General features: G+C 30.0%; 45 protein-coding genes (1 of these 45 running past the window's edge). 40 read left to right on the forward strand and 5 right to left on the reverse strand.

The features are described from left to right. Positions 1 to 621 precede the first annotated feature (621 nt). The 35 genes from HPY57_00005 (at position 622) to HPY57_00175 (ending at position 39,827) form a co-directional block, all read left to right on the forward strand. Complete coding sequence (locus HPY57_00005) at positions 622 to 1,431, forward strand: hypothetical protein (GenBank protein NPV10162.1); 810 nt, start codon at positions 622 to 624, stop codon at positions 1,429 to 1,431. Then, positions 1,421 to 1,816 carry a hypothetical protein gene (locus tag HPY57_00010; protein NPV10163.1) on the forward strand — a complete coding sequence of 132 codons (396 nt, stop codon included), beginning with the start codon at positions 1,421 to 1,423 and terminating at the stop codon, positions 1,814 to 1,816. The genes HPY57_00005 and HPY57_00010 overlap by 11 nt, the downstream gene beginning before the upstream one ends. Before the next feature lie 4 nt (positions 1,817 to 1,820). Then, positions 1,821 to 2,570: an ImmA/IrrE family metallo-endopeptidase gene (locus HPY57_00015; GenBank protein NPV10164.1), complete on the forward strand. Its 750-nt coding sequence runs from the start codon at positions 1,821 to 1,823 to the stop codon at positions 2,568 to 2,570. 1,425 nt (positions 2,571 to 3,995) lie between these two features. Continuing rightward, positions 3,996 to 4,247, forward strand: a complete 252-nt coding sequence (locus HPY57_00020; protein ID NPV10165.1) for an NAD-dependent epimerase/dehydratase family protein — start codon at positions 3,996 to 3,998, stop codon at positions 4,245 to 4,247. Positions 4,248 to 4,446: 199 nt separating this feature from the next. Continuing rightward, on the forward strand, positions 4,447 to 5,229 hold the full coding sequence (gene rfbF, locus HPY57_00025; GenBank protein ID NPV10166.1) for a glucose-1-phosphate cytidylyltransferase: 783 nt from the start codon (positions 4,447 to 4,449) through the stop codon (positions 5,227 to 5,229). A 6-nt stretch (positions 5,230 to 5,235) separates the two neighbouring features. After that, positions 5,236 to 6,306 carry a CDP-glucose 4,6-dehydratase gene (rfbG, locus tag HPY57_00030; GenBank protein ID NPV10167.1) on the forward strand — a complete coding sequence of 357 codons (1,071 nt, stop codon included), beginning with the start codon at positions 5,236 to 5,238 and terminating at the stop codon, positions 6,304 to 6,306. Next, entirely contained in the window at positions 6,282 to 6,842 is a 561-nt protein-coding gene (gene rfbC, locus HPY57_00035; protein ID NPV10168.1) for a dTDP-4-dehydrorhamnose 3,5-epimerase, read from the forward strand. Before rfbG ends, rfbC begins: the two co-directional genes overlap by 25 nt. Beyond that, the gene (locus HPY57_00040) at positions 6,839 to 7,981 is read left to right on the forward strand and encodes a DegT/DnrJ/EryC1/StrS family aminotransferase (protein ID NPV10169.1); all 1,143 of its coding nucleotides are present in this window, start codon (positions 6,839 to 6,841) and stop codon (positions 7,979 to 7,981) included. Before rfbC ends, HPY57_00040 begins: the two co-directional genes overlap by 4 nt. Before the next feature lie 13 nt (positions 7,982 to 7,994). Then, entirely contained in the window at positions 7,995 to 8,828 is an 834-nt protein-coding gene (locus HPY57_00045) for a class I SAM-dependent methyltransferase (GenBank protein NPV10170.1), read from the forward strand. A gap of 439 nt (positions 8,829 to 9,267) precedes the next feature. Continuing rightward, positions 9,268 to 10,206 carry a glycosyltransferase family 2 protein gene (locus HPY57_00050; protein NPV10171.1) on the forward strand — a complete coding sequence of 313 codons (939 nt, stop codon included), beginning with the start codon at positions 9,268 to 9,270 and terminating at the stop codon, positions 10,204 to 10,206. 2 nt (positions 10,207 to 10,208) lie between these two features. After that, positions 10,209 to 11,555: a hypothetical protein gene (locus tag HPY57_00055; GenBank protein NPV10172.1), complete on the forward strand. Its 1,347-nt coding sequence runs from the start codon at positions 10,209 to 10,211 to the stop codon at positions 11,553 to 11,555. Between the two features lie 41 nt (positions 11,556 to 11,596). Continuing rightward, complete coding sequence (locus HPY57_00060) at positions 11,597 to 12,610, forward strand: GNAT family N-acetyltransferase (protein ID NPV10173.1); 1,014 nt, start codon at positions 11,597 to 11,599, stop codon at positions 12,608 to 12,610. 129 nt (positions 12,611 to 12,739) lie between these two features. Then, positions 12,740 to 13,315, forward strand: coding sequence for a hypothetical protein (locus HPY57_00065; protein NPV10174.1), 576 nt, complete (start codon positions 12,740 to 12,742; stop codon positions 13,313 to 13,315). Further along, entirely contained in the window at positions 13,312 to 14,805 is a 1,494-nt protein-coding gene (locus HPY57_00070) for a flippase (GenBank protein NPV10175.1), read from the forward strand. Before HPY57_00065 ends, HPY57_00070 begins: the two co-directional genes overlap by 4 nt. Before the next feature lie 344 nt (positions 14,806 to 15,149). Further along, positions 15,150 to 16,292: a UDP-N-acetylglucosamine 2-epimerase (non-hydrolyzing) gene (gene wecB / locus HPY57_00075; protein NPV10176.1), complete on the forward strand. Its 1,143-nt coding sequence runs from the start codon at positions 15,150 to 15,152 to the stop codon at positions 16,290 to 16,292. Positions 16,293 to 16,356: 64 nt separating this feature from the next. Continuing rightward, a complete protein-coding gene (locus HPY57_00080; protein ID NPV10177.1) occupies positions 16,357 to 17,400 on the forward strand; it encodes a glycosyltransferase in 1,044 nt (347 codons plus the stop codon). Positions 17,401 to 17,406: 6 nt separating this feature from the next. After that, on the forward strand, positions 17,407 to 19,557 hold the full coding sequence (locus HPY57_00085) for a Gfo/Idh/MocA family oxidoreductase (GenBank protein NPV10178.1): 2,151 nt from the start codon (positions 17,407 to 17,409) through the stop codon (positions 19,555 to 19,557). 16 nt (positions 19,558 to 19,573) lie between these two features. Further along, complete coding sequence (locus HPY57_00090; protein NPV10179.1) at positions 19,574 to 20,704, forward strand: hypothetical protein; 1,131 nt, start codon at positions 19,574 to 19,576, stop codon at positions 20,702 to 20,704. Next, a complete protein-coding gene (locus HPY57_00095) occupies positions 20,697 to 21,848 on the forward strand; it encodes a glycosyltransferase family 4 protein (protein NPV10180.1) in 1,152 nt (383 codons plus the stop codon). Before HPY57_00090 ends, HPY57_00095 begins: the two co-directional genes overlap by 8 nt. Positions 21,849 to 21,864: 16 nt before the next feature. Beyond that, complete coding sequence (locus tag HPY57_00100; protein ID NPV10181.1) at positions 21,865 to 22,869, forward strand: GNAT family N-acetyltransferase; 1,005 nt, start codon at positions 21,865 to 21,867, stop codon at positions 22,867 to 22,869. 228 nt (positions 22,870 to 23,097) lie between these two features. Then, complete coding sequence (locus HPY57_00105) at positions 23,098 to 23,334, forward strand: hypothetical protein (GenBank protein NPV10182.1); 237 nt, start codon at positions 23,098 to 23,100, stop codon at positions 23,332 to 23,334. A gap of 236 nt (positions 23,335 to 23,570) precedes the next feature. Further along, positions 23,571 to 24,752 carry a glycosyltransferase gene (locus tag HPY57_00110; protein NPV10183.1) on the forward strand — a complete coding sequence of 394 codons (1,182 nt, stop codon included), beginning with the start codon at positions 23,571 to 23,573 and terminating at the stop codon, positions 24,750 to 24,752. Continuing rightward, complete coding sequence (locus HPY57_00115) at positions 24,753 to 25,760, forward strand: Gfo/Idh/MocA family oxidoreductase (GenBank protein NPV10184.1); 1,008 nt, start codon at positions 24,753 to 24,755, stop codon at positions 25,758 to 25,760. It abuts the gene before it with no gap. Next, entirely contained in the window at positions 25,757 to 26,737 is a 981-nt protein-coding gene (locus HPY57_00120; protein NPV10185.1) for a hypothetical protein, read from the forward strand. Before HPY57_00115 ends, HPY57_00120 begins: the two co-directional genes overlap by 4 nt. Beyond that, complete coding sequence (locus tag HPY57_00125; protein ID NPV10186.1) at positions 26,738 to 27,838, forward strand: DegT/DnrJ/EryC1/StrS family aminotransferase; 1,101 nt, start codon at positions 26,738 to 26,740, stop codon at positions 27,836 to 27,838. Positions 27,839 to 27,851: 13 nt separating this feature from the next. Then, a complete protein-coding gene (locus HPY57_00130; protein NPV10187.1) occupies positions 27,852 to 28,316 on the forward strand; it encodes a phosphatidylglycerophosphatase A in 465 nt (154 codons plus the stop codon). After that, positions 28,313 to 29,434 carry an ATP-grasp domain-containing protein gene (locus HPY57_00135; GenBank protein ID NPV10188.1) on the forward strand — a complete coding sequence of 374 codons (1,122 nt, stop codon included), beginning with the start codon at positions 28,313 to 28,315 and terminating at the stop codon, positions 29,432 to 29,434. Before HPY57_00130 ends, HPY57_00135 begins: the two co-directional genes overlap by 4 nt. An 82-nt stretch (positions 29,435 to 29,516) precedes the next feature. Then, the gene (locus HPY57_00140; GenBank protein NPV10189.1) at positions 29,517 to 30,491 is read left to right on the forward strand and encodes a polysaccharide deacetylase family protein; all 975 of its coding nucleotides are present in this window, start codon (positions 29,517 to 29,519) and stop codon (positions 30,489 to 30,491) included. Positions 30,492 to 30,516: 25 nt separating this feature from the next. Continuing rightward, a complete protein-coding gene (locus tag HPY57_00145; protein ID NPV10190.1) occupies positions 30,517 to 32,769 on the forward strand; it encodes a T9SS type A sorting domain-containing protein in 2,253 nt (750 codons plus the stop codon). A 226-nt stretch (positions 32,770 to 32,995) separates the two neighbouring features. Continuing rightward, positions 32,996 to 34,183, forward strand: coding sequence for a DegT/DnrJ/EryC1/StrS family aminotransferase (locus HPY57_00150; GenBank protein ID NPV10191.1), 1,188 nt, complete (start codon positions 32,996 to 32,998; stop codon positions 34,181 to 34,183). A 6-nt stretch (positions 34,184 to 34,189) separates the two neighbouring features. Next, positions 34,190 to 35,626 carry a sugar transferase gene (locus HPY57_00155; protein NPV10192.1) on the forward strand — a complete coding sequence of 479 codons (1,437 nt, stop codon included), beginning with the start codon at positions 34,190 to 34,192 and terminating at the stop codon, positions 35,624 to 35,626. 13 nt (positions 35,627 to 35,639) lie between these two features. Continuing rightward, complete coding sequence (locus HPY57_00160; GenBank protein ID NPV10193.1) at positions 35,640 to 36,647, forward strand: Gfo/Idh/MocA family oxidoreductase; 1,008 nt, start codon at positions 35,640 to 35,642, stop codon at positions 36,645 to 36,647. Continuing rightward, on the forward strand, positions 36,640 to 37,167 hold the full coding sequence (locus HPY57_00165; protein ID NPV10194.1) for an N-acetyltransferase: 528 nt from the start codon (positions 36,640 to 36,642) through the stop codon (positions 37,165 to 37,167). Before HPY57_00160 ends, HPY57_00165 begins: the two co-directional genes overlap by 8 nt. A gap of 421 nt (positions 37,168 to 37,588) precedes the next feature. Then, the gene (locus HPY57_00170) at positions 37,589 to 37,969 is read left to right on the forward strand and encodes a GxxExxY protein (protein NPV10195.1); all 381 of its coding nucleotides are present in this window, start codon (positions 37,589 to 37,591) and stop codon (positions 37,967 to 37,969) included. 451 nt (positions 37,970 to 38,420) lie between these two features. Continuing rightward, positions 38,421 to 39,827, forward strand: coding sequence for a hypothetical protein (locus HPY57_00175; protein ID NPV10196.1), 1,407 nt, complete (start codon positions 38,421 to 38,423; stop codon positions 39,825 to 39,827). Between the two features lie 373 nt (positions 39,828 to 40,200). On the opposite strand, the gene HPY57_00180 is transcribed toward HPY57_00175, so the two are convergent. The 3 genes from HPY57_00180 to HPY57_00190 form a co-directional block, all read right to left on the reverse strand. Continuing rightward, positions 40,201 to 41,181: a T9SS type A sorting domain-containing protein gene (locus HPY57_00180; protein NPV10197.1), complete on the reverse strand. Its 981-nt coding sequence runs from the start codon at positions 41,179 to 41,181 to the stop codon at positions 40,201 to 40,203. A gap of 141 nt (positions 41,182 to 41,322) precedes the next feature. Continuing rightward, positions 41,323 to 41,472: a hypothetical protein gene (locus HPY57_00185; GenBank protein ID NPV10198.1), complete on the reverse strand. Its 150-nt coding sequence runs from the start codon at positions 41,470 to 41,472 to the stop codon at positions 41,323 to 41,325. A gap of 21 nt (positions 41,473 to 41,493) precedes the next feature. Continuing rightward, a complete protein-coding gene (locus HPY57_00190; GenBank protein NPV10199.1) occupies positions 41,494 to 42,819 on the reverse strand; it encodes a T9SS type A sorting domain-containing protein in 1,326 nt (441 codons plus the stop codon). 1,101 nt (positions 42,820 to 43,920) lie between these two features. Here HPY57_00190 and HPY57_00195 point away from each other — a divergent pair. The 5 genes from HPY57_00195 to HPY57_00215 all read left to right on the forward strand — a co-directional run bounded on the left by HPY57_00195 (position 43,921) and on the right by HPY57_00215 (position 53,174). Further along, positions 43,921 to 44,628, forward strand: coding sequence for a sugar transferase (locus HPY57_00195; GenBank protein NPV10200.1), 708 nt, complete (start codon positions 43,921 to 43,923; stop codon positions 44,626 to 44,628). Between the two features lie 21 nt (positions 44,629 to 44,649). After that, positions 44,650 to 45,951, forward strand: a complete 1,302-nt coding sequence (locus HPY57_00200) for a T9SS type A sorting domain-containing protein (protein NPV10201.1) — start codon at positions 44,650 to 44,652, stop codon at positions 45,949 to 45,951. A gap of 2,488 nt (positions 45,952 to 48,439) precedes the next feature. Continuing rightward, a complete protein-coding gene (locus HPY57_00205; GenBank protein ID NPV10202.1) occupies positions 48,440 to 50,119 on the forward strand; it encodes a M1 family metallopeptidase in 1,680 nt (559 codons plus the stop codon). Positions 50,120 to 50,127: 8 nt separating this feature from the next. After that, positions 50,128 to 50,847, forward strand: coding sequence for a UDP-2,3-diacylglucosamine diphosphatase (locus tag HPY57_00210; GenBank protein ID NPV10203.1), 720 nt, complete (start codon positions 50,128 to 50,130; stop codon positions 50,845 to 50,847). Between the two features lie 17 nt (positions 50,848 to 50,864). Then, on the forward strand, positions 50,865 to 53,174 hold the full coding sequence (locus HPY57_00215) for a PBP1A family penicillin-binding protein (GenBank protein ID NPV10204.1): 2,310 nt from the start codon (positions 50,865 to 50,867) through the stop codon (positions 53,172 to 53,174). Positions 53,175 to 54,114: 940 nt separating this feature from the next. Here the strand turns inward: HPY57_00215 and HPY57_00220 are convergent. Beyond that, positions 54,115 to 55,740 carry an alkaline phosphatase family protein gene (locus tag HPY57_00220; GenBank protein ID NPV10205.1) on the reverse strand — a complete coding sequence of 542 codons (1,626 nt, stop codon included), beginning with the start codon at positions 55,738 to 55,740 and terminating at the stop codon, positions 54,115 to 54,117. Positions 55,741 to 55,880: 140 nt separating this feature from the next. Further along, positions 55,881 to 57,671 carry the final stretch of a S8 family serine peptidase gene (locus HPY57_00225; GenBank protein ID NPV10206.1) on the reverse strand. The gene runs 2,073 nt beyond the window's last position, so only the last 1,791 of its 3,864 coding nucleotides appear in the window; the start codon falls outside the window, past its right edge — the gene reads right to left on this strand; its stop codon occupies positions 55,881 to 55,883.

Below are 57,671 nucleotides of genomic sequence, written 5' to 3' on the forward strand. Positions count from 1 at the left end.
CTAAAGAGATTAGCAAATTTTGAAACAGCCTCTTAAAGGTGTATTTTTTTCTCCTCATATTTTTAGAGTTTCAAATGTAATTTCTTCAACATTTTTGATCTGAAAAACTTACTTTTTGGACAGGCTCGACCTATAGAAATATTTTTTATTAAAAATCTGTGAGAATCTGTGTTCTATCTGTGTTTATCTGTGTTCTATTAAGAAAATTAAAATAATGGGACACGGATGGACACAGATTTAGACTGATTTGCATAGATTGTTAAAGAATAATCTGTGAAGATCTGTGCTTCATCTGCGTTAATCTGTGTTCTATTAAAAATTTAAGATGGAACACGGATGAACACAGATTTAGAGGGATTTGCACAGATTTTTTAGAAATTTATCTGTGAAGATCTGTGTTTCATCAGTGTTAATCTGTGTTCTATTAAGAAAATTAAAAATGGGACACGGATGAACACGGATTTAGACTGATTTGCACGGATGGAAGAATGGCAAAATTTTAAAAATTGGAGAATATAAATATAGGAGGGGATAGATAATAATCTATTCTCTTTAATTATATGGTTTATTTAATAGATACATAATTAATTAACTAAATAAGAATAAAATAGGAGAACTTATATGATTCAAACCCGAATTAAAAGAAAGAATATCAATAAAGTAGAACCCCAATATGCTACAAAAGAAGAAATAGCCCTGGAATTAGAAAAGACTTTTAATAAAGACTACATAAGAATTGTAGGAATAATTGACTCTTTAATCTATTTGCTTGTAGACGATCATTATATAAATAATCTTATGGCAACAGATATTATTTCTATTGCCGCCCACAAATTGTTAGATGATGAAATTCATGAATCTAAAAGAAGAAGGTGGGATAAAGCAAATTGCCCTGACTTTATAGCATTTTTTATAAATGTCTGCAAAAGTTTGGTCTGGAATGAGTACAAAAAATATTGCAGAATTAATGGTATTGATATAAAAAATAAAGATAAAGAAAAGATTAAAATGGAAAAAATTATTGATAAAGCCATGGAAGAAAATGAAAACAATCTGGATAATACTGAAAATGATGAGGACGAAGAGGTTTTAATTAATAAAAACAATAAAAGAAATATTCAATATGATTTTAATGATAGAAAAAATGCAGATTGGTCGTTGTATGACTCATTGGATAGATTGGAAATTTTATCAGAGGAAGAATATGAAAAAGAATACAAAAAACTGGAGAATAAACTAATAGATAGTTTTAAGGATGATCTAATTGCATTAGAAATCTTAAATATGATTTTGGATGGTGAATTAAGAGATCGAATTATTGCTCGTGAGCTTAATATTGACATTAAAATTGTTAGAAATACCAAGAAAAAAATTTCTCGAAAATGTATAAAATTAATTAACAAAAATGGAGAAATGAAATATGAAAGATAAACTTCTAAATTTTTTACTTTTCCTTCACAAAGAATTAGAGGGGGAAGAGGATAAGATAAAAGCAGATTTCCTAAAAAGAGGTATCAATCTTGAAGAAGAAAGACAAAAACTTCTTGATGAAATTAAAAAATACATAGCCCAATCGAAAAGGGATGACGCCTACAACTTTAAAACAGCATTTAATGAATTTATGAAATCCAGTTTCAATCTTATCAATGAAGATAAGTTAGATGAGATTGGTGAATTAGCCATTCAATTCAGAAGAAATAATAAAAAGATTTATTACGATTTGACTACCGAAGATAAGAAGAAATTAAAATTTATCGCTGACTATAGAAGGAAACAAAGAAGTGAAGAAAACAAGGAAAAAATTGATAACCCCTAAAGAGATGGCTGAGAAAATTTATGAAGACTTTGATTTTAAATTTCCAAAGGAAGTAGACTTAGAAATTATTGCAAACTCAGAGTGTATTTTAATAGAAACAATCGAGCTGACTGAAGGTGATGGATTAATAATATTTAATCAAGATGGAGGGATAATAAAAGTAAATAGCAAGATTATCGACAGAGGTTGGATTAGATTTACGATAGCTCACGAATTGGGACATTATTTTCATGCTAAATATAATAATAGTTTGAGTTCACAATATGAAATTAAAACAGTACGTAATAAAATGGATGACAGAGAAGGGGAATTATTTGCTAATGAATTTGCTGCGAATCTTCTGATGCCAGAAAATTTTTATTTAGACTTTATGAAATACAGAGAACCTACAATCGAAAATTTTAAGCTAGTTTCAGAAGAATTTTGTGTTTCCCTACCTGCGGCTGCTGTACGTTATACACAATTAGGTTCAGAGCCAATAGCAGTTATATTTAGTGAAGATGGTAAGATAAAGTGGAAGTTTGAGAGTGAGGAATTTCCATTCAAGTATATTAGATCCAACAGTAATGTACCCTACAAATCAGCCGCTAATAGTTTACTAAATTCATCGAAAGAATTTGAAACAAATGAAATTAAATGTAATGCTTGGTATTATGCAGATTCGAAAGCGAAAAAATCCAATGTGATTTTGAAAGAAGAGAGTATGAGAATTGATGGTAAATCAGCAATTTTGACAATTTTAAGGTTAGTGTGATTATAATAAATTTTTAGGGTATGGAATTAATTTTAGTAAAGAACAAAATTAGCTCGCAGATCTCGCAGATTTCGCTGATAAAATATCTGTGATAATCCGTGTCCTATTAAGAAAAAAATGGGACACGGATAAACACGGATTGGACGGATTTACACAGATTGTTAAAAAATAATCTGTGGAGATCTGTGTTCTATCTGCATTAATCTGTGTTCTATTAAGAAAATAAAAATGGGACACGGATGAACACGGATATGGACGTATTTACACAGATATTAATGATAATCTGCGAGGAGTGATGATTGGATTTATAGATCGCTCCTAATGGAGCTTTGGATTTTTTTTGTGTATGTGTTTTTCTACAAAGAGGACGCTTCTAAGGAAGCTAATAATTTATTACAATCGATTTTTTTTATAAATGGCACGCAGATCTCGCAGATTTCGCTGATAAATAATCTGTGATAATTTGTGTTTTTATCTGTGTTCTATTCAAAAAATTTATAATGGGACACGGATGAACACGGATTTATACGGATAAAAAATTTGGTAGGTCATATCTAATCCTGAATCTATCGAAGTATGAAATCTTGCGGTATATCGATTGTCGAATAATCCCGAGTGAATGCAACGACAAATCGTATTTTGTTGAAAAACCTTAGCTGACATGCCGAACTTGTTTCGGCAACTAATGTTTTAACAGAGAAGACCCTGAAACAAGTTCAGGGTGACCCCTGAAACAAGTTCAGCCCTGAAACGAGTTCAGGGTGACATTGAAGAGGGATGTATCGAGACAACCGATTGAGTTTTTCAAAGGGAATATAACACTGAGTCTGTCGAAATGAAAAGTTATGTGTTCTATTAAAAAGCCTCAATGGGACACGGATGAACACGGATTTGGATGGATTTGCGCAGATTAAAAAAAATAATCTGTGAAGATCTGTGTTTAATCTGTGTTTATCTGTGTTCTATTAAAAATTCAAGATGGGACACGGATGAGCACGTATTTGGACGGATTTACACGGATTAAAAAACTTATCTGAGTGAATCTGTGCTTTTATTTGTGTTTATCTGTGTTCTATTCAAAAATACAAATTGGGACACGGATGAACACGGATTTACACAGATTTAAATAAATTGAAAGCTTAATGAAAGTAATTACTTACATCTTTCTACTTGCTTTTTTTTGTTAGAACCAATATCATTAATTTTGATTAATGATTAAATGAATGAATTAAAATATAAGTCTTTTCGATTAGGTGGTTAGGGTTAGTGAAGAGATACGAATTATAAATTATGAATTGTTTTGGTACTGGGTTGCTCTGGGAGTGACAGGGCGGAGCTGTAAATAAATATGAGATTACATAATTAATTAAATGATTTTGAGTGGTTGATATAAATAAGAAAATCTATATTGCTGGATAAACTGGAATGGTGGGTTCGGCTGTGTTGAGGAAGTTGCAATCTGAAGGTTATAATAATTTTGTTTTAAGAACATCAAAAGAATTAGACCTTAGAAATCAGAGAGCAGTAAACGAATTTTTTGGAGCTAAAAAACCTGAAATTGTAATTATTACTGCTGCAAAAGTTGGTGGTATTTTAGCTAATAATACATACCGTGCTGAATTCATCTATGATAATTTGATGATAGAAGCAAATATAATCTATACTTCAGATAAGTAATAGTATTTTAAACAATTTTCAATTATGTATAGTATTAAAGAGAAGGTATCAAATCTAAATTCCATTCAATGTTATATAAAATTATTTTTAAAATGATTTTTTATAAAATTATTTTATGTTCATAAATTAAATCTATTAATTTAAACTTTTACTTGAATTAGGTCTACGAATTCTTTAGTAAATAGGAGTAGAATATAAAATGAAAGTAATAATATTATGTGGTGGGATGGGAACTCGATTAAGAGAAGAAACTGAATTTAAACCAAAACCAATGGTTGAAATAGGTGGGAAACCGATTTTATGGCATATAATGAAAATCTATGCCCATTATGGATTTAAAGAATTTATTTTAGCTCTTGGCTATAAAGGTGATTATATTAGAAACTATTTTCTAAATTATTATAAATATAATTCTGATTTTACGATTGATTTATCAAATAACGGAAATGTTATACTTCATAATAGTTCTATAAAAGATGATTGGAAGGTAACTTTAGTTGAAACTGGTGATGAAACTATGACAGGATATAGAGTGAAAATTGCCGGTAAGTATATAAACGAAGATAGGTTTATGCTCACATACGGAGATGCAGTTTCGGATATTGATATTAATAAATTAATTGAATTTCATGAAAAGACAGGAACAATAGGAACTGTAACCGGTGTGTTTCCTGCTTCAAGGTTCGGCGATCTTGTTACTGATGGTAATTTTGTGAAACAATTTAAACAACAACTTAAAGAAACAGAAAATAAAGAACCTATAAATGGTGGATTTTTTATATTTAAAAGAGAATTTCTCGACTTAATTCCAGATGATCCTAATGTCGATCTAGAGAAAGAACCAATTAATAAACTTGTTGAAATGAAACAGCTTTCTGTTTACAAGCATAAAGGTTTCTGGCAATGTATGGATACATACAGAGATTATTTATTACTAAATAAAATGTGGAAAGAAAATCCATTATGGAAAGTTTGGCAGTAATAGATTATGTTTAATTCTTATAAAGATAAAAAAGTTTTCATAACCGGTCATACAGGTTTTAAAGGTTCTTGGTTGACACTATGGTTATTAAAATTGGGAGCAATTGTGTCGGGATATGCTCTTGATCCCAAAACTAATAAAGATATTTTTGTATTATGTGAGTTAAATAAAAAAATTTATGATATTAGAGATGATATTAGAAATTATTTTTCGTTAAAAGAATATATTGATAAATTTGAGCCCGAAATCATTTTTCACTTAGCCGCACAACCACTAGTTTTAGAGAGTTATGATGAGCCAAAATATACATTTGAGACAAATACATTAGGAACATTAAATATTTTAGAAGCATTTCGTCAATCAAGGACTGCTAAAATATTAGTTGTAATTACTTCAGATAAAGTATACGAGAATAATGAATGGATTTGGGGTTATAGAGAAAATGATAAAATCGGAGGTGATGATCCTTATAGTGCTAGTAAATCTGCAGCCGAAATTATAGTAAATGCATATCAAAAATCGTTTTTTTATAAACAAAATAATAAATTGGTTGCAACTGTTCGGGCTGGAAATGTGATTGGGGGTGGTGATTGGTCAAAGAATAGAATTGTCCCAGATTGTATTAGAGCATTAGAAAACAAAGAAACTATCATTATTCGTAATCCAATGGCAACAAGACCATGGCAACATGTTCTGGAACCAATTGGAGGATACCTTTTATTAGCTGAAAAGTTAATGCAGGGAGAAACATTTTTACAAGGAGCTTGGAATTTTGGACCAAATTATAATAATAATAAAAATGTTGAATTACTTGTTAAAGAAATTATAAAACAATATGGGGAGGGTACATATAAAATTGAAAATGAAATTGATAAGCCAAAAGAAGCAAAATATCTTGCACTTGATATTACAAAAGCCATTAAAATACTAAATTGGGAACCGATATTTAATTTTGAAGAAACGATCAAACTTACGATCGATTGGTATAAAAAATATAAAAGTGAAAATGTTTTTGATTTGTCATTACTACAAATTGAAGAATATGAAAAAAGATGGAAATTAAAGAACTTGAATTAAAAGGTGTTTTTGAAATTAAATTAAAACCGCATGAAGATGAGCGGGGTTTTTTTATGAGGGTTTTTGATGAAAATATTTTTTATTCACATAAATTAAATTATAAATGGGTCCAGGAAAATCAAGCGAAATCGATACGAAGAGGAATAATTAGAGGATTGCATTTACAATTACCACCATTTTCGGAAACCAAATTAATCCGATGTATTAAAGGCACTATATTCGATGTTTTTGTAGATTTAAGAAGAGGGTCTAAAACGTTTGGCAAGTGGGGAAGCATAGAATTAAGTGAAGAAAATAGAAAAATGATCTTAATCCCTCGGGGTTTTGCACATGGTTATTGTACTTTGACGGATATTACAGAAGTTTTATATAAAGTTGATAATTATTATGCAAGAGAATACGAAGTAGGTATTTTATGGAATGATCCTGAATTGATGATTGAGTGGCCAGTAAATGAGCCAATTCTATCAGAAAAAGATAAATCTAATATCTCTTTAAAGGAATTTATTAATAAATATAATAGTATAGATGTATGAATATAAGATTATTTAAACCTTCTCTAACTGATTTGGAATTAGAGGCTGTGAGGGACGCTTTTAAGCGAGGCTGGATTGGCCTTGGCCCAAAAGTAAATGAATTTGAACAAAAATGGGCTGAACACCTTGGAGTTAATGTTGCTATTGGTTTGAATTCGGCAACCGCAGCACTACATTTAGCGCTTAGAGTTTTTGGATTTCAAAAAGGTAAAAAAGTGCTAGTACCTGCGATGACTTTTTCTGCTACTGCATCAGCTGTTTTATATAATGATTTAATCCCCGTTTTTGTTGACTCTGATCCGATAACTTTGGGAATAAGTTTAGAAGATCTGGATAAAAAATATGATAAGGATTGTGTTGCAGTTATTCCAGTACATTATGCAGGACATCCAGTTCCAATGGAGAAACTAGTACCCTGGGCAAGAGAAAGAAATCTGAAGATCATCGAAGATTGTGCTCATACAACTGGTAGTTTGTATAAAGGAAAAGCTTTAGGTACTTGGGGTGATATAGGATGTTTTAGTTTCGAAGAGAAAAAATGTATGACAACTGGTGATGGTGGAATGATTGTTTCAAATGATCCAGATTTACTTAAAGACGTAAAAGCCATGCGGTGGGTTGGAATTGATAAAGATAATTGGAAAACAGCTCAAGATTACACGGCTCTTAATAAAGATGCTTATCATTGGTTCTATGAATTAAGAATTCTTGGTTGGAAATATAATATGAATGATCTTGCTGCATCAATAGGTCTTGCTCAATTAAAAAGATTGCCAGAAATGAACAAAAGAAGAAGTGAAATAATTAAAAAATATTTAAATGGAATTAAAAACCTGAATTATATAAATCCTGCTTTACCATATGAACCTGATAAATATGTCTACCAGATGTTTATTATAAAAACCCAGAAAAAAGAGGACTTGATTATTTATTTGAAAACAAAAGGTATTGCAACTGGTTGTCATTATACCCCGCTTACTATGCAGCCATTATTTAAACCATATGCCAGTCCTTGTCCAGTTGCTGAAAGTGAGTACTATAAAATCATTACATTGCCTTTGCATGTGGATTTAAGAGAAGTAGAAATAGAATATGTCCTTAATGAATTAAAAAACTTTGATAGTTACACAATAATATAAATATAGCACTTTTATGTCTATTAAATTACTTTTAAAAAAAATAAAATCGTTTACAATAAAAAATGGTGGTTTTTTAAACTCAATAGATATTATTTATCTTACTTTGCTACAGAAAATTCTTCCACTAAATTTATTTCAATTTTTATACTCATTTGATAGTTATCATAGAGCTTACGTGATAAGGAAAATCTTGAAAGAATTGGAAGGAAATTATCGGATGAGCATTCTAGATGTTGGTGGAGGATGGGGAAATTTGGAAAGAAGCTTGAAACGAAGTGATATTGCTATTTATGACCCGAATGAACAATTTTTAGAAATCGCAAGAAAATTTTCTGAAACTGTTATAAAAGGTTATGGAGAGAACATTAATATTGAAAGTAATTCATATGATATAGTGATATCTGTTCACACACTAGAACATATTCCGAAATCAAATAGATTAAATTTTATTAGTGAAATGACTAGAGTTTCAAAAAATTATATCATTTTATTTAATCCTTTTGGTAGTCATGCTGAGAAATTATGTATAGATTTAATTAGATATTGTGATAAAAAGAGTATAAAAGTTTCTGATTTTACATTAGAACATATTAAATATGGACTCCCAAAAGTTGACGAAATACTAAATATTGTAAATAGTATCAAAGGTCTTGAAATTGTCAACTTAAAAGAAACTCAAAATTATTATATGGATAGATTACTATCATATTTAAATTATATTAAAATACCATTTATTAAAGCTTTTCTCATTCCGATCATTTCCTTATTAGCATTTTTATTTAAAGATTTAAAACCAAGCACTTGTTTAATATTAGTTTGCAAAAAAATGAATAATTTAAATACTTAAGAGATATTTAAAATTTAATAAAATAGAAGAATTTTTAATATTTACTTTTTCTTTACCAGCTCATTGGCCATATGTAAATAAAATTATCAGTAAATATTTTAATATCGAATTTTATTTTTTAACCTTAAATGAGGATGTGTTAAATACTTAAATAAGGTTGTAATTGTTGATAATGGTTCGACAGATGAAACAATTAGTACATTTATTTTAAAAATTCTGATAGCAAAGTCTTAGGTGTGTATAAAAACTTAAAGTTAAAAGATGATTTTAGTCTGGTTTAGATTATGTATTTAATAAAAAATGAAAATTTTTTAATATTAATCAATATTAGATAAAAGTAAATAGAAGCGTGAAAAGTGATGAATTAGTTTAGAACATATTAAACCTGTATGGAGAATGAGAAATAGTAATAGTAATAAAACATTATAGAAATTAATTTATGATAAAAAAACCATTTGTAGTCGTATCTGTTTTAAATTTTAATGGGAAAGAAATTTTAAGAGATTGTCTTTCTTCGATGTTGGCGCTAGAATACCCAAATTTTAAGGTAATTATGGTAGATAATGGTTCTACGGACAATTCAAAAGAATTTGTCGAAAAAGAATTTCCAAGTGTCATAGTTATAAGGACAGAAAAGAATTTGGGATATTCAGGAGGAATGAATTTAGGTTTAAAATATGCATTTGATGAATGCAATGCTGATTATTGCTTGTATGTAAATAATGATACCAAAATTGATAAATTTGCACTTAGCTATTTAATAGATGCAGCTGAATCTTTAAAAAATCAAAAAGCTGGGTTTTTAACTGGTAAAGTTTATTACATGGATAATCCAGGTATTCTCCAAACTGTTGGCATCTCTGCACATCCGTTTTTATGGTATAAAGGTTCCATAGGTGAAGGTGAAAAAGATCAAGGTCAATATGAAAAAATTGAAGAACGTATTTTTTTAGATGATATTTACATGCTGGTTAAAAGAGAAGTATATAAAGATGTTGGTGGATTTGATGAAGCTTTCTTCTGTCATTCGGAAGAAATCGATTGGCAAGCTAGGGCTAAGTCAAAAGGATGGAAATTTTATTATGTTCCAGGTGCTAAGATATGGCATAAACATAGCTATACTATTGGGCCGAGCAGTCCGAGGTCAGTATATTTTGCCATTAGGAGCAGAATATTAGCAATTTATAGGAACAAAGGATTTCTATTTTTCATTAGATTTTTAATATATCTTTTTTATTATGCTTGTAGAAATGCATTCGGCCAGATAAGAAAGAAAAGATATAAACCCGCCTTAGCAATTATAATTGGTTATTTTTCGGGGCTATTATGGTTAGTACACAAGAAAAAAGGTGAAGACGTCCCCAAATTTTTAAGATAAAAGTGAATCAAACATTAATATTTTTTTTAGCTTTTGTATTATTAATTCTTTCTATAAAAAAACCTTTTATAGGGATATTTATAATTTTTTTATTATCAACCCGCTTTTTCTACCTTATTGAGATGAATGAATTGCCAACGTTAAAGTTTAGTGGTTTGGGGGATTTTCAATTGTATGATTTATTCCTTGGAATATTAGTATTTATAAGTTTGATCAAAATATATAAAAGAAGGGAAATAATAATATTTAAAAATATTTTTATATGGTTATTTGTTTTAGTAATTATTAACTTCATTTTTTCGATGTTTAGTGCGAATTTTGAATTAAGAGGTGCCTTGAATTCTGTTAGAAAACTCTTTTCTTATTCATTTTATTTTGTAATAATTGCTAACATACGAGACAATAATGATATTACCAAATTAGTGAAAGTTATTTACACGGTATTGATAATAGCATTAGCAATTCAATTTTATGAAGTAATTTCAGGGTCAAGATTAGTCCTTGTTGAGAGATTAGAGCTTCGACCCTATTGGGATGTTGCCCCAGAAATAACTTTAGCTTCGGGAGAGCAAGTATTATATATCTGGAACAGAGCAGCTGTGTTAACATATTTAGGTCTCTTTATTGCATTTGGATATTTATTGACTCACACAAAAACAACTAACTTCTTGAAGAATACCAATAAAATAATATTTATCTTTGGATTAATTGCTTTTATCTTGGCACTAACAAGAAGTTGGTTGCTATATATATCTTTAGGCTTAAGTATTTCCCTATTATTGGCAAAAAAGCAGAAGATAAAATTTATTTTCCTTATATTAAGTTTTTTTATTTTTTCCCTAATTATTAACCAAATTATTATCAATTATACTTCTGGAAATATAAACATTATTCAGAATTTAATTGGTAGAGCAATTACAATTTTTGATGTATTTGGCGGATCAAATGATAGCTTTAATGTGAGATTAGCTGTTTATGCTGCTCAAATTGCTCTCTTTTTGCAAAGTCCATTTTTTGGTTATGGTTTTACTAAAATTGCTATAAATGAAATTAATGGTGATGTTGGCGTGGGCAATACGCTTTTGCAATTTGGTTTATTTGGGTTTTTGTGGGTTTTATTGATAATATGGAATATATATAGTAAACTCTTTTCTTTAAGGAAAAATGGAAATAATCTCAATTCACAAGCATTCTCAATAGGTTTACTGGGTGCATTTACTGGAATGATATTGGGTTATTTTTTTAATTGGGATTTTTTTGGCAGAATTGATGGGATTATACCTTTGGTCACAATTATGGGAATTACAGATAGATTATATTGTAGGGAAAAACAAACAGCATTAGAATAATTTAATTATTAAAATTTCAATATTTCATTCAAAAAATTCTCATGAATAAAAATAATGTTCAGATTTTTACATTAGAAGATATACCGAAAGAAGAAATAGATAAAATTAAAATTTTTATTTCTCGGTCATCTAATTCTTCAATATTCCATACAATTGAGTGGAATATGATTTTAAGTAAAGTTTTCGATTCAAAATGTCAATTAGGAATTATTATTAACGATAAGAAAGAAATCACGGCATTAATTTTATATCATGTTTTTAAAAAATTAAAAAACATTACAAATATATATTCGCCACCACAGATGTATGAAGTACCATATGGGGGGTTTCTTTTTAGAGATGAAAAAGTTAATTCATCAAGAGAATTAATAAATATTTTTTTTAAGCATTTTATCTCTAATTATAAAAATTGTGCCTGCTTCATTACTGGTACTCCCGGGTTTGTTTTGAATGATTTAAATTCTTCTTGTAAAGTTAGAAATCTTAAAACTCCAATTGTGGATTTACTACCTAAGGAAGATGAAATATTTGCTTCATTTAATTCTAAAAGAAGAAATATGATACGTAAGGCTGAAAAAAATAATATTGAGATTGTTTTTGGAGGTACTGAGCTTATCAATGAATATTATAAAATGATAACCTCACTTTATAAAAAATTAAATAAATCACCACTAACCATTGAATACTATTCTGAAATACTTAAAACTTTTTATCCGGTAGGAATGGCACGTGTGTTACTTTCAAAATACAAGGGTGAATTTTTATCCGGAGGGATATTTCTTAAATATAAAAATACCGGTTATTATTGGCATGGCGCAAGCTTTGAAAATACACCAAATCTTGGACAAAACGAACTTATTCAATGGGAAGTAATGAAGCAGTTTAAAAGAGAAGGTTGCACTAAATATGATTTGGTTAGGGTTGAAGAAGAAAAACTCCCCAATATTGCACTATTTAAAATGGGATTTACGAAAAAAACTGAAGAATTTTATGATTTATACTTTACAACAGTGAAAAATAAAGTTATTAGAAAAATATATAGCATCTTTAATTAAAAACATCTACATATTTTAATATTGAGTACTGAACTAAAAATGAATTATAGTTTACTTTTACGTTTATTAGGATTTCATATTGGAAGAAAAACAAATGTATTTTCTTTTAAAATAAAACGTAAATCTAATATTGGTAATGGGGTTCTTATTTCAAAATTTGTAGAAATTGGTTTAAACTGTTTATTATATGATAATGTTAAGATAGGCAAGAATTCTATACTTTTAGAGAATGTAATACTGAATTTTAATGTAACAGTTGGTCGAAATGTGATTTTAAGAAATATTGAGGTAGGTGAAAATAGTCAAATTGAATACGAGGTTCTCACTTTGGGGCTAGGTGATGGTAAAATTAAAATTGGAAAGGAAACTTATATTGGTGTTAGATGTATTTTAGATTATTCAGATAATATAACCATAGGCGATTATGTACATATTGCTGGACCATCAACAGGATTATGGACACATAGTAGTGCTCAACAGGTTTTATATGGAGACAGATTGAGTGATAAAACCCATAGGACTACAAGTCCAATTGTGATTGAAAACAATGTTTATATTGGTGGGAACTCTACAATTTATCCGGGTGTCAAGATTGGGCACCACTCAATAATAGCACCAAATAGTGCAGTTACGAAAGATGTTGAACCATATTCATTAGTAGGTGGAGTTCCTGCAAAACTAATCAAAAAGATAGAATTGAGATGAGCACCGCAAAAAGAGTTTTAAAAAACACAGGTTATCTAACAATAGGTCAAATATTTACACTTGGTTTTGGTATTGTATGGATGGCTCTTTTTTCGCGCTATGTTGGTCCCGAAGAACTTGGCAAATATGCTTTTGCGCAATCAACTATTGCAATAGTAGCTTTATTTGTGGAATTGGGACTTCAAAGTCTAGTAATAAGAAATGTTTCGCAGAATAAAGCCGCAGCTAATATATATTACAACAATACGATTTTTATCAAAGCATTTCTTTCTGTGTTTATCTATGGTATTTTTGTACCTACTATTATGCTCCTGGGATGGGATCGGGATACCTTACAAATTATGATTGCTGTAATTTTAACAACTACTCTTTACTCAATTAATCTTGCCGCGATAGCGATATTTTATGCTTTCGAAAAAATGAAATATGATGCCATTGGGCAAATTATAAATTCATTACTTACTTTATTGGGGGTTTTGATTGGTATAAAACTAAAATTGAATTTGGTGGGAATTATTTATCTAATTGCTTTTGCTTCAACAGTTCGCCTTTTAGTTAATATATGGCAATTACATAAGATTGCAGAATTTAATATTTCAATAAATCCTAGGTTAATTAAATATAATTTTATTAAAAAAACAATAACAGAATCTTTACCATTTGCAGTATTGACATTAATTGGAGTGTTATATAATAATATCATTATTATCTTTCTTCGACGGTATACAAATGATCATGAAGTTGGCATTTTTTCAGCAGCACAAAAAATGAATGGATTTTTATTTATTGTCCCTCAGATGTTTATGAATGCAATATTTCCCACATTATCATCTATTTATAAAGAATCCAAGGAAAGGATGACAGAGATATATAGGTTAGCCTATAAAACCATTTTAGTTTTATCTTTTCCCTTTGCTACTTTTATTATTTGTTTTTCTAAACAGATAATAATGGTTGTTTATGGTATTAAATATTTTGATAGTATTCTACCATTCCAGTTATTAGCATTAATAATTTTTAACAGTGTTGGGTATGTTAATGGTGCTGCTCTGAATGCAATAGGTGAGGAAAAATATTTTACAAAAATGTTTGGTTTTACAGTAATTCTAACATTAATACTTTCCATTTTATTCATACCCAAATATGGAGTGGTTGCAGCAAGTCTAATATTAGTATTTGGAGCCTTTTTGGGTTTTGTTATTTATTCTAGAAGGTTATTTGTCCTTTTGGGAATAAAATATCCCAAAAAGACTCTTTTAAAAGTATCTTTAATAAGTTTATTGTTAGGTTTTACCATTTATGTAGAAAAAATTATTATTGAATACGTTCTTATTGAATTTTTAATTTCTTTATTCGTTTTTTCTATATTATTTTTTTTAATAAAACCCTTTGAAACTGAAGACATTAAACTCTTTGAAAAATTTATTCCTACTAAATATGCTAGGCTGAAAAAATACATATTAAAATCTTACATTAAAAAAGTTGCTTAAAATTTAACTTTTAAAAAAATAATACTCGAAAAAATTAAAATAATATAAATATTAAAAATGATTTCTGGTTAAAGAAAGAGAAAATATATTGAATGAAATTTTAATTGGAATTGGTTCATTAATAGCATTTAATTTTATATTAACAATTAACAAAAAGTGTGGAAGCATATATTATTTATAGAGGTAATTCAGCAAAATTAATTAAATGAATAAGCACCAACGATATAATAGATAAAATTAGTAGAGATATTAGGGTTGATGTGGGATATATTATAAATAAAAGCAAACCTAAATGTTCTTTTTTGTATGAAAAATGATGATTTTCTTTCAAAATTTGGGAAAAAATGAAAAGAAAAAAAATATTTGTGGTATTTGGTACAAGACCTGAAGCTATAAAACTAGCTCCAGTAATATTGGAGTTTAAAAAAAATAAAAAATTTCTTACAAAAGTTTGTGTAACTGCTCAACATAGAGAGATGCTGGATCAGGTATTAAAACTATTTTCTATAAAGCCTGATTACGACTTGAATATTATGACCAAGAACCAGAGTTTGGATATTTTAACAGCAAAAATAATTACGAAATTAACTGATATATTTCTAAAAGATAGACCTGATTTGGTTGTTGTTCAAGGCGATACAACTACAACATTCACCGCGGCTTTAGCAGCATATTATTTAAAAATTGACGTTGCACATGTAGAAGCTGGATTGAGAAGTGGTGATAGGTTCAATCCTTTTCCTGAAGAGATTAATAGAATTCTTACGAGTGCAATTGCAAGATTTCATTTTGCCCCCACAAAACTCGCTAAAAGCAATTTGATAAGAATGGGTATTAAGGAGAATTCTATAATTGTTTCCGGGAATACGGTCATAGATTCTTTGTTGCAAGTTGTTGAAAAACTAAGTTACAATAAAAAAGATTTAAAATGGTATAGATATTTTCTAGAAAATTATAAATTGGATTTAAAGAATGGTAAAAAGAACATTTTAGTTACTGGTCATAGGAGGGAAAGTTTTGGTGAAGGTTTTAAGAATATATGTAAAGGAATTAAAAAGATTGCTGATAAATATGATGATATCCAAATTATTTATCCAGTGCATCTTAATCCAAATGTGCAAAAACCAGTTAAAGAGTATCTTTCAAAGAATACAAATATATATCTTCTTCCTCCTATGGAATATGAACCTTTTGTATATCTTCTAAGTAAAAGTTATTTAGTTTTAACTGACTCAGGGGGTGTACAAGAAGAAGCTCCTTCTCTTGGTATTCCAGTTTTAGTTATGCGTAAAACAACAGAAAGGATAGAAGGAATATATTCAGGTAATTGCAAATTAGTTGGGACTGATGCAAATAAGATTTTTTTTGAAACAAATAAAGTGCTTTCTTCAAAAAAAATATACTATAAAATGTCTAAGGCTAATAATCCTTATGGTGATGGATTAGCTTCAAAACGGATAGTAGAGTTTTTTATTAATAATTATTGATATGACTGGAAAAGTTGCTTTTATTTTTATAGGTAAATTTAAGTATCAAGGTCGGATACACAAAATGATAAAAACGCTTGAAAAGACAGGAATTCAATCTGTTGTATATCTCGGCAACATTAATAACGAAGAAAAAGATCTAAAAAATTTTGATTTTGAAATTAACCAGAATGAAATACGTTATGATAAAGGGAAGCTTAATTCATTTATTGAACAGTTAAAATTTGGATGGAATATCTCAAAAAAGATAAGTCTCAGAAATGATATCCAATTTGTTCAGTGCTGCGGTTTAGCTACTATTATTGGAGGAATACTTATAAAGAGGAAAAATAAAAGTATTAAGCTTATTTTTGACAATACTGAATTATCTGTTGAAAGAGAAACTGGAATTAAGCACACTATCTGGAAAACAATTCAGAAATATGCTCTGAAGTATTGTGATCATATCATACTACCCGAATTCCATAGATTAAATTTTTTTAAGAATAAATATAATGTTGATGACCGAAAACTTGTAATGATTGGTAATTATCCTTATCTCATCGCGGTTAATAAACCAAAAGTGAATTATGATGATAAAAAAAATATAAAGGTAGTATATCTAGGTATAATCGGGAAAGGAAGAAGCCTCCCTGAACTTATCGCTGCTGCAAAAGACATAGAAAACTGTAGTTTTGATTTTATTGGTCCCGGTGAGGAAAAATATTTAAAAAAGCTTATTCAAATGATAAAAGGAATTTCTAATATAAAAATATTACCACCCGTTGAAAATTATAAAATTCCTGAGGTTCTAAAAAATTATGACATTGGAATAGCTTTCTATGAAAACACTAATTTAAATAATTACTTTTGCGCCCCAAATAAAATTTATGATTATTTGAATAATGGTCTTCCTGTAATTACAAATGATTATCCTGGTCTTGTAGATATTGTTGAAAAGAACAAAGTTGGAGTATGTTTAAGAGAAATTAGTAAATCAAGTTTATCAGAAGCAATAAAAGAAATTATTAACAACAACTATAAACTAAATATTACGGATGAATTAAAACGTCGTTATAGCTGGAATGAACAAGAATCGGTTTATCTTAATTTATTCGTACAAAGTTAAAGTAATATGAAGCAGATATTATTAAGAAAAGGCAATGTTCATATTGAGGAAGTTCCTGTACCTTCAATTATCGAAGGTTGTGTTTTGGTCGAAGTTAAATACTCGTTTATTAGTTCAGGAACAGAATTGTCATCACTTACAACTTCAGGTGAATCACTATTAACCAAAGCTAGGAAACAACCTGATAAAGTCAAGAAAGTTCTTGAGCAGCTACCCATTTATGGTTTAACTGGAATGATTGATAAAATCAGGAGGGAACTTGATCTTGGTAAGCCTACAGGTTATAGTTGTTCAGGAATTGTAAAAGAAGTTGGTAAAGGCATTGATGATCTTAAACCTGGTGATATGGTTGCATGTGCAGGTGATGCATATCATGCTGAATTTGTTTGTGTCCATAGAAATTTAGTTGTAAAAATACCCGAAAATTGTTCAGTCCAAGATGCCTCTTCGGTTGCTTTAGGAGCAATTGCATTACAGGGTGTTAGAAGAGCTGATAATAGAATAGGTGAAACTGTCACAATATTAGGGACTGGACTTATAGGATTATTAACTCTTCAAATTTTAAAAGCGGCAGGTTGTAAGGTAATTGCTGTTGATATTAGTGATGATAAACTAAATATTGCTAGAGAATTAGGTGCAGATTTTACTATTAATCTTACGACAGAAGATCTTATATTTAAGGTGAACACTATTACAAGGGGTTGGGGATCAGATAGTGTAATAATTACGGCAAGTTCTGGTTCTTCAGAAGTTACGAATACTGCAATGGAAATTGTACGGAAAAAAGGAAAGGTCGTTGTGGTTGGGGCAGTTGGAATGAATCTGAAAAGAAAACCTTTCTATGAGAAAGAAGCTGATTTCCTAATCTCGTGTTCTTATGGTCCAGGAAGATACGATGAGAATTATGAAATTTTAGGTAATGATTATCCATATCCGTATGTTAGGTGGACTGAAAATAGGAATATGAATGAATATCTTGAACTGATAGCTTCAAAGAAAATAGATTTATCAAAGTTACCTGTTCAAGTTTTTGCTTTTAGCGAGGCTTCAAAGGCATTTAATGCGCTGGCAACTGATAAAAAAATGATCGCAGCAATTCTTCGGTATGGAGAAATAATAATCCCGAGAGAAAACTATAACTTTTCTCGAATTGTACTAACAAACAGGACCTTCAAAAAAAATAAAATTAATACTGCTATAATTGGTGCGGGAAGTTTTGCAATTAGCAACCATTTGCCCAATTTAAAGAAACTATCTCAATATTATTCGATTGGGGTAGTTGTTGATAGGAATCCATACAAAGCAAAGGAAATAGCAAGACAATTTGGTGCAAAATATGCAACGACTAATATTAACAGTGTTTTAAACGATAAGGATATTGATTTAGTTATTATTACAACTAGACATAATCAGCATGCAGAACTTGTTATTGCTAGCGCCAAAGCTGGAAAATCCGTTTTTGTTGAAAAACCATTAGCTATGAATCCTGATGAACTAAAGAATATAGTAAATATCATTAAGGAATTTAATACACCATTAATGGTTGGATTTAATCGAAGATTTTCTCCCTTCTCAAAAAAAATAAAAGAAAAAATCTCTAACAGAGTTAATCCTTTGGTTATTAATTATCGAGTGAATGCAGGTAATATTCCACTTGACCATTGGACTCGTGGTCCTCAGGGGGGAGGTAGAATTATTGGAGAAGCTTGTCATATGTTTGATTTAATGAATTATTTCACTTCCTCAAAACCAATTGATGTGATATCAAGAAGTATAAGAAATCCAACACATTATCATTTTGTCAAAGATAATTTTTCTGCAACAATATCATATGAAGATGGATCTTTTGGAAATTTAATTTATACTTCATTCGGATCACCAAAATTACAAAAGGAATATATTGAGATTTATTGTGATGGTAACGTTTATATTATAAATGACTTTTTAAGTTTAGAATTATACGAAAATTCCAATAAAAAAATAAAATCTTGGAAAGTGGAGAAAGGTTATTTAGAAGAACTAGAAGAGTTTGCTAAATCACTTTTGAATAAAACAGAAATACCGATATCGTTGGATGAGATTATTTTTGCAACTGAAATTAGCTTTATAGTAGATAAACAAATTTCTGACGGGTTAAATCTTGCTCCAGCTCTCTGAAAAAATATTTAGATCCTTGTTCTCACTTGAAAATTGGATAAATTATAATGGTCATATAGGATTTGACCATTATGATATTCTTGCTCATCCATTCTTTAGATTTTTAACCAAAAATAAACTAATTAAACTCCAGACAATTTTGATTGATTCCATTCCGAATTTTTTTGTTTTTTTATTTAATATTAATAAAAATTATAATGCGAAAGCTTTAGCTTTACTTATCAGAGCATATATTTTTCGATACAAGACTTCAAACGATTTTAAATATTTAGATAAAGCTATTCAGTGTGCAGAGTGGCTTATAGAAAATCCCTCAAAAGGTTATAAAAATTTTTGCTGGGGTTATCCTTTTAAATGGCAGGCAGCAGAACTTTTGAATGAAGGAACCCCATCAAGCGTTGTAACATCAAATGTGATAGACAGTTTACTAGAAATTTATAAGATTACAAAAGAGCAGAAATATCTTGATGTAATAGTCTCGGGGTGCAGATTCTTTGAAGAAGAATTAAATATTACTAATATAAGTGAGAATGAATTAAGCTTCAGTTATACACCCTTTGATAGAGAAGTATGTTATAATGCAAATATTATTTCTGCAGCTACTATATTTAAATCATCACAATTTGATAGAAAAATTTCTTTAGAAAAGGCAAAAAAAGCTCTTGAATTTACTCTTAATTCGCAACTTCCGGATGGATCCTGGCATTATATTTATCCAAATGACGGCAGGATCGATCCATATCATACCGGGTTTATACTGCGCGCTTTATATGATATTTATAAAGTGAGTCCAGATGAGAGAATCTTAAATGCGATCAGTAAGGGAATGGAATTTTACAGGAATAAACTGGTAAATGAGGATGGTTCACCGTTATACCGTGTGAATAGAAAATATCCCATAGATATTCACAGCTGTGCTGAAACAATTTTGTGCTTTTCTCAGATTTCACCTTTAAATCAAAAATATTTGAATATTGCATTAAGAACCGCTAACTGGACAATAGATAATATGCAGGATAAAAGTGGATATTTTTATTACAGGAAATATCCTTTTCATAAAGTAAAAATTGCCTATTTGAGGTGGTCGGAAGCGTGGATGTATTTTGCGCTAGCAAAATTGATATACATTGTTCGAAATTATGAATAAGAAATTAAAATACGATGTATGTATGATGACATCCTATCATCCTTATGATGATGATAGAATTTTTTATAAAGAGTTAAAAAGCCTTGTTAATAAAGGATATAGTGTAGTATTATTAGCTCCAGCAGAAAAAGATGAGTTTGAGTTAGATGGAATAAAAGTTCTCGGTTTCAAACGCAGAAGAAATCTGGGCAGATTTATTACTGTATTCCAAATGGCACGTACTGCATTAAAAATTAAAGCTAAAGTATATCATTTTCATGAACCGGAATTATTGGTTGCAGCACTTTTCTTAAGAATATTTTTAAAATGTAAACTTATTTATGATGTTCATGAGGAACATGCTACAAGTATTCCAATGAAAATTAAATCTCGATTTGTAAAAAATCTTGTTGGTACCTTTATATTTTTGATTGAAAGAATGTTTTCCAGGATTGTTGACCATATTATAGTTGTGCGTGAAGATCTAATACCAAGATTTACTTCTTATGGATGCAAGAATGTAAGTATTGTTATGGTGTGTCCTTCAAAAGAACAATTTAAAGATTATAAAAAGAGAAAAGAGATAATGAGTGGAGTTATAACAATTGTGCATGAGGGGAATTTAGACATTAAAACCAGAGGATTGGACAAATACTTATATGCCGCTAGAGAAGTTATACAGAAATATCCGGATATTAATTTTGTAACAATAGGTAGAGCTCCAAAAGAAGACATTGAATGGATGAAATCTTTTATAAAGGTAAATAAGTTAGAAAAGAATTTTACATTTACTGGTTGGGTGGATTTTAATAGAATTCCAGACTACCTCTTTAATTCAGATATTGGAATTTTATTGCTACAACCTGTTTCAAAAAATAATATGATGGGTATACCAAATAAGCTTTTTGATTATATGGCTGCTGGTATTCCAGTTGTTGCTTGTAATTTCCCAAATATTGCCAAAATTATTGGTGAATGTAATTGTGGATTTCTAATTGATTCAAGTTCGTATTCTGAAATTGCAGAAGCAATTTTAAAACTGATTGAAAATAAAAATCACGCTAAAATTTTGGGGCAGAATGGTAGAAAATGTTTTGAGACTATCTATAATTGGGAAAATATGGAGTCTAAGTTGATTTCAGTTTATAATAACACCCTTGAATAATTGTTAAATTTCTGATATGATTATTACCAAAATAGTGAATCTTGATGATGATTGGGATGCAAAATTATTAGAATTTAATAATTGGAATATATTTCAGACTTCTACATGGGTAACAAACTATCAAAAAATATATTATCCCAATGCTAAATCGTTAGGACTTTTTATTTATGAAGATAATTCTCTAGTTGGATTAATACCATTAATAAAAGCGAATTTGTATTTTATTAAAGTTGTTGGTTCACCTATAAGACATTCTTTAACCCCCTTTATGGGCTTTGCATTCCAAGAAGGAAAATTTGAGACATGTTTTAATGCACTTCTTGATTATGCAAAATCAATGAAGGCTAATATTTTATCATTAACTCAAGGGGAATTGTTTCCAAATAATGTTAGAAATATAAAATATTCTCAAATCAATACTTATACTACTTCTGTAATATCTCTTCTTCAAACTGAAGATGAGTTATGGAAAAAAATTGATTCAAAAACAAGAAATCAAATTAGAAAAGGGGAAAAAAATAATTTTAATATTTCGTTTGACATTAGTCCTGAAATTATTAATTCATATTTGGAGCTAAGGACAATTTTGTATCAAAAACAGGGAATGGAATATGAATTGTCAAATAGATTTTTATTAAACATGTTTAATAAATTACCTAAAAAATCAATTCAACTGCTTACTATTGAGTATGAAAATAAATTAATTTCAGCGGGAGTGTTTTTACTTTTTAACAAAACATGTTATTATTGGGATGGAGTTTCAAAAGCTGAATATAATAAATTATGTCCTAATAATGTCATTCAATGGTTTATTATTAAATGGGCAAAAAGTAATGGTTTTTATTGGTACGATTTAGGCGGTACTAACACACCATCAATAGCTCATTTTAAAAAAGGTTATGGAGGAATTACAAAAGAATATAATTCGGTTCAAATTTTTCGTCCTGAAATACTATCAAAAATATGGAATTATTGGAAACAAAAAACAATTAAAAAAAATCCTCGTCTTAATAAGGATTAATAAAGACTTATTGTCATTGATCATTTGAGATGATCTTAATCGCTTTCATGGTTAAAAGAATATTTTATTAAAACATTAAGTGAAGTAACATCTAATTTATGTTTATTAAATATTAAACTACTTATTATCTAAACGAATATACTTAATTCTTCGGTTAGTGAATGAAAAAAATATATCCAGATTAATTTTTAAAAGATTACGTTTCCTTCAAATAAGATAATCGAACTTATGTTAGGTGGTCAACATATTTATGTATTTCATTTAGAAAATTCGAAAACGTTCTCATCTTTTGTAGATGAATTAGATTGTCATAAAAAGAGAGAAGGAAATTATATTAAAATTTTATTAAAACATGGATCAGGTGAATATAAATATGAATTAAATCATTATGAACTAAATGAACCGGGGAAATATATTAACTGGGGTTTAAAAATAGGAATGAAATATTTCTTTGGTAAGCGGTAAAGCCAAATGAACAACCTATTAGTTTAGATCCAACAACTTGCTATTCTTCAGCATTTATTATGGAGCAAAAATGTTGAAATATTGAAAACTATGATAAAAGATGACTAATTGAAAGCTCGAAGTATAAAGATATCGTCCTATTATTTCATCCTGATAATATAATTTTTAATAAAATGCTTTATGATTAACTTAATTATATACTTGATAATGTAGAAGTGAAAAAAAATTATTCTGCAATGAAAATAAATATATTGATGGTGGCATACACAAACTATTCTACAGATTCCCGAGTAATTAAGGAGTCCTCGGCTTTAGTAGAAAGAGGTATGTTTGTAGATTTTATTTGTCTTAAAGATGAAAATTTACACTCTTGTTCACCCTTAAAAGGTATCAATATTATAAATATACCATTAAAACGCTATCGTGGGAAAAATAAATACCTGTATGTTTTATATTATTTAATCTTTTTCTTGTTTGTTTTTTTAATTTCCAGTTTTCTTTATATTAAAAAACGTTATAAAATTATACATATTAATAATATGCCAGATTTTTTAGTTTTTGCAGCTATTATTCCTAAATTATTTGGAGCTAAATTAATTCTTGATATTCACGATCCATTACCATTGACTTTTCTAACTAAATTTAATTTATCGAAAAACAATTTTTTTTATAAATTATTATTACTCGAAGAAAGAGTATCGGCAAAATTTGTTGATAAAGTAATAACTACTCATTCTTTTTTAAGAAACGAAGTATTAAAGACAGATGGATTGCCAATAGAAAAAATTGATGTTGTAATGAATTTAGCTGATGAACAGAGATTCAAATTTCTATATAACTATAACCTAAATGGAAAAATTCATCTTGTATATTATGGTACGATAGCTGAAAGATTTGGATTACAATATATTCTCGAATTATTTTATAAATTTAATATATTTAATAACTTTAATATTGAGCTTACTATTATTGGATCAGGTGATTATGAAACATATCTTAAAAACTTGATTAAAAGAAATAAACTTGAATCATATGTAAATTTTATAAATAAAAATATTCCATATGAAGAATTACCGAAAGTTTTATCTAATTTTAATCTGGGCTTAGTACCTTATGAATTATCTTATGCAACAGAATACATGTTGCCTGTAAAATTGTTGGAACTGATTAGTCTTGGAATTCCTGTTTTGGTAATTAAGAATAAAGCGATTTCATACTATTTTACGGATGAGGATGTGTTTTTTTTCAATCTTACTGAACCTGATGTTTTTATAAAACTAATAAAAAAAATTTATGACAATAAAGACCTTTTGTACGAAAAAAGAAGAAAACTAAAAGAAATTCGAAAGAAATTCTTTTGGAGCAATGAAGCTGTCAAATATTATAACATCATTCAAAATCTAGTAGGAGTAAATTAATTGGGAAAATTAAAATTTGCTATTGTTGGTTGTGGTAGAATAGCTCAGAGGCATGCTGAACATATTAATAGATTAGGTATTCTTACTGCTGTTTGTGATATAAAAATAGATAAAGCTATTGAGTTAGGTAAAAAATATAATGCTATTATATATGATAATATTGATTCTTTATTATCATCTCAAATGGATACTGATGTTGTTTCAATTTGTACTCCAAATGGTTTACATGCTGAACACACTATCAAAGCACTAAATGCTGGTTATAATGTATTATGTGAAAAACCAATGGCATTAAATGTAGCAGATTGCCAATTAATGATTGATGCTGCAAAAAAAAATAACAAAAAACTTTTTATTGTAAAGCAAAATCGATTTAATCCACCAATAATGGCATTAAAAAAAGTTATTGATGAGGGAAGATTAGGTAAAATTTTTAATGTCCAACTCAATTGTTTTTGGAATAGAACTGAAACATACTATAAAAATTCTGATTGGAAAGGAACAAAAAAACTCGATGGAGGGACCTTATTTACTCAGTTTAGCCACTTTATTGATCTTCTTTATTGGTTAATTGGGGATGTTATTGAAGTTAAAGGTTATCGAGCTAATTTCTTGCTAAAAGATACCATTGAGTTTGAAGATACCGGCGTTGTTATTCTAAAATTTAATAATGGTGCACTCGGAACAATTAATTACACTGTGAATAGTTATAAGAAAAATATGGAAGGGTCAATAACTGTTTTTGGTGAAAAGGGTACTGTGAAAGTTGGTGGACAATATCTTAATGTTCTGGAATACCAAAGTATTGATGGATATGAAATTACTGATGTACCCGAATCAAGGCCTTCAAATGATTATGGTTTTTATCAGGGATCAATGTCTAATCATGATAAAGTTTACGAAAATGTTATTGATGTACTTAAAAATGGAGCCGAAATAGCTACAAGTGGAGAAGAAGGGTTAAAAACTGTTGAAATCATTGAAAAGATTTATAGTTCATTAATATGAGGGGAAAAATTAAATTAGCATTGATATGTACAAGAGGGGGTCATTTTGAACAGTTAAGGAATTTAGATGAGCTTTACTCCAAGTATAATCACTTTTGGATTACTAATAAATCTTCTCAGACGGAATCTTCATTAAAATTTGAAGATAAGTATTATATAAGAGAAGCTCATTATAAAAAGCCGTGGCAGTACATTTCGCATATTCCAAAAATTATAAAAATCTTTCTAAAAGAAAGACCAACAACTATTTTATCAACAGGTTCGGGCGTTACATGCTTAGTACCATTTTTACTCTCTATTATTTTTAGAATTAGATTTATATATATTGATACATTTTCTTATGTAAAATCACTAACAAAATTTGGTAGATTTGTATATAAGCTGCGTGGGATTGTACTTGTACAATGGAAAAAAGAAAAGTTATTTCCTAGGTCAATATATTGTGGGCCAGTTTTTAAAAATGAAGTTAATGTTAAACATGATTTGAACGTTAATAATTATATTTTTGTATCATTAGGAACTCGCCCTGAGCCCTTTATTAGGATGCTACAAATTTTAGACGATTTATGTAAGAAGAAAAAAATTACCCAAAAATTGATCGTCCAGGCTGGACATACAGAATATTTTTCAGATAATATGGATTTATTTAGTTTTAAAAGCGAAAATGAAATAGAAGAATTGATCAAAAATTCATCATTTGTAATAACACAGGAAAGCGCTGGTATAGTTACCAAATGTTTAAAAATGAATAAAAAATTTATAGTAATGCCGAGAAGATATGAATTTGGCGAACTACCGGTAAAAAGTGATATGGATGAAGACCTTCATTATAAGTTAGAAGAGTTAGGATATACAAAAGTTGTTACTAACTTGGAAGAAATGGAGGATGCAATTAAACATTTAGATGAGATAAAAACGGGTTTTAAATTTGATAATTCATTAGCAATTAAAATATTAAAAAAACTGATTGAAGGATAAATTATGATACCTTTTGTTGATTTAAAAATTCAATATGAAGCTATGAAAGAAGAAATCGATTATGTTATCTCAGAAGTAATAAAAGAAACAGCATTTATAAAAGGTAAGTATGTAGAAAAATTTGAGAATGAATTTGCAGAAAAGTATGGCGTTAAGCATTGTATCGGCGTTGCTAATGGGACAGATGCAATTTATATTGTTTTAAAAATGCTTGGTATTGGACCCGGAGATGAAGTAATAACAACGGCACATAGTTGGATTTCTACCTCGGAGACCATTACCCAATGTGGAGCAAAACCTGTTTTTGTAGATACAGATGAGTTTTATACAATTAATTCATCAAAGATTGAAGAAAAAATTACTTCCAAAACAAAAGCAATCATCCCTGTGCATTTATATGGACAGGCATGCGAAATGGATACAATAATTAAACTAGCTAACAAATACAATCTTTTTGTTATTGAAGATTGTGCACAAGCTCATTTTGCAGAATATAATGGTAAAAAAGTGGGAACCTTTGGAATAGCTGCAACATTTAGTTTTTATCCTGGTAAGAATTTAGGAGCTTATGGAGACGCTGGAGCAATAATTACTAATGAAGATGATTTAGCTAAGAAATGCAGGATGTATGCTAATCATGGTGCACTTAAAAAGCACCGTCATGAAATTGAAGGGATCAACAGTCGACTAGATGGGTTACAAGCTGCCATTCTTTCTGTAAAACTTAAATATATAGATGATTGGAATAGAAAAAGATTAAATAATGCTTTAATTTATAATGATTTATTGAGTAATATTCAGCAAGTGCAAATTCCAAAAATACGAAACAATTCCAAACATATTTTTCACATTTATTGTGTTCAGGTTGAAAAAAGAGAAAGATTAAGGGAATTTTTAAGTCAAAATGGTATAGAAACACAAATTCATTATCCGACAATGCTCCCTTTTATGCCTGCATATAAGTACTTAAACCATAAATATGAAGATTTTTCAAATGCGTATAATTATCAGGATAAAATTCTAAGTCTTCCAATGTATCCTGAACTTTCTAGAGAACAAATAGAGTATATTGTTAATAATATTAAAGAGTTTTTCGATTAATTTTATTTTTCAAATGTCAATAGCTAAATACATTCCTAAAATCTTTTGCAGTTTGTTTGGAATAGGTTTTATTAAAAGAGGTGGTGCAAGTATTGGGGCGGTTCTAGGAGTAATTTTCTTTTATTTCATAAATGAGACAGGTTTTATGCTATTATTTTTAATATGGGCGATAATATTAATCTTAGGTATGATGTTCTCAGATTTAATTTCAAGAGATCTTTGTAATAAAGATCCACAATTTATCATCATTGATGAGTTTATTGGAGCATTTACATCTTTATTATTTCTTCCCCATTATAATATTGTAATATATATTTTAGCAATAATATTTTTCAGATTAAATGATAGATTCAAACCATTTGGTATAAAAAAGGTTGAGTTACTAGGAGGAGGTAAAGGGATAATGCTAGATGATATTTTGGCGGGAATCTATTCTAATATATTTTTAAGAATTTTAATTTTAGGAATAAAATTATGAACTACTTGGAAAAAGTAATTTTATTAGATGCACATCATCGTCACTCACTAGCTATAATCAGAAGTCTGGGGAAAAAAGGTATACCTGTGTATGCTTGTAGTGATAGTAATTTCTTCCCAGCTCGTTTTTCGAAATATTGTTCTGGATTTATCAAATTTAACTATAATGACGACATTGATTTATTTGTAAATTTATTAAGAAAGAATAAAATCAAAATCATAATTGCATCAGCATTAAAGGGTAATGAGTTTATTTGTAAAAATGAGGAGTTATTGAAAAGGGAATTTAAAGCTGCTTATAATACTATAGAAATTTTTGAAGTAATTTCTAATAAATATCAAACTATTAAATTTTTTCAAAATATTGGAATTAAGTTTCCTAAAACATTAGAAATTAAAAATCCAGCTAGTATTGATTTTAAAGATTTTAAATACCCTGTTGTATTTAAATCAGTTGTAGATCAGGGTACTGTTAAATATGCTAACAACGAATTAGAGTTGAAAAGTATCATTATTAAATTTTTTAATGAGAATAAAAATCTAATTTTATTAAAAAAATACCCAATTATTCAGGAATATATTGAAGGGAAAGCGTACGGTTTTTTTAGTTTAACTTTTAACAATGAACTTTTGGCTTATTTTATGCACGAAAGAATACATGAGGTGCCACCTTCAGGTGGTCCTAGTGCTATGGCAAAAAGCATCTATGATGAACATCTTTTTGAGTTAGGTAAAAATATAGTTAAACATATGAATTGGAATGGGGTAGCAATGCTTGAGTTTAAGAAATCGCAAAAAGATGGGGAATATTATTTAATTGAAATTAATCCAAAATTCTGGGGTTCGCTTGATTTGGCAATCCATTGTGGGGTTGATTTTCCATATTTATTATATAAAAAATTAATAAATGAAAGTATTTCAGTGGAATATAATTCATACAAAACAGATGTAGTTTTTCGTTGGCTGACTATGGATTTGGCATACTCAATTAAGGCAAAGAAAAAATGGATATATTTAAAGAACTTTTTTAATAGAAATATTAAATCAGATTTTTTCATTAATGATATAGTACCAAATATAGTGCTTTTTATGCAAGGATTAAAAAAGATTATAAAATAAGTTTATTGCATTAAAATAATTTTTAGTTATTTATCTATACTTTTTTCTATATACTCAATAATTATTTTATTAATAAATAATCATGAATATAAATTTCTTATGTATAGATTTGGACGGTAAAATAAAAAATAGATTAACTGAGAATGATTTTGAGAACAAATTCTCAACAAAACAAAAGGTTTACTATAATTTTATTCGGCCGTTTGTTCCAATCACAATTCGTCAAAAAATTCAGGAAAAAGTAAATGCTAGGATTAAATGGAAAAAAGATTTTATTGATGCTTCTCTAGTAGCTGAAGTTATAGAGTTACAAAGTGACATAGTAACAAAATTGAAATATAAGAATGATAAAGACTGTGCAATTGTCCTAACTCATGATGTGGAAGAGCAAGAAGGTTTTAATTTCATTCCGAAAGTAATAGAATTAGAAGAAAAATATGGCTTTAAATCTTCATGGAATATTGTTCCATATAAATATAAAATAGATGAAGGGATTATAAAATTAATAAGAGAAACTGGTCATGAAATAGGAATTCACGGTTATAATCACGACGGAAAACTTTATTATTCTGAAAAAATATTTAATGAGCGGGTACCATTTATAAATGAAGCCTTAAAAAAATATAATGCGGTTGGTTTTAGATCACCTATGGTTCATAGAAATTTAAAATGGCTTCAAAAACTAAATATTGAATATGATGCATCCTGCTTTGATTATGACCCATTTCAACCTTTCCCTGGAGGGACTGGTTCAATATGGCCTTTTATAGCCGGAAAGTTTGTGGAACTACCCTATACATTACCTCAAGATCATACAATTTTTTACGTTTTGAAGCAAAAAGATATTTCAATTTGGAAGAATAAAGCTGAATGGATAGCAAAGAATAAAGGTGTGATTTTAATTATCACTCACCCAGATTACCTGCAGGAAAAGAAACATTTTGAATTGTATAAACAGCTACTAATTCATTTAAAAACTTATAAAAATGCTTGGTCTTGCTTACCAAAGGAGCTTAGCCAATTTTGGCGTAATCTGATTACTATAAAAAAATGCTAAAATAGCAAAATAAAGAAAACCCAATATGAAAATTGATTTTTTAGCCATAAAAGTTCAAAAATACAGCTTGATAAAAGAAATTTTTTTGGAGATTAAATTTGTAATTGTTTATTTAAACTTAATATTTTTTAATTACAGTTCTTTAATATGTCAGACAAGTATATTGACCAAACAAGGTGGTATTTGTTTTCGAGTAGATGATAATCAAGCAATTCAGAATTGGACCGATTATTCGAATATTTTTAATAAACACGGGTTTAAATTTTGTGCTGCCTTAAATTTTACTAATATTGTTAATAATACTTCTTATATTCAGTTAGTAAAAAATCTTCAATTAGCAGGTCATGAAATTCTTGACCATACACCTGACCACACTGTTGCTTATTTTAACAATGTTAGCGACACAAGTTATTATTCAGGCAGAGAAGGAGTTGATCATATTACTGAAGAAAAAAGAGTCTGTCTTAAGATTGCTAAAATAGATACAAATACATACATTAATGAGGGTTTGGTCAATATTCAAAATAATATGGTTTTTAGTGTAAAAAATGGTGAATTTTTTAAGGATATTGGTAGTACAGTTTATGTTTTATATTTTCCGACAATTAATAAACTTTGTAATATAATCAAAGCATATAATCGTGATTCAACAGATATTGATACATTACTAGTAAAGACGATATGGAATGAAAATGTCGATCTTGGGATACTTACTAATATTCCCTATCATAAAATTGGTATATTTGATATAACATTAGATAAAAAAGCAATTGAACTATTAATTGAAAGGTCAGTGAATTTAGCAAAAAATATAGATATTCTTCCCCCAAAAGGATGGATCCAACCCGGTGTTTACTTAGGAAATAGTTTCTATCTTAAGCCACGAGAAATTAAATTAGCAGCGGAAATAAAGTATGGTTATATTTGTGCGGGAATTGATGGTTTTTACAGTTATAAAACTTTTAATGAGTTTGATCCTTCTATTAAACGCTATTCAATAGGATGGGGAGACTTTTTTGAAGATCAAAAAACCTTTAATGAAATTAAAAAAATAATCGCCTCAAGAGTTGCCAGGCATTATTTTTCTGTTGGTCATTCGCACTTCTCGGGATTATTAGGTGGCTGGACAGGTTACTTAGCAAGAATGGATAGCTTATTAAATTGGTGTAAACAGAAAAAAATACCAGTAATGAATTATTCAGAAATGGCGAAAAAACTATATTTTGATAAACCCAATCCTTATGAAAATGTTTTTCCCAAATTAGATATTGATTTAGATGAAGATGGTTTCCCTGATGGTTATGATATTAATACTGCTTTCGGTATTTTTGATACTACCGATGGAGTAAGCTCAAGTTCGAAAAAATGTTTCTTGAGAAATAGTTCTGGAACTATAACAAGTGTTAGTCGTTTAGGTGGAATTGAAAAAGGGGAAAATGATTTTATAATTTATACAAAAGGAGCAAATGGTGATTCAATAAGGGTTAAATTTCAATTTGATGGGAATCCAGCTATTAGTAAAACTTTTATTTTCCCAGCTGATACAGATACATGGCAAAAATATTCACTAAGTTTGATTAATGAAAATTTTATTGTACCAGATTCAATTAATACATTAACAATAATAATAGCAACACATAAATATACAGCTGGCACAACAATAAAAATAAGTGGAATGGAATTACGTAAGAAATCTGCATATCCAATTTTACCATCTTTTTTACTACAACCTAAAATAGTCAATAATAAAATTGAACTAAATTGGATAAATAACGAAAGAGAAAAAGATTATCAGGTAATTTTACAAAGGAAAGATAGAAAAACATCAGAATATATTGACATTGTATCTGGTGATAAAAATTTAACTCATTATTTGGATACAACTGATTTAGAGGATGGTGAAATATATACATATAGGATTAAATGTATAACTGATTCTAACGAAATATCATATAGTGATACTGTTCAAATAAATTTTGTCTATTCTCAAATTAATGAAAATAATGATATTCCAAGTTCATTTAAACTTTATCAAAATTATCCAAATCCTTTTAATAATGAGACAATAATTAATTATCAGGTACCTTTTGCTGTTCAAGTTGAATTGAAGTTATATGATATTCTTGGAAGAGAAATTAAAGATTTAGAAAATTCGTATAAAACAGCTGGTAATTATTCGATAAAATTAAATTCTGGCAATCTGGCAAGCGGCGTTTATTTTTATTCACTTAAGGCGGGTAATTTTTATGAAGCAAGGAAAATGCTTTTACTTAAATAATAAAATAAGTTTAAATTTATATGAAATAGCATAGATCTTTAAGCATAAAAAAATTAAAAATCTCATTCGTTTATTTTATATAACTTTCTATTGTTATCGCTAAATCATAAAAAAATTTTTTTCTTAAAGTAAATATTAAAATTAAAATTCAGATTCTAACTTCATCTAAGTCTTGCCTTTTTATTATGTGATACTTTTACTATCAACTCAAAAAATAGGAGTAAAAATGAACATTCCTTTTTTGGACCTTAAAACCCAATACAATACAATTAAAAATGAAATACTTCATGAAATTAATGAAGTTCTTGATAATACTGCCTTTATATTAGGTAAGAAAGTTCAAGCATTTGAGGAAGCTTTTTCAAAAGCTCATAATGCAAAATATTGTTACGGGGTTAGTTCAGGTACCGATGGTAATCATATGGTTTTATGGGCATTGGGAATTGGTCCCGGTGATGAAGTAATTCTTCCAGCAAATACATTCATTGCCACAGCCTGGGGTGCGACATTATGTGGAGCCAAACCAGTTTTTGTAGATTGTCATCCATATAGTTATAACATTGATCCAGAAAAAATTACAAATGCTATTACTCCTAAAACAAAAGCAATTGTTGCAGTACATTTATATGGCCAACCAGCAGATATTGATGGTATCAAAGAAGCTTTAGTTTCTGATGATTTTATTGAGGAAAAGGCTGGGGAATTTATTAATCACAAGACAGGTCAAAAAATTTATCTTGTAGAAGATTGTGCTCAAGCTCATTTATCTGAATATAAGGGTAAAAAAGTTGGTACTTTAGGAATTGCTTCGTCGTGGAGTTTTTATCCAGGTAAAAATTTAGGCGCCTATGGAGAAGGTGGAGCCGTGATGACAAATGATGAGGAGCTTGCAAAAAAATTTAAGATGATACGCGATCATGGAGCTGAAGAAAAGTATATTCATCAAATTTATGGTCATAATTACAGAATGGAAGCAATTCAAGGTGCGGTTCTAGGTGTAAAAATGAAATATATTGAAAAATGGACTGAAGAAAGAAGGAGAGCTGCGAGAAAATATAATGAATTATTAAAAGATGTAAGAGAAATTGTTTTGCCAAAAGAAATGGATTATGCAAAACATGTTTATCATCTGTTTGTAATAAAATTATCTAATGAAGCAAAGTCAAATAATTCATATACAAGAGATAAATTACAAAAATTTCTTAACGAAAATGGTATCTCAACAGGATTACATTATCCAGTTCCTCTACATCTACAGCCTTGTTTTAGTCATTTAGGTTATAAAAAAGGTGACTTTTCCGTTTCGGAAGAACTAGCTGAAAATAGCTTATCATTGCCAATGTTTCCAGAATTGACTGATCAGCAAATTGAATATATTGCATCAAAGATTAAAGAATTTTTTAGTTCGAAATAAGAAGTAATGCATCTAAAAATTCCTAAATATAAATTAATTCTGGCTTGCCTTGATTTTTTAGTAATTAATTTTTCCTTTTTATTAGCCTACCATTTAACAATTAATCGATTAACACATATAAAAGGATTAAACTATTTATTTATTTTATTTTCATTTTTAATCTCAGGAATATTTTTATTTATTTATCAAATTCAGAATTTGTATAAAGTAAATATTTTCTTGACAAGAGCATTGCAGTTGGTTTTGTTGCTCAAATCATCTTTTTATGCATTGGTGATATTAATATTTTTGTTATTTGTATTAAATTTCCCTTTTGGATTGATTTCGAGATTATTTGTTACTATTTTTATTCTTTTAGTAATACTTACTGAAGCAATTTTTAGAATAGGTATTTTGAAGCCTTTATATGAAAAATTTTCGAAGAATAAAATTCTTAATAGAAAAGTTATTATTGTAGGAGCTGGCAAATCGGGTCAGAAATTAGCGGCTAAATTATTAGTCGAGAATCAGGTTGGTATTGATATCATTGGTTTTGCTGATGATAATGTGCCTATTGGAACAAAAATCACAGATAAATTTTCAGTTATTGGCAGTGTTGATGAAATTATACATATGAATGGAAATCTTGAAGTTGATGAGGTTATAATTTCAATCGATAACATTTCTTATGAGAATTTAATCAAAACAATTGATAAACTTAATTTAAAGGGTTTCTTTGTTAGAGTAAATTCAGAACTCTTTAAAACTATCCCTGAAAATATACTTGTTGAAAAGTATGGTGATATTCCTGTGATTAATACAACCCCACAAGTTTTAAGCACTTATACTTTATTCTTTAAATCGGTTTTTGATAAGATTGTTGCTTTGATAGGTTTGATCTTCTTGATGCCATTTTTCATAATAGTTGCATTAATAATTAAACTAACAAGTAAGGGTCCTGTTTTTTATAAACAGGAAAGAATAGGTAAAGATGGCAAGAAATTTATGTTTTTAAAGTTTAGATCAATGACATTTGAACAAGATGATGATAGTGAAAGAATAAAGATGATGTTAAAATTTATGAAAGAAAATAAAACTCCTGATCCAAATTCAACCAAAATCATTAATGAAAGTAGAGTAACAAAGATAGGTAGATTTTTAAGAAAATATTCTCTTGATGAGTTACCTCAACTTATTAATGTACTTAAAGGTGAAATGAGTTTGGTTGGTCCAAGACCCTGCTTGCCTTATGAATATGAAAACTATGAAGATTGGCAGAAAGAAAGAGTAAAAGTTTTACCTGGTTGTACTGGTGTCTGGCAGGTTTATGGAAGGAGTAAAGTTAACTTTAAAGACTCGGTTGTTATGGATTTGTATTATATAAATAATATGTCACCGTGGTTAGATCTTCAATTATTAATTAAAACAATCCCGGTATTGTTAACCGGTAAGGGAGGAAAATAATAGAGGTGAAAAAATGAAAGTTGGAATTGTGGGACTCGGTTATTGGGGACCCAATTTGGTCAGGAATTTTCTCGGTAATAAAGAAGTTACCAGAGTTTATGGTTGTGATCAAAATTTATCAAGATTGAAATTTATTCAGTCCAGATTTCCTGAGGTTCAAGTTACTGAAAACTGGAATGAATTTTTAAACGGCTACGACCTTGATATTATTGCTATAGCTACACCAGTAGCGACTCATTATCCGATTGCAAAAGCTGCACTTGAAAATGGGAAGCATATCTGGGTTGAAAAACCATTTACATTTAAGAGTAAAGAGGCGGAAGAATTAATAGAATTGGCAGAAAAAAAGAATTTAAAAATTTTTGTTGATCATACATTTATTTATACTGGTGCAGTTAGAAAAATAAAAGAAATAATAGAAAGAGGTGATCTGGGTGATGTTTTATATTATGATTCCGTTAGAGTTAATCTGGGATTGTTTCAAAATGATGTAAATGTTATATGGGATCTGGCTGCCCATGATATTTCAATATTGAATTATTTAGTAAATAAAGAAATAAAGGAAATCGCTGCACATGGAATTGCTAATTATTATAATCACGAAAACATAGCTCACATAAATATTTATTTTGATGGTAATTGTTTTGCACACTTTCATGTGAATTGGACTTCTCCTGTTAAAATACGAAGAGTTTTGATAGGTGGAACAAAGAAAATGCTTGTTTTTGATGATCTGGAATATAGCGAAAAGATAAAAATTTATGATAGTGGGGTTGAATTTAATTCAAAGGAAGGTGTATATGAAGCATTAGTACAATATAGAATAGGGGATATGTATTCACCAAAGGTAGATCAAACTGAGGCATTAAGTTTAGGTGTGAGTGAATTCATTAGGGCTATAAATGAAAATAGACAGCCTCTAACTAATGGTTATGATGGCTTAAAAGTAGTAAGAATTTTAGAAGCAGCAGATTATTCAATAAAAAATAAAGGGAAATTAGTGGAGATTAAAAATGGATAATATCAAAAGGTTCGGAGAAACAGAATTTACTCAAGAATATCTTGAAAAAAATTTTATAAGAATCTCTCCGGATGTTGTTTTGGGTAAAAATGTTAAAATATTTGGGTTTGCTAATTTATATGGTTGTAAAATTGGTGATAATTCAAAAATTGGAACTTTCGTTGAAATTCAAAAAAATGCTTTTATAGGGAAAAATTGTAAAATCTCCTCACATACATTTATTTGTGAAGGCGTTCATATAGAAGATAATTGTTTTATTGGGCACAATGTAACTTTTATAAACGATAAATATCCAAGAGCAACAAACGAAGATGGAACTTTACAAACGGAATCAGATTGGGAACTTGTTGAAACTTTTATTCGAAGAGGTGCATCCATTGGTTCTTCTGCAACTATCCTATGTGGTGTTACTATTGGAGAAGGAGCAATTGTTGGCGCTGGAGCAGTTGTAACAAAAGATGTTCCCCCGTTTACAATTGTTGCCGGAGTACCAGCCAAAGAAATTAAAAAATTAAAATAGATTAATTAATATCAGCGAACATCTGCGGTATCTGCGAGACCCAATAAATTTCACGCAGATTTCGCAGATTGACGCAGATGAAAAGATCCGCGAGACTAAAATAATTCACGCAGATTGCACGGATTGACGCAGATAAAAAGATCAGCGATAATCTGCGACATCTGTAAGACAAAAATAATTCACGCAGATGACGCAGATAAAAATTCTGTGAGCCAATAAATTTCACGCAGATTGCGCGGATTAACGCAGATGAAAAGATCAGGGAAGATCTGCGATATCTGTGTGACTAAAATAATTCACGCAGATTGCGCGGATTGACGCAGATAAAAAGATCAGCGAAGATCTGCGACATCTGCGAGACAAAAATAATTCACTCAGATTTCGCGGATTTACGAAGTTGAAAGAATAAGCGAGTGAATGAATGTCCTTAGAGAATGAAATCTCTTATGATATTCGAGGGGCGATATTTAAAGTGTATAATGAATTAGGACCTGGTCTACTTGAAATTGTTTACGAAAAAGCATTGAAATATGAATTAATGCAACTGGGGAGAAGGGTTCTTGAACAGATAGAATTACCAGTGATTTATAAAGGAATGAATTTAAATTACACCTTTAGGATGGATTTATTGGTTGATGATCTTGTGATAGTGGAAATAAAAGCAGTTGAAAATCTTGCGCCAGTATTTTTTAAACAGTTATTAACTTATTTGAGATTAAGTGGTAAGAAATTAGGGATATTGGTTAATTTTAATACGGATGAGATTGAAAAGAATATCTTCAGGGTTGTGAATAATTTATGAAGGAAGTGTTTCTCGCAGATCGCGCAGATTACGCAGATTGCGCAGATTACGCGGATTGACGCAGATAAAAAGATCAGCGAAGATCTGCGACATCTGCGAGACCAAAATAATTCACGCAGATTGCGCGGATTGACGCAGATAAAAAGATCAGCGAAGATCTGCGATATCTGCGATACCAAAATAATTCACGCAGATTGCGCGGATTGACGCAGATAAAAATCAGAGAGCCAAAAATTTCACGCAGATTGCGCGGATTAACGCAGATAAAAAGATCAGCGAATATCTGCGGTATCTGCTAGACCCAATAAATTTCACGCAGATTTCGCAGATGGTGCAAAAGAAAAGATCAGCGAATATCTGCGATATCTGCGAGACAAAAATAATTCACACAGATTACGCGGATCAACGCGGATAAAAATCAGAGAGCCAAAATTAATTTTAATTCAAAACTATGATTAAATATTTTTTAGTAATTAATTTATTGATAACATTTAATTTATTCAGTCAGAATTGTGATAACTTTAAATTTTTAGATTATAATCGAGATAAATCTTTTAATCTAATTTCTTATAAAGATTCAAATTTCCAATTTTACGCAAACCCCATACTCGGTATTTCGTTTGAAAATTTATTTGGTCATAATCAGAGAACAACTACATGGGGATTTAATATTAAAGGTGTAATGAAAAATGGATTGAGTTTTGGGTTATTATTTAATGATAATATAGTTTATAATCAGGATTTTTATAATCGTATTCCGTTTATTAAAGAGCAGGGGAGAGTTCTAACAGGCAATAATCCTAATAGAAGTGAGTTCAGTGAAACAAGAGGTTATTTGAAGTATCAAAACAACTGGTTAAATGTTGGTGTGATTAAAGATAATCTAACTTATGGAGAAGGAAGAAATTCAAAGTTAATTCTTTCAACTAAATCTCCTAGTTTTCCTGCTTTATTTTATGAAATAAAATTTTCTGATTGGTTTAAAGTATATATGCTTCATGGATGGTTATTATCGGGTATTGTGGATAGTACAAAATCATATCAAACTCAAACTTTTTTCAGAAAAGTGGAACATGAAAAATATTTTGCATTGCATTCATTTGAATTTAGTTTTTTTAATAGATTGAATTTAAGATTTGGTGAGACTATTATTTATTCAGATCGAGGTCCTTATATTGGTTATATGCTGCCATTCTTATTTTATAGAAGTATAGATCATATGTTTACTTACGGCAGTGAAGACAGTGGTAATAATGGATCTTTCTTTTTTGATGGTTCTTATCAATTTTCTGATCAGCATAAGATTTATGGAAGTTTATTCATAGATGAGCTTTCTTTCTCCAATTTATTGAAAGGTAAAACTGATCGTAATCAATTTGGATTTTTAGCAGGCTACAGTAATTCCAATACTTTATTAAAGAACTTTTCTTTTGATTTAGAATATACAAGAATTCTTCCATGGGTTTATTCAAACTGGATACCTGCTCAAACCTATTCCAATCTTGGTTATTTAATGGGACATTACATTGGACAAAATGCAGATCAATTCTACACTAATTTTAGCTATGAATATAAGCACTTTAAATTTTCTCTAAATGGAGATTACACAAGACAGGGTGGATTTTCGGATGTTATTAATCAATATACTTCACCTGGAGAATCTTTTCTATATGGTCCAATAAGGAAAATTCTAAGATTAGGTTTTGGAGTGGATTTCAAGTATCTGGAGAATATTTTTATAAAGTTTAATTATAGTTTCTTTAATGTTAGTGATGAGGATCAGTCCAGAACACCCGATTGGCAGAAGGGCAAAAATCATTTGATAAGTTTAAGATTGTTTTACGGTTTGGATAGATAATTAAGAGTTTTTATTGATTCAATAGTTTGTTGTTTTATATTAAAAGGAAGGCACTGCCTTCCTTTTTTGTTTTAAATTGAGTTTAGTTGAAGTTTGGGAATATTATTTCACGCAGATTGAAGTAGATAAAACTTCTGCGAGACAAACAATTTCACGCAGATTGCGCAGATGACGCAGATGAAGCAATCCGCGAAAATCTGTGATATCTGTGAGACACAATAATTTTCACGCAGATTGCGCGGATGACGCAGATTAAAAGATCCGCGAAAATCTGTGATATCTGCGAGACACAATAATTTTTACGCAGATTACGCAGATTGATGCAGAAAAAAAGCCGCTCCAAGAGCGGCTTTTTTGTTTTGACTAATAATGATTACTTGATCAATTGAAGTTTATTTACAATACGAATATTATTGACCTGTAAAATCGTAAAGTAAATTCCACTTGAAAGTTTTGAGGCATTGTATTCAAACTCATAAATACCCGCGTCTCGCTGGTCATCTACCAATGTTTCTACAAATCTGCCAAGAGCATCGTAAATTGAAAGTTTTACATTCCCAGATTCAGGTAATGAAAATCTTATGGTAGTTGCCGGGTTGAATGGATTTGGATAGGCTTTCAAGTCATAGACCTCTGGTTTATTTCCAACAAAAACCCTTAACTCTTCACTGAAACTTGTCGTACCATCAATATCAATTTGTTTTAGTCTGTATGCATATTCTCCATATAGAGCATCTTTATCGACGAATGAGTATTCTTTTGGTGAATTTGAATTGCCAGAACCTTTTACAAATCCAATTTTTTGCCATACGGCTGGTTTATTTGTTGATTTATCAATTTTACTACGTTCAACTTCCCAACCATAATTATTAACTTCAGTTGAGGTTCTCCAAAAAAGATGTACATTTTGCGACTTAACAAAATAAGTAAATTGCTCAAGTGTAACGGGTAAAGCTGATTGATCTATAGAGAATTCGTCTATAGCAAGACCATCATCAGAACTTGTGGCATTGTAATCTGTCCATCTAATCCAGAAATATGATCCATTTGGAATGTTCAGACCTGTAATTGTAAAGCTGATAGATGTTCTATACGAAGAAGAATTACCATCTTTAGCCCCAGGAGACTCTGTTTGAACAGGAGCAATAAAATCTAAATTATTAACATCCTGCCAGGTACCGGAGTTTAATGAATTTGCATCAAGACTATATTGAAAATCAAGCCTATCTTCTCTTCCTATTGTGCCTAATCTCCATTGTTCACCGAAATATGAAATGGGCAACTGAGTAATTGTATAACCCGTATTATTATAAAATTTTGCTCCAATTGTTGGTATTAAATTACCACTTTGCAAACCGCCAAATGCTCTTTCATTTGAACCACTACTTCCAAAGCTATAGGTATCCCCACTATTAGATGAACCTGTACCAGCTGTATAGAGAGTATTTGCATTTGTACCAGACTCTATAAAGTACCAACCATAAGGTAAAGTGGATTATGTGCCACTTGAGGCAAGAGAATCAAAGTTTTGTTCGTATACACCAGAACCAGTAAGTACAATTGCGCCGGTACCAACCTGTGTTTGTGATTTTAAATTACTATTGATAAGAAAAAATCCTATCAAAAATAAAATTAGATTTTTCATTTTTAATTCTCCTTGCTTATGTCATTTAGTTAATATCACCTTTCTTTCAAATTTAAAATTATTAGCACTCATCTTAATAAAGTATACTCCACTCGAAAGATTAGAACCATCAAGCTCTATATTATATATCCCTTGTTCTAAATATGTATCCATCAAATTTTTAACTAATCTTCCATTAATATCATATAAATCTATTTTTACGTTCCCAGCTTCAGGTAATGAAAATCTGATTGTGGTCGTTGGGTTGAATGGATTTGGATAGGCTTTCAAGTCATAAACTTCTGGTCTATTACCAACAAAAACTCTTAGCTCTTCACTGAAACTTGTTGAGCCGTCAATATCAATCTGTTTAAGTCTATATGCATATTCACCATAAAGAGCATCTTTATCTATGAATGAGTATTCTTTCGGAGAGTTTGAATTGCCAGAACCTTTTACAAATCCAATTTTTTGCCAAATGGATGGTTTATTTGTTGATTTATCTATTTTGCTGCGCTCGACTTCCCAGCCATAATTATTAACTTCAGTTGAGGTTGACCATTTAAGCATTACAAAATCAGAAAATTTTATAATGTTTAATTTTGTCATTTCTACAGGCAGTGGGTTATCTGAACCAGTATTTGGTTCAACTCCGCTGACTACAGAATAGCCACCCCACCAGCTTCTAAATGTTGCAACGGTCTGATAGCCATCTGATGGGGTATTTGAATTATTTGGTGTAGCTCCATAAACATAGGCACCGGAACCTCCATTATTTCCGTTTGTATGAAACAAAACTATTCGGATATAACTGGGTCTCCCATTCCCTTGAGTAACCGAATTCCATGGAATACTAACTTCCATATTATGAGTTGAACCCTGAATGGTAAATTGTGGGTTAAGGGAGATATTGGCATCTGACCAGCTCGAACCGTTCCAGGTTCTAAATTCATCATAACTTGATTTTATGTAAGCAACGAAATTAACGCCACCATTAGTACCCCAATTAGGACTCCCATTTGTGGGGAAATCACCTCTAGTACCATCATAATAAATTCCACTTGAATTATCAGTATAGGACGAACCAGAATATTGAGCCTGTATATAGATTAGAACAGGTTCACTATTATTTCCGCCCTCCCTGCCGATATAAAGGTTAGTATTATCCCAACTTAAGAACCAATTAACACCTGATTTACCAGAGAGTAATTCATTGCTTTCCCAGGAAGCGCCATTTGTACCGTTTGTTGCGTCTTTTTGTCCTGTAACATTACCATCGATACTTAAAGCTCTCGATGTGGTGGATGTAGTTGTTCCAAAAATTTGTGAAGTAAGGAAAAGCAATAGAAATAAAGTATTTTTAATCATATTTACCTCCATTGAAATAAATTTAATTGAAGATAAGTTAAAGTAATTTTTATTTAGATTCAACATATTAAATAAGTCTTTACATTCCGGTTTTATGATTTGAAATATTTATAATTTTTCATAATTAATTAACCAATAATTCAAGGAAAAATTATTTCTGTAAATTTTGAGTGTCTTGAAGCTTTTGATTGATTTCTTTGATTTTATGCTTATTAAAGCTAAGTCATTATGGAATATTTATAATCATCACATAATAGTTAAACCATTTTCTCCTTAAAAAATAAAATTTTAGTTATGATTAAAAATTTGCTGATAGACAATTAAATTTTTGTAAAAGATAATTATAAATCCTCCCGAAAATGCAGGAAATACTTTCAAAAAGGTAATATTTGATTCCGAGGCGGTTATATAGCCTTCCGAAGAGGTAATATATGATTCCGAAAAGGTTATATATGATTCCGAAGAGGTAATATATGATTCCGAAGAGGTAATCTACGATTCCGATGAGGTAATATATATTTCCGAAAGGGTCATACATAATTCCGATGAGGTTATTTATAATTCCGAAGTGGTAATTTATGATTCCGAAATGGTAATATATGCTTCCGCATAGGTTATAAATCTTTCCGAAAAGGTTATTAATGATTCCAAAGAGGTTATATATCTTTCCGAAGAGAATATTTAGCTTTCCGAAAAGTAATAATGTGATTCTGTACAGGTTATAAATCACTCAGAAAAGTCAATGTGTGATTCCGAAGATGTTATAGATCCTTTCGATACTTGAGCTTATTAATAATTAAAAAATAGATTATTATTTAGTTATTCTGATATTAAATTTTTACCTTCTAAAAATAATATTCTGGAAATAATTTTAGTTAAATCATTCAAATACTCAGATCATATTTAATTGAATTGCCCTTATGACTCGATGCTGTCCATTGTACTTTTGCAGTAAAAACCAATTTCATTGATTTTATAATAATTATTTTTTGTGCTTTATGATATAATTCTTTGTCCAGTTCAAAAAAATTTTGACTTTAAAAGTTATGTTGCTTTTAAAATTTTTTTTATGTATATAAAAATCGAAAATTATTTTTAAAGATGTATCAAGGCTATATCAAAAATTATTTAGATAAAATTCTATCATTAATTATTTTAATCCTTCTTCTTCCACTTGTAATTTTAATTTCTTTACTAATATTTATTGAAACCAAAAAGAACCCAATTATTTCACAAGAAAGAGCATTATCATTAAATAAAAAGAAAATTAAGATCTATAAGTTTCGGACATTTCTTGAAAATGAAGCTCCAAACATCTACAACTCTGCCAATATTCTTTCACATCCAGAATTGTCTCATTTAATAACCAAAACAGGTAAATTCTTAAGATTAACTGGACTTGATGAAATACCTCAGCTATTAAATGTACTAAAAGGTGAGATGAGTTTAGTTGGACCGCGCCCTTTAATAATTAGAGATCTTGAGCAGATTGAGTTTTACTACCCTGAACTTTATCAAAAAAGAGAAAATATAAATATAAAACCAGGAGTTACGGGTTTATGGCAGGTTACAAAAGACGATAACTTTTCAGTTGAATATTTAATTAAAAAGGATTTACAGTATCAATCAAACTTGAGTTTTATTAACGACTTAAAAATCCTTCTGAAGACATTAAAAATTTCAATTTTAATGCAGCATAAAGACTCATTAAAAATTTCAAAAGAAAATTATTATCTGGTCTGGGTCTTTAACTTTGTGGTTAATCTTTATATTTTTCTATTAATAGTAATTTTATTTAACAATATTTAAGACAAAAAACCAGGAGGTAATATGAAATATTTATGTTTTTTACTGATCATTCTTTCTCTGAATAAGATTTTATTTAGTCAAAGAAATTTGCCAACCATCGACCATTTTGATTATGGTCTTGGAGAGTTGAGAACAGCTGGTAATGATTGGTCTAGAATAAGTGGAAGTTCAAATGATTTATTAGTAGTAGACAGTAATTTAACTTATACTGGATATCCAATGCCAAGTACAGGAAAGCGGGTTAAGTTAAGTGCTGGCGGAGCTGATGATTGTAAGTTATCTATTTCTCAATTATCAAATAATGGTGATAAAATATATGCATCATTTTTAGTAAATGTGGAGAATCTTACTGGATTAACTACTTCTGGTGCATATTTTGCCGCACTTGGAAACGGAACCAATATTTTCTTAACAAGGTTATGGATTAGACTTGATAATGACAATGATGGTTTTAATTTAGGTTTATCTAAAAATTCAAATACTGTTGCTGGATGGTCGTCAAAATTAAATATAAATCAAACCTATTTAGTAGTTTTATATTATGAAATTGTATCTGGAACATCAAATGACATCGCCAAAATCTGGATAAACCCAGACTTATCAGGATCCGAACCAACTCCAGATTTATCCACATCATCTAATAATGATTCATACATAGATGGTTTTTATTTAAGGCAAGCAAATGGAACTCCAAATGTTTATATAGATGCATTACGTATAGGAACTTCTTGGAATGATGCACCACTTCCTGTTGAATTGACATTTTTCAACGCATTATCAAAAAGCAATTATGTGAATTTAGTCTGGAAGACTGCAACAGAAGTTAATAACTATGGCTGGGAGATTGAAAGAAGCAAAATAGATGAAAGGACAAATAAGCCATCAGTGTGGGAAAAAGTTGGATTTGTGAAAGGTTCTGGAAATTCAAATTCTCCAAAAGAATATTCATTTATAGATAACAAAGCATTGTATGGTTATTATGCTTACAGACTAAAACAAATTGATGTAGACGGTGCTGTTTCATATTCAAGTGAGGTAAGGGTGTTTGCAGGAAGTAAACCGCAGGTTTATGATGTAAAGAATTATCCAAATCCGTTTAATCCGCAGACAACAATTAGATTTGAATTGCCCGAGGCTGGAAATGTCAAGCTGGCAATTTATGATATTACGGGACAGTTAGTGAAAGTCCTTGTTGATGAATGGATGCCAGAAGGAATTCACGAGACAATTTTTGATGGAAGTCAGCTGGCAAGTGGAATTTATATTTCAGTTTTGCAGGCAAAGGATGTGCGAGTAGTAAAGAAGATGCAATTAATTAAGTGATAACTAATTTTGTGTGATGAACAAAGAAGGAACGGTTAAGAGCCGTTCCTTTTTTGTTTTAAATTGTCTGGAAAAATGTTTGTGAAGTCTTTTCAATGAAGACGAAGAAAAACATCCGTCAATCACAGATTAAACGAATTATCCCGAATTTTAATGAAAATTAAAATTGTAGGAATTCCGCTTGGGCTCAATGTGAATATCCAATAATGGTGTTGGGAAAAAAGTAAAGTTAAAAAATTAAATAACCCAAGAGGGTTCAATTACAATAAATTGCAGATTAACGCAAATAAAGATCCGCGAAAATCTGCGACATCTGCGAGACATCATATTTCGTACAGATTACGCAGATTGACGCAGATAAAAAAATCAGTGAGCTAAGTTATCTCACGCAGATTGCGCAGATTGACGCAGATAAAAAAATCAGTGAGCCAAGTTGTATAACGCAGATTGCGTGGATTGACGAAGATAAAGAGATCTGCGAAAATCTGCGGTATCTGCGAGACCCAATAATTTTCACGCAGATTGCGCGGATTGACGCAGAAAGGGATGTAATTATCACCGACAATTTAACAGAAAAAGATTTCATAGTGCTGGAATTTATTATTGATCTTTTAATGTCACTCCTTCGGAGTTTTGATTTTTTTATTTGTATGAATTTCATTCTATAATAATTACACCACTTCGTGGTTAATTTTTCATTAATCACAACGAAGAAAATTTTTTTGAAATATCTAAATCTGAATAGACAACACAATTGTTCTGGTTCTACTCGAAAACCGGCACTGCGTTCATCGGTCTTAGAGTAATGAAGTGTATTGAGAAGACCGATGGAATACATACGCAAAGGTTGTCTCGATACATCCCTCTTCAATATCACCCTGAACTTATTTCAATGTCACCCTGAACTGGTTTCAGGGTCTCCTCTATTAAAATATTAGATGCCGAAACAAGTTCGGCTTGACAGCTACGGTATTTCAACAAAATACAATTTGTCAATTTCGTTGTCACCCTGAACTCGTTTCAGGGTCTCCTCTGTTAAAATATTAGATGCCGAAACAAGTTCGGCATGACATTGTGAACAATGAATGAACATCGCAAAATTTTCGAACGATAAAATTTTGAAATTGATTTGATAATGTCACTCCTTCGGAGTTTTGGTTTTCGTGTTCTGTCAATTTAATTCTATAATAATTTCACCACTTCGTGGTTAATTCTACAAATAGATCGCTCCGATGGAGCTTTAATATTTTTTTTTTGTCTTTTCTACAAATAGGTCGCTTCTACGAAGCTTTTTTAAATTCATTGAAAACGAAAATTTAACTACAGACAATAAAAAATATCTTCTAAAAATCTATAAAGGATTTTTTTTGAAAAAATCGCAAAATGATAATCTGGATGAAGCAACAAAAGCTTAGTTAGAAAAATGTGAAATTGCATAGCAACGATCTATTTATAGAAAAAATGTTGATCAATTCCCAGATAATGTCGCAAAGCGATGACCTATTTGTAGAAAAAATATTAAACAATCCCAAAATTAAAGTTACGTAGCAACGATCTATTTGTAGAGAGAATTTTTAACAACCCCCAAATTAAAGTCGCGTAGCAACGACCTAATTGTACTAAAAATAATTTTTTGCTACATAAAAAATTAAATCCAGAATGGATGGAATTATTATAGGGAAGGATAAAACACACACAAAAAGTAAAATCCTGAAGGGATTACATTATGAATAACGAATGGATGGTCAAAATTTTATAACGCTGGAATTTTATTATTAAAATTATAATGTCACTCCTTCGGAGTTTGGATTATTGTGCTTGTGTACATTACATTCTATAATAATTTCACCACTTCGTGGTTGATTATTTACCAACAGATTAAACCAAAGAAGATAGTAACAACAGCCAAGTAGCGAGATTAATTGAAATGGATTTTACGTTTTTAGAACAATTTTTATCATTTTATCTGTCAATAAAAAAATTAAATCCAGAATGGATGAAATTATTATAGGAAAAGTTGCTGGGATAGGAAATTATAAATCCCGAAGGGATGACATTGTGAGCAACGAATGAATAATCAAAATTTCATATAGTTAGAAATTTACGATTAATTTGTTATGTCACTCCTTCGGAGTTTGGATTTTTGTGCTTGTGTACATTTCATTCTATCTATAATAATTTCACCACTTCGTGGTTGTGTGTTTTTGATAAATTATTTCAATCAATTTAATTAAAGGCTAATCTGAAGAGCGGGATGGATGATAAATAACATTTTATTTTGATTATGAAAAAATTATAAAAAGAAACCTGGAAGGTTTCATTACAATTTTATGTGCACAATATTTTAGTGATAATCTTCCTCAAAGAATTTTGAAATTCAAATTCAATTTCTTCTTCTTTGAAACAAAAATTATTCACGACGACTTGTTAATCTTTATCTTGCAAAACATTAATTGAAAATACATTACCAAATCTTATTTTTGACTCGATGAAAAAATTATTTGTCATAGGCTTTATTCATTTAATCTTTTTATTGAACCTTTACTCGTTTCTTCTCAAATCGAATGATTTTCCCTTCATTAAAAAAGATTTTATTGGATTTATTTATGATCAATCTCAATCATTTATTTTTCAAACTAAAATAGATACAATTTATGATGACCTTAAAAACATTTATTCAATCGATTCAATCTTTCTAGACTTATTCATTGATTACGAAAAAGAACAGGTTAACGGAATAGAAGAACTTTATATCACTCTATTTGATAACAATTTTCCAAATTATCTGATATTTGATTGCGGCAGAAATATCAGGATAAAAAATATAATTCGAGATCAAAAACATTTAATCCCATTTTTCCAGAAGAACAATTTCCTATTCATTAAAAACATAAATCCTTCTAAAAATCTAAAACTCGAAATTCATTACACTTTTAAGTTTGAAGAAAGATTTTACAAAGGCTTTATTTTTGATAAATCTCGAAATCACTTCTATACTTTAAGTGAACCAAACTTTGCAAAATATTGGTACATCTGCAAAGAAGATCCATCAGAAAAATTTCTCGCAAAAGTTTCTATTACCGTTCCTAAAAATATTAAAGCAGTCTCAAATGGAATTTTAATTGATACGATCAAAATTAAAGAAGGCTGGAAAAAATTTGTCTATGCTTCGAATTACCCAATTAATCATTATTTATTGTTTGTCGCTGGCGGTGAGTATGAAATAATAAAAGATTTTGCTTCGTGGAACAAAAATGAAGAAAAATTAAATCTGGAACATTTTGTTTTCAAGGAAACTTGCAGTAGAGCAAAGGATGATCTTGAATTAATTAAGGTTATCTACAATCGATTAAAACCATTTGTGGGTGAATATCCATTTATAAAAGAACTTTATGGAATTGTAGAAGTCAGCTGGCAATTTGGCGGTATGGAACACCAGACGAGAAGTACAATTTCAACAAATGCATTTAAAGGATTGTATTCAGCATACAGTTTACAGGCACACGAATTTGCTCATCAATGGTTTGGTAATTATGTAACATGCAAAAGCTGGAAAGACATCTGGCTAAATGAAGGATTTGCAACTTATTTTGAAAATCTTGCTTATTTAAAGGAAAATGAACCTATTAAAGTAGATTTACCCAATTTAGATTTTTATGGAAGTGTCTATAAAACCGATGGATTTGTTTTCTCAAGAACAGTTTACGACAAAGGTGCATGGATACTGGAAATGTTGAGGGCAGAAATTGGTAATGAAAAGTTCTTTAAGGTTATAAAAGAGTATTTGAAAAAATTTCAATATTCAAGTGCATCAACTGAAGATTTTATTTCCATCGTTAATAAGGTAAGTGGAAAAGATTACAATTGGTTTTTCAGGCAATGGTTATTTTCAAGAATTGATAAGCCCTATTATGAAATTAAATTTACTTCAGAAAAAAAGTTTAATGATTATTTTTGCATTGTAGATTTAAAACAAATTCAACCTGAAATGATTTTCAAAGCAAATCTTGAGGTAAAATTAATATTTGAAGATGGATCGGAGCGAACTATTAATGTTTTCAATAATACAAGACATCAGATTTTATCTTTTGTTTCTCAACAAAAAATAAAACAGGTTCTGGTTGATCCTGAAAATAAAATTCTCAAAGAAGCGGTCTATAAAAATTAGAGGTAAAATTGAGCAAAGTTTATTTTGTTTCTGATACACATTTTGGTTTTTATGAATACGAAAGAGAAAAACCATTGATTGAGAAGTTTGAAAATCTCTGCAATTTAATCTGCCAGGATAAAGGTTCGCTTTATATTTTAGGTGATCTATTTGATTATTGGTTTGAATATAAATCTGTAATCCAGAAATATTCATACCGCATTTTGACCTGTCTTGAAAAAATTTCAGAGAGGGGGGTAAAGATTGTTTATTTAATTGGTAATCATGATTTTGCTCACCGAGATTTATTTGAAAAACAATTGAATATTAGATTGAGTGAAAATCCAATCAGTGAAGTCATACTTGGTAAAAAATTTTTATTAGCTCATGGAGATGGTTTGATTGGGAATGATACAGGTTATAAAATTTTAAAATCAATCGTGAGAAATAAAAACTTGCAATCACTTTATTCAAAACTGCATCCAAATGTTGGTATTGGACTTGCAAGATATTTTTCGAGAAAATCGAGACATTATACAAATGAAAAAGATTATGGTGAAAGTGATTATTTGTTTCAGTATGCAAAGGAAAAAATAAATGAAGGTTATGATTATGTTGTTATGGGTCATTCTCATAAATTCAGATTCGAAGTGATAGATGGAGGTTATTATATTAATCTTGGAAGCTGGTTAATTAAACCAGCCTATGGCTTATTTGATGGGAAAAATTTTGAAATAAAATATCTATGAATTAAACGGTGAGTGGAATGGCAGGTAAAAAAATTTCACGAGATGAAATTTACAGATATCTAAAAAATGGAGAGTTTAGAAAGAATACGCATAGAAAATTTTATCAAAGGCATAAAAAGAGCATATTGATTACACTTGGTTTAGCAATAATATTTTTTATTGCATTTGTTGTTTACATTTTTAGCGGGCTGCCATCATTTGAAGAACTTGAAAATCCAAGACCTTACTACGCTTCTAATGTTTATGCTTATGACGGCAGATTAATTGGGCAATTTTATATTCAAAATAGAATTGAGGTCGGGATTGACTCAATTCCAAAACATCTAATTAATGCATTAATTGCAACAGAGGATAGAAAATTTTACTCTCATTGGGGAATTGATCTTGACAGAATTGCGAAAGCAATTTTCTTGAATGTAATTACATTATCTCGAAAAAGCGGCGGGGCAAGTACAATCACACAGCAGCTTGCAAGAAATTTATATAAGCTTGTTGAGAAAGAACAGAATGCTCTTGATCTTGCATTAAGAAAATTCAGGGAAATGATTACGGCTGTTCAACTTGAAAGAACATTCACCAAAAATGAAATTCTTGAAATGTACTTAAACATTAGTTACTTCGGAAGAGGAAATTATGGAATTGAGGCAGCTGCTAGAAATTATTTTGGAAAGACGGTTAAACAACTAACTCTTCGAGAATCAACCATATTGATTTCTCTTTTAAGAAATCCTACTTTTTATGATCCTATTAGAAGACCTGAGAATTCTTATGGTCGCTCAAAACTTATTTTAAAACTTATGTTAGAGCAGGGATTTATAACAGAGAATGAATATAACAAAGCATTAAAAGAAGTAGTTGAATTTAAGAAAGCCCCTGAATTTACTTCGACAATTGCACCACACTTCCTTGAATATGTCAGGCAGCAGCTTGTTCAAAGAGCTGAAAAATATGAAGTTGATTTATATCGTGATGGATTGAATATTTTTACAACACTTGATTATGATATGCAGAAACATGCAAATGCAGCAGTTCAGGAACACTTAAAAGAATTTCAACCATTGTTTGAAAAATCGTGGGATTGGAAAAAGAACAAAGATAAGTTAGAGTATTACCTAACAAAAGCAATTAAATCTAATCCCGAGTACATTTCAGCGGAAAGCGAAGACGAGAAAAAATTTATTGAAACTAGATTAAGGAATAATCCTCATTTTGTTGATTCGGTTAAACACGATGCACTAAAGATCGAAGTAGGTTTTGTTGTGATAGATCCGAGAAACGGACATATTAAAGCTATGGTTGGCGGTTCAAATTTAAACTTTATGTATGGATTAAATCACGTGACTCAAATCAAGAGACAGCCAGGGTCAGCTTTTAAACCGATTGTTTATACCGTTGCAGTTGATAATGGTTTTCCTATTGCTGGTCAAATTTTAAATGAGCCTATAACTATCAGAACTGGCAATCAAGTTTATTCACCGAAAAATTCAGATGGGAAATATGGTGGATATTTAAGTCTAAGAAAAGCGTTGGCATTATCAGTAAATGTTGTTTCTGTTAGACTAATTTATGAAGGACTTGCACCATTAAACGAAATTCCTATTTACGCAAAGAAACTCGGTATAAAGAGCAAGATCAATCCATACTATTCAATTGCACTAGGCACATCAGAAGTTTCGCCGCTGGAATTAACGTCAGCTTTTTCGACGTTTGCAAATGGTGGAATTCATAACGAGCCAATTGGAATAATTCGAGTAGAAGATAAGAATGGACTTCTAATTGAAGAATTTAAATCGGAAATGAATTTTGCTATTTCACCTCAGACAGCTTACTTGATGACTGAGTTGATGAGGGGAGTTGTTGATTTTGGAACAGCTGTCGGTATTAGAAGATTTTTTAGTCTTCCAGCTGCAGGCAAAACGGGTACAACTCAAGATTTTACAGATGCCTGGTTTGTTGGATATACTCCAAGCTTGTGTGCTGGTGTCTGGGTTGGATTTGATGATCAAAATACTAAGTTTACTGGATGGTATGGGCAGGGAGCAAGAGCAGCTGCTCCAATCTGGGGAAGATTTATGCAAAAAGTTTATAATGACAGAAATATTAATTTACCATTTATGGATTTTGAGGAACCTGAAGGAATTGAATACAAAACATTTTGTGCCCAGACATTACAAACAGGAAATCCAAAGCTTGCGACTGATTATTGTCCAGAAAAAGTTACTGATCTGGTAAATTCAAAATTTACTTATGATTATTGTGATATTCATACATCAAGTGATTATACTCCAGTTGAAGTGGATACGACTAAAGTTAAGATTGACTGGTAGTTAAGAGGTAAATCTTATAATCTTAATCGATTTAAGTTTTCAAATTTTATCAGTGAAAATCTGCGCACATCTGCGTATACCATTTTTTTAAAGTTTAAGATAGGACACGGATGAACACTGATTTATAAGGATTTGCACAGATTGAAAAATTTATCTGTGAAGATTTGTGATTTTATCTGTATTTATCTGTGTTCTATTAAGAAAATAAAAATGGGAAACGGATGAACACAGATTTAGACGGATAAAAAATTTGGTAGGTCATATATAATCCTGAATCTATCGAAGAATGAAATCTTGTGGTATATCGATTGTCGAATAATCCCGAGTGAATGCAACGACAAATCGTATTTTGTTGAAAAACCTTATCTGTCATGCCGAACTTGTTTCGGTATCTATTTTTTTGACCGAGAGAGACCCTGAAACAAGTTCAGGGTGACATTGAAATTGATGAATTGTATTTTTTTGAAAGTTCTAAAAGTCATGCCGAACTTGTTTCGGCATCTAATGTTTTAACAGAGAAGACCCTGAAACAAGTTCAGGGTGACCCTGAAACAAGTTCAGGGTGACAGTGAAACAAGTTCAGCCCTGAAACAAGTTCAGGGTGACAGTGAAACGAGTTCAGCCCTGAAACAAGTTCAGGGTGACTATGAAGAGGGATGTATCGAGACAACCGACTGAGTTTGTCGAAGGGAATTTCACCCTGAGCCCAGTCGAAGGGAATTTCATACTGAGCTTGTCGAAGTGTGAACGTTCTGTTTTATATTAAAATCCCAAATAGAACACGGATGAACACGGATTTAGACGGATTTGCACAGATTTGAATTTTTTATCTGTGAAGATCTGTGTTCCAGCAGTGTTTATCTGTGTTCTATTAAAATCTGCTTAAATGGGACACGGATGAACACGGATTTAATCAGATTTACACAGATTGAAATATCCATTACTTAATTAAAGGCACACCTATACAAGCATTTGGTTCTGCAATTTTTAAAAGATTAGCTATTGTAGGAGCTATATCGACAATAAAAACTTTTTCGTTTATTGTTTGTGATGGGATTTTCCATCCATAAAAAATTAGTGGAATGTGAGTATCAAAAGTATAGGGTGTTCCGTGAGTTGTGCCCTTCTCAAGAAATCTAAACATATAACCTGGTCTTAATGTAAAAATTAGATCAGCTGACTTCGCGGGATGCCAGCCATTTAAAATTAGATTTTCATTGTCTCTCGCAGCTGATAATTTTTCAAGTTCACTTCTTCGTGCGATTGTTTGAATTTCTGGAAAAACATTCCTTAAGTAAAGTTCAATCTCTTTTTCAACTTTGTAATAATCAAGACCATTTTTCTCAATTTCATTTCGGTCAAGATAAATAAAACCATAAGAGTAAAATTCAATAATCTTATCCGTTTTGAACTTGCGAGCAGTAAATGCTTTTAATGAATCAAGAATTTTAGAGTTTGTAAGTTCACCTGAAGGGATTTTATTGTCTCTTAAATAAGCTGGAGTTTCAACTGCACCATGATCAGATGTTAGAAATAAAATATAATTCTTTTGTCCAATCTCTTTGTCAAGGAATTCAATCAGATCAGCTAATTGTCTATCCAAACGTAAATAAGTATCCATCAATTCATAAGAGTAATTTCCCCAGGTGTGACCAATCAAATCAGTTGATGAAAAGCTGACAGCTAAAAAATCGGGGACAGAATTTTTACCTAGTTTCTCATTCTTAATTGCGGATTTGGCAAGCTCAACCAAAATTTCATGTACAAATGGTGTAAAAGCTAAAGCGTTGTATTTCTCAGTATCTTTTAGATCCTTAAACGAGTGAGGGAAAGATGTTTTTCCTTCTTTGAAAAAATCAGGTTCATAAGGAGATTCATCGGGAGAATTAATTTCATAAAATTTCTTATCCAGTAATAGATTCCATTCACCAGAAAGATATTTATCAGCAAGTTTGAGTTTATTAAAATTTTTAACCCACTCAGGTAAATCTTTCATATAAAAAGATGAAGAAATAAAATCTCCTGTTTTGCTATTGTACCAGAATACTCCGTCAGCTAAAAAGCCGGCAGGTAAAATTGCACCTCGATCTTTAATGGAAATTGAAATTACTTTTGATTGTTTGTTAGTGAATAGTTTCAAGGCATCGGTGATTGTCGTTGCAAGCAAGTTTTTAGGTGATTTTTTGCCTTCATCATCATTTGAGCCTATTGAAATCACATCAGGGTCATTGACGCAATAAATTGTCTTCTTTGATGCTCTATCATAAAAATCATTATTAATAATTCCATGATAATAAGGTGTTGTTCCTGTATAAATAGAAGCGTGTCCCGGCCCGGTATTGGTTGGAATGTAATTATAATGCGCATAAGTAAAATTAGAACCTTCCTTCACTAACTTTTTAAATCCTTTTTCTGAATAAAGATCATAATATCGATATAAATCATTAAATCGCATTTGGTCAACTACGATACCAACGACTAATTTGGGCTGTTCAAGTTTTTGAGCTGAAATGTTTGTGATGAAGAATAAAATAAAGATATAAGTGAGAAATACAACTCTTTTCATTTTTTTATCCAAAATTTTTTTATTTACTGCTTTATTTCTTTTTACAAATTTAAGGAACATTTGATTAGAAGACTTTAAAAAAATTTTAAGCCCCGAGCTTTTTCTCGGGGCTTTTATTAAAGATGTGTGATTGAGAATAATTATTTAATCAAAGTTAATTTTTTGATTTGATTGAAGTTACCAGCAGATAATTTGTAGAAATAGATTCCAGAAGATAATGTTGAACCATCGAAGTCAACCTGGTGAATTCCGGCTTCAAGTTCTTTGTTAATTAATTCTGCGACTTTTTCACCAATTGAATTATAAACTGATAGGTTAACAAATACTTTTTCAGGAATAACGAATTGGATGACTGTCTTCGGATTAAAGGGATTAGGATAATTTTGCATTAGCTCATAACTCAAAGTATTTTTCCATTCTTTCAAAAGCAGTTTGTCAATTAGTGGGTTATCAATTGTAATTGTCTTTCCTTCAGTTAAAATTTGGTTGAATAACTGCTGATTAATTGCATCAGTAATTTGATATGATTTACCATTTGAATTTCTTAGTGTGATTGAAACTGGGAAATCGTTGGTTATTATTGAAATTAAATTTGCATCTGACAAATCACTTACAAATGAATTATTTATAAATCTAACATCAAAATTTCCAAATGGCGGTATTGGTGGAAGTTCTGTTTCCAAATTTTTCTCGGTTTTACCAAGATAAAGTTTTGATGATGATTTGCCATTTGAAAATTCTAAAACAGACCAATTAAATTTTTCTAAATCAATTTTATCTATTGAAGAAATTTTTGCACCGGTCAAGTTTAATGTCAATGTTCCGTTCGCAGTAGATTTTACCCAATAACCTTTACCTTTTTCAAGTGTATTTGCGACAAAATAATTATTTGTGTATCCGTAAATATAGCCTGAAATAATATTTGGTGGGTTGGTGATTAGAGAACTTACCGGAATGCTTCCGTTTAATGAACCAATCAAATTCCATCCGTTTCTAAGTGGGACTGAAAGAGTAGTTAATCCATTGCCAATTAACTGAATATTTTGACCGGTTGGGAATTTAAGCCAGTAACCAAAACCAGGGTGCAATGTATCTTTAATCACATAATTTGTGGAGTAACCATAGGCAAATGAATTTGATGAGGGGAATAATTCGTCTTTCCGAACCTGTAAAGTTTGAATTGGTACAGAAATTAAATTCCATCCCGAGTTAACATTTATGGTTGAAGTTATCAAATATGTTGTATCGGTGATGGTAAGATTAATGGGGATAATTAAATTTGATTTTGCAGAATCGTTGTGAGCGATGTTCATTTCCATTCTGTAATTTCCATTAATAAGCTCATTGGTATTAAAGAGAAGTTTTACTGACATTGAATTTCCATTTGAAATAATTCCTGAAACATTGTTGACTGAAAGCCAATCTGGTTCTTTTTGAATTTTAACCAACAAACTGTCGCTCACATAGGTTTGATTGTACGCAATAAGTAATCCATCGGTACCAGTTGCATTTTCAATACCAATTGTTGCGCTGTTAAGTGTTCCAACCATTCTAAGATAACGATATATGATTGTCCCGCTTTTTTGAATTTCGATCTGAAATGTTACTCGAGTTGTTGCATCATTGTATCTCGGAACATTATTAAATTCTACAATAAATTTATCTGCAGTTTTGTAAACATATACATTTCCTCCTGAACCTGGATTTAAATCATCCCAGAAACCATAGATTGCATTATTGGGCGCTGCAGTTGAAGGAATAGTTCCATTTGTGGGATATGTAGAAGAGAAATTTGTGAACCTTAAGTAACCATTACTTACAACTTCGACAGATGAATAATTTGTCCCATAGAATGGAAATTGGAAATTTAAAGTTTGAGTTGAATATGAATCGTCCGTCAATGTTATAGGTGTACCTAAATCTGAAATTGT

The organism is Ignavibacteria bacterium (assembly GCA_013177855.1).
Lineage (GTDB): Bacteria > Bacteroidota > Ignavibacteria > Ch128b > Ch128b > Ch128b.

What these genes read in the sequence shown, in the direction of transcription:
- HPY57_00005 (NPV10162.1), top strand. Translation starts at nt 622, where the DNA reads ATGATTCAAACCCGAATTAAAAGAAAGAATATCAATAAAGTAGAACCC.
- HPY57_00010 (NPV10163.1), top strand. Translation starts at nt 1,421, where the DNA reads ATGAAAGATAAACTTCTAAATTTTTTACTTTTCCTTCACAAAGAATTA.
- HPY57_00015 (NPV10164.1), top strand. Translation starts at nt 1,821, where the DNA reads ATGGCTGAGAAAATTTATGAAGACTTTGATTTTAAATTTCCAAAGGAA.
- HPY57_00020 (NPV10165.1), top strand. Translation starts at nt 3,996, where the DNA reads ATGGTGGGTTCGGCTGTGTTGAGGAAGTTGCAATCTGAAGGTTATAAT.
- rfbF (NPV10166.1), top strand. Translation starts at nt 4,447, where the DNA reads ATGAAAGTAATAATATTATGTGGTGGGATGGGAACTCGATTAAGAGAA.
- rfbG (NPV10167.1), top strand. Translation starts at nt 5,236, where the DNA reads ATGTTTAATTCTTATAAAGATAAAAAAGTTTTCATAACCGGTCATACA.
- rfbC (NPV10168.1), top strand. Translation starts at nt 6,282, where the DNA reads ATGGAAATTAAAGAACTTGAATTAAAAGGTGTTTTTGAAATTAAATTA.
- HPY57_00040 (NPV10169.1), top strand. Translation starts at nt 6,839, where the DNA reads ATGAATATAAGATTATTTAAACCTTCTCTAACTGATTTGGAATTAGAG.
- HPY57_00045 (NPV10170.1), top strand. Translation starts at nt 7,995, where the DNA reads ATGTCTATTAAATTACTTTTAAAAAAAATAAAATCGTTTACAATAAAA.
- HPY57_00050 (NPV10171.1), top strand. Translation starts at nt 9,268, where the DNA reads ATGATAAAAAAACCATTTGTAGTCGTATCTGTTTTAAATTTTAATGGG.
- HPY57_00060 (NPV10173.1), top strand. Translation starts at nt 11,597, where the DNA reads ATGAATAAAAATAATGTTCAGATTTTTACATTAGAAGATATACCGAAA.
- HPY57_00070 (NPV10175.1), top strand. Translation starts at nt 13,312, where the DNA reads ATGAGCACCGCAAAAAGAGTTTTAAAAAACACAGGTTATCTAACAATA.
- wecB (NPV10176.1), top strand. Translation starts at nt 15,150, where the DNA reads ATGAAAAGAAAAAAAATATTTGTGGTATTTGGTACAAGACCTGAAGCT.
- HPY57_00080 (NPV10177.1), top strand. Translation starts at nt 16,357, where the DNA reads ATGATAAAAACGCTTGAAAAGACAGGAATTCAATCTGTTGTATATCTC.
- HPY57_00085 (NPV10178.1), top strand. Translation starts at nt 17,407, where the DNA reads ATGAAGCAGATATTATTAAGAAAAGGCAATGTTCATATTGAGGAAGTT.
- HPY57_00095 (NPV10180.1), top strand. Translation starts at nt 20,697, where the DNA reads ATGAATAAGAAATTAAAATACGATGTATGTATGATGACATCCTATCAT.
- HPY57_00100 (NPV10181.1), top strand. Translation starts at nt 21,865, where the DNA reads ATGATTATTACCAAAATAGTGAATCTTGATGATGATTGGGATGCAAAA.
- HPY57_00105 (NPV10182.1), top strand. Translation starts at nt 23,098, where the DNA reads ATGTTAGGTGGTCAACATATTTATGTATTTCATTTAGAAAATTCGAAA.
- HPY57_00110 (NPV10183.1), top strand. Translation starts at nt 23,571, where the DNA reads ATGAAAATAAATATATTGATGGTGGCATACACAAACTATTCTACAGAT.
- HPY57_00120 (NPV10185.1), top strand. Translation starts at nt 25,757, where the DNA reads ATGAGGGGAAAAATTAAATTAGCATTGATATGTACAAGAGGGGGTCAT.
- HPY57_00130 (NPV10187.1), top strand. Translation starts at nt 27,852, where the DNA reads ATGTCAATAGCTAAATACATTCCTAAAATCTTTTGCAGTTTGTTTGGA.
- HPY57_00135 (NPV10188.1), top strand. Translation starts at nt 28,313, where the DNA reads ATGAACTACTTGGAAAAAGTAATTTTATTAGATGCACATCATCGTCAC.
- HPY57_00140 (NPV10189.1), top strand. Translation starts at nt 29,517, where the DNA reads ATGAATATAAATTTCTTATGTATAGATTTGGACGGTAAAATAAAAAAT.
- HPY57_00145 (NPV10190.1), top strand. Translation starts at nt 30,517, where the DNA reads ATGAAAATTGATTTTTTAGCCATAAAAGTTCAAAAATACAGCTTGATA.
- HPY57_00150 (NPV10191.1), top strand. Translation starts at nt 32,996, where the DNA reads ATGAACATTCCTTTTTTGGACCTTAAAACCCAATACAATACAATTAAA.
- HPY57_00155 (NPV10192.1), top strand. Translation starts at nt 34,190, where the DNA reads ATGCATCTAAAAATTCCTAAATATAAATTAATTCTGGCTTGCCTTGAT.
- HPY57_00160 (NPV10193.1), top strand. Translation starts at nt 35,640, where the DNA reads ATGAAAGTTGGAATTGTGGGACTCGGTTATTGGGGACCCAATTTGGTC.
- HPY57_00165 (NPV10194.1), top strand. Translation starts at nt 36,640, where the DNA reads ATGGATAATATCAAAAGGTTCGGAGAAACAGAATTTACTCAAGAATAT.
- HPY57_00170 (NPV10195.1), top strand. Translation starts at nt 37,589, where the DNA reads ATGTCCTTAGAGAATGAAATCTCTTATGATATTCGAGGGGCGATATTT.
- HPY57_00175 (NPV10196.1), top strand. Translation starts at nt 38,421, where the DNA reads ATGATTAAATATTTTTTAGTAATTAATTTATTGATAACATTTAATTTA.
- HPY57_00185 (NPV10198.1), bottom strand. Translation starts at nt 41,472, where the DNA reads ATGAAAAATCTAATTTTATTTTTGATAGGATTTTTTCTTATCAATAGT.
- HPY57_00190 (NPV10199.1), bottom strand. Translation starts at nt 42,819, where the DNA reads ATGATTAAAAATACTTTATTTCTATTGCTTTTCCTTACTTCACAAATT.
- HPY57_00195 (NPV10200.1), top strand. Translation starts at nt 43,921, where the DNA reads ATGTATCAAGGCTATATCAAAAATTATTTAGATAAAATTCTATCATTA.
- HPY57_00200 (NPV10201.1), top strand. Translation starts at nt 44,650, where the DNA reads ATGAAATATTTATGTTTTTTACTGATCATTCTTTCTCTGAATAAGATT.
- HPY57_00205 (NPV10202.1), top strand. Translation starts at nt 48,440, where the DNA reads ATGAAAAAATTATTTGTCATAGGCTTTATTCATTTAATCTTTTTATTG.
- HPY57_00215 (NPV10204.1), top strand. Translation starts at nt 50,865, where the DNA reads ATGGCAGGTAAAAAAATTTCACGAGATGAAATTTACAGATATCTAAAA.
- HPY57_00220 (NPV10205.1), bottom strand. Translation starts at nt 55,740, where the DNA reads ATGAAAAGAGTTGTATTTCTCACTTATATCTTTATTTTATTCTTCATC.